This is a genomic window from Pseudomonas sp. P4_B3, from assembly GCF_056402295.1.
This window is the reverse complement of record NZ_JBFUHR010000020.1, coordinates 113,133-170,803: the sequence shown is the minus strand read 5'-3', so window position 1 is coordinate 170,803 and position 57,671 is coordinate 113,133. Positions and strand designations below refer to the sequence as shown.

Below are 57,671 nucleotides of genomic sequence, written 5' to 3'. Positions count from 1 at the left end.
GATGGCTTACCCGATCGACGTGAAGAAAGACCTCAACGGCATGAAGATCGATTACCAGACCTACGACACGGATAGCGACATCGGCTCCATTCAGGTGGCCAACTACGGCGACGTCGATGCCAGCTGCAAGGCCGTTTTCATCAATGGCCCGGAAGCACCGCGTACCCGCAAGATCGACGTACCGGCCGGCAAGCACAAAAATGCCACCGTCAAATTCACCCGTAGCATCATCAAGCTGCGCATCGAACTGTCCTGCACCCCGAAATGACGCCTGGCTCTTCTGCAGGAGCGAGCTTGCTCTGGGTGGCGTTCCGACGATTGCGGTGTGTCAGGCAACAGAAAAATTGAATGACACGACGCCTCGCGAGCAATCTCGCTCCTACAGAGGCAGGGTATGCTGTGCTTATAAACGAATTTATTGATGGGTTATAGCAGTTATTTGCGCTTTTTCATCGATATGACTCTGTTTAACCTTCACTCCATCGACCTACAGCATTCTCAGATGGAGGCTACATCCCATGTCCCGCGTTCTGATCATCGAAAGCAGTGCCCGTCAGCAAGACTCGGTTTCCCGTCAACTGACCCAGACCTTCATCAGCCAGTGGAAAGCCGCTCACCCGAATGACCAGATCACCATCCGGGACCTGGCCGTCAAGCCGGTGCCGCACCTGGACATCAACCTGCTGGGTGGCTGGATGAAACCCGCCGAGCAGCGCAGCGACATTGAACAGGCGTCTCTGGAACGCTCCAACCAGTTGACCGACGAATTGCTCGCCGCCGATGTACTGGTGATGGCCGCGCCGATGTACAACTTCGCCATCCCCAGCACCCTGAAAGCCTGGCTTGACCATGTGCTGCGGGCCGGAGTGACCTTCAAGTACACCGAAACCGGTCCGCAAGGCTTGCTCAGCGGCAAGCGTGCCTACGTGCTGACGGCTCGTGGCGGGATCTACGCCGGCAGCACCGCCGATCACCAGGAACCGTACCTGCGTCAGGTCATGGGCTTCATCGGTATCCACGACGTGACATTCATCCACGCCGAAGGCATGAACCTGGGCGGTGACTTCCAGGAGAAAGGCTTGAACCAGGCGAACGCCAAGCTTTCGCAAGTGGCCTGATACGTTAATCGCCAGATAATCGCTGGATGGTCTAGTGACCTGGCGCAACCCTTCAAGCCTGTACGCGCATCGAACCTCCCTTCGCACTTGTTGCTCCTGAGTGCTCTGGCCCGATTGAACGCTTTAGCGAGATCGGGCTTTTTTTTGTCTGTGATCTGACGAACACCTACAAAACCCCTGTAGGAGTGAGCCTGCTCGCGATGACTGAGTGTCAGTCGACAATGATGTTGACTGATCCACCGCTATCGCGAGCAGGCTCGCTCCTACAGGGACTTGCGTGTTTTCCGACAGCTTTCGGGGATCGCGATTCAAGGCAAAAACCGCTATCGTCGCCGCCATTCGAAATGAGGCGAGCATGGGCTATCTACTTTTTGTCACGCTGATCCAGGCGTTTTCCTTCAGTTTGATCGGCGAATACCTGGCCGGTCATGTCGACAGTTACTTTGCCGTGCTGGTACGCGTACTGCTGGCAGGGCTGGTGTTCATCCCGCTGACCCGCTGGCGCTCGGTGGAGCCGGCATTCATGCGCGGCATGCTGCTGATCGGCGCGTTGCAGTTTGGCGTGACCTACGTCTGCCTGTACCTGAGCTTTCGTGTACTGACGGTGCCGGAAGTGTTGTTGTTCACCATCCTCACGCCGCTGCACGTGACCCTGATCGAAGATGCGCTCAACCGTCGCTTCAATCCCTGGGCCCTGGTCGCGGCGCTGGTGGCGGTGGCGGGGGCGGCGGTGATTCGCCTTGACCGGATCAGTCCGGACTTCCTCATGGGGTTCCTGTTGCTGCAATTGGCCAACTTCACCTTCGCTGCCGGGCAGGTGCTCTACAAACACCTGGTCGCGCGCCACCCAAGCGATCTGCCGCATTACCGTCGCTTCGGCTACTTCTACCTCGGCGCGCTGGCGGTGGTGTTGCCGGCGTTTCTACTATTCGGCAAACAGAACTTCCTGCCCGAAGCGCCGCTGCAATGGGGCGTGCTGCTGTTCCTCGGCCTGGTCTCGACCGCTTTGGGGCTGTACTGGTGGAACAAGGGCGCGTGCCTGGTCAACGGCGGGACGCTGGCGGTGATGAACAACCTGCATGTGCCGGTGGGACTGCTGATCAACCTGCTGATATGGAACCAGCATGAAGAACTGGGGCGGTTGTTGCTCGGCGGTTCGGTGATTTTGCTGGCGGTGTGGATCAGTCGGTTGGGTATACGCAAACCTCTGGCCGTCCACTGAACCCTGGATAACCCGATATCCCTTGTAGGAGCAGGCTCGCTCCTACAAGGGATTGCGTGATCTCCGAAAATCACTTCGGCGCCAGTTGCCCCACCAGAAACTCGATAAACGCCCGGGTCTTCTGCGGCACCCGCCGCGCCGACGAATACACCGCGTTGATGGTGATCGCCGGAGCCTGCCATTCGCACAGCACCGGCACTAGCCGCCCGGCAGCCAATGCATCCTCGACGATAAAGTCGGGCAACAGGGCGATGCCCATGCCGGCTTCGGCGGCCTGGGCGAGCAGGTCGCCGTTGTTGGCGTGCAGTGGGCCGGTGACGTTCACCCGTTGGGTTTCCTTGCCATTGCACAGTTGCAGGCTGACACCGCTCTGCAGATACCCGTAGTTCAGGCATTGATGGGCGCGCAGATCCTGCGGAGTCTGCGGAACGCCCGCGCGTTCGAGATAAGCCGGGGACGCCACCATGATGCGCGGTGCGGGCGCCAGTTGCCGGGCGATCATCGTCGAGTCGGGCATGCTGGCGATGCGGATGGTTACGTCAAAGCCGCCCCGCACCGGATCGACCTGCTGATCGCTGAGCACCAGTTGCAACTCGATGTTCGGGTGCTGTTCATGAAACAGCGGAATCAATGGCCCCAGCCGCCGAAGACCGAACGACATCGGCGCATTGACCCGCAACACACCGCGTAACTCGCCGATGCCGTCACGGGCGCGTTGCTCGGCCTCGTCCAGTGCCGCCAGCACCTCCCGTGCTGCGTCGAAATACTCGGCTCCGGCCTCGGTCAGGTGCAGGCTGCGGGTGGTGCGTTGCAGCAATTGCACGCCGATGGCTTCTTCCAGTGCCTGAATCTGTTTGCTGACTTTCGAGCGCGGCACGTCCATGGCCCGGGCGGCTGCGGCGAAGCCGTTCTCGCCGACCGTGACGACGAAGGCGCGCATGCATTCGATGCGATCCATATTGTCCCTGTTTTAGAATCAATGATTCTCGATTTTAGGTAATTGTCCCTTTTATCGCTAGCCCCTAAAGTGACATCCAAGCCGACAACAACGCTGCTGAAGGCAAGGTCGACTAACCCTTACCCATTCGAAGTATCGACATCAAAAGGAACGCGCCATGTCTATTCGTGAACTGCTCAACCCAACCAACTCCGCCCTGATCCTGATCGACCACCAGCCGCAAATGGCTTTCGGCGTGCAGTCCATTGATCGCCAGACCCTGAAGAACAACACCGTGGGCCTGGCCAAGGCAGCGAAGATCTTCAACGTGCCGACCATCTACACCTCGGTCGAAACCGAAAGCTTCAGCGGTTACATCTGGCCTGAATTGCTGGCAGTGCACCCGGAGCAAAAGCCGATCGAGCGCACCTCGATGAACTCCTGGGAAGACAAGGCACTGGTAGACGCGGTGAAAGCCACCGGTCGCAAGAAGCTGATCATTGCCGCGCTGTGGACTGAGGTCTGCCTGACTTTCCCGGCACTGGAGGCCCTGGCTGAAGGCTACGAGGTGTACATCGTCACCGACGCCTCCGGTGGCACCAGCAAGGAAGCCCACGACATGTCGGTGCAACGGATGATTCAGGCCGGCGCGGTACCGGTGACCTGGCAACAAGTGTTGCTCGAATACCAGCGTGACTGGGCGCACAAGGATACTTACGAAGCGGTGATGGAACTGGTGCTGGAACACAGCGGCGCGTACGGCATGGGCGTGGATTACGCCTACACCATGGTGCACAAGGCACCGCAGCGGCAGGTGAAGTAACCGAGAAAATTATCGCGACACCTGTGGGAGCGAGCAGGCTCGCGATGGGGGAGGGTCAATCGACAACATTGTTGAATGACCCAGCGCCATCGCGAGCAGGCTCGCTCCCACAGTTTTTTTGGGTGTTACACCCTGCGTTTTTCCGCTTCGGGAATATGGCTCACGCCCAGCACCGCCGGCAATATCCCCGCACGCAAATCCGTTCCGCTCGGCTGCTGATACAGGCTCAAGCCAAACTCCGGCAGCACCGCCAGCAGGTAGTCGAAAATATCCCCCTGGATCCGCTCGTAATCAGCCCACGCCGTGGTGCGGGTAAAACAGTAGATTTCCAGCGGAATACCCTGGGCCGTTGTCTGCATCTGACGCACCATGCAGGTCATGTTCGGCTGGATCTCCGGGTGACTCTTCAGGTAGGCCAGTGCATAGGCGCGCAAAGTGCCGATGTTGGTCATCCGCCGACGGTTGGCCGACATGGCCGCGACGTTTCCCTGAGCTTCGTTCCAGGCCTTGAGTTCGGCCTGTTTGCGGGTCATGTAGTCAGTGAGCAAGTGCACCTGGGACAGCTTCTGCTCTTCGTCGTCACGCAGAAAGCGTACGCCGCTGGCGTCGATGAACAGACTGCGTTTGATCCGGCGCCCACCGGAAGCCTGCATGCCGCGCCAGTTCTTGAACGACTCGGACATCAGGCGCCAGGTCGGGATCGAGACGATGGTCTTGTCGAAGTTCTGCACCTTGACCGTGTGCAGGGTGATGTCCACCACATCGCCGTCGGCACCCACCTGTGGCATCTCGATCCAGTCGCCGACCCGCAGCATGTCGTTGCTGGTCAACTGCACGCTGGCGACGAACGACAGCAGGGTGTCCTTGTATACCAACAGAATCACCGCCGACATGGCACCCAGACCCGACAGCAACAACAGCGGCGAGCGGTCGATCAGCGTGGCGACGATGACGATCGCGCCAAACACGTACAACACCATTTTCGCCAGTTGCACATAGCCTTTGATCGAGCGGGTGCGGGCGTGCTCGGTGCGGGCGTAGATGTCCAGCAGGGCATTGAGCAGGGCGCTGACCGACAGCAGCAGAAACAGCAAGGTGAAGGACAGCGCGACGTTACCGAGGAAATTCAGACTGGTCTTGCTCAGGTCCGGCACCAGATTGAGACCGAACTGGATCACCAGCGAAGGCGTGATCTGCGCCAGGCGATGGAACACCTTGTTCTGCAGGAAATCATTGACCCAGTGCAAGGCCGGCTGGCGGCCAAGCATTTTTGCCGCGTGCAGAATGAGGTAACGCGCCACCCGTCCGAGGAACAGCGCAATTGCCAGCAGCAACAACAGCGACAGGCTGGAGTGCACGAGCGGGTGCTGGTCGAGGGCACCCCAAAGGTCCAGGACGTTGGTCCAGAGCTGTTTGATATCCATGGTCGAAAACGATTCTTCTGTAAGGCGCGAGAGGGGATTAGAGCATTTAAGGCGCTTTGTATTACGTTTCGGGAAAAATCAGGCAACAAAAAACCAACTGTTTACCGCCATTTGTATAAAGAAACTCGGCCTGAGCGCTCGAAACCGTTACCCTATGCAGCTGTTTTTTTGCATTTCTTCGAGGTAGCACCCGTGTTTTCCCAATTCGCCCTGCACGAACGCCTGCTCAAAGCCGTGGCCGAGCTGAAATTTGTCGAGCCAACGCCTGTGCAAGCCGCGGCCATCCCGCTGGCGCTCCAGGGGCGTGACCTGCGGGTGACGGCGCAAACCGGTAGCGGCAAAACCGCTGCATTCGTTTTGCCGATCCTCAACCGTCTGATCGGCCCGGCGAAAATCCGCGTCAGCATCAAGACCCTGATCCTGCTGCCGACCCGCGAACTGGCCCAGCAGACCCTGAAAGAAGTTGAACGCTTCTCGCAGTTCACCTTCATCAAGTCCGGCCTGATCACCGGCGGCGAAGACTTCAAGGTCCAGGCCGCGATGCTGCGCAAGGTGCCGGACATCCTGATCGGTACGCCGGGCCGGATGATCGAGCAACTGAACGCCGGCAACCTCGACTTGAAGGAAGTTGAAGTACTGGTGCTCGACGAAGCCGACCGCATGCTCGACATGGGCTTCGCCGAAGACGTGCAGCGTCTGGTGGACGAGTGCACCAACCGTCAGCAGACCATGCTGTTCTCCGCTACGACCGGCGGTTCGGGTCTGCGCGAGATGATCGCCAAGGTCCTGAACAACCCTGAGCACTTGCAGCTCAACGCGGTCAGCCAGCTGAACGACACCACCCGCCAGCAAATCATTACCGCTGACCACAATCAGCACAAAGAACAAATCGTCAACTGGCTGCTGGCCAACGAGACCTACCAGAAGGCCATCGTCTTCACCAACACCCGGGCCATGGCCGACCGCATCTACGGTCGCCTGGTGGCGCAGGAATACAAAGCGTTCGTGCTGCACGGCGAGAAAGACCAGAAGGATCGCAAACTGGCGATCGACCGCCTGAAGCAGGGCGGCGTGAAAATCCTCGTGGCCACCGACGTCGCCGCTCGCGGCCTGGATGTCGACGGCCTGGACCTGGTGATCAACTTCGACATGCCGCGCAGTGGCGACGAATACGTGCACCGCATCGGTCGTACCGGCCGCGCCGGCAACGATGGCCTGGCCATTTCGCTGATCTGCCACGGCGACTGGAACCTGATGTCGAGCATCGAGCGCTACCTCAAGCAGAGCTTCGAGCGCCGTACGATCAAGGAAGTCAAAGGCACCTACGGCGGACCGAAAAAGGTCAAGGCCTCGGGCAAAGCCGTCGGCGTGAAGAAGAAAAAGACCGACGCCAAGGGCGACAAGAAAAAAACTGCCGCCAAGACCCCGACCAAGCGCAAGAGCGCCAACCGTCCGAAGAGCGACTCCCTGGTCAGCAAGGACGGCATGGCCCCGCTCAAGCGCCGCAAGCCAGAAGCGCCGGCTGCAGAGTAAGCCGATGCCGTGACCAAAAAAACCGGACAAATGTCCGGTTTTTTATGCTCGAAATTCCTCAAACGATCAGCTTTCGGCTTTCTTGTCCGTCGTCTGCAACTCCTTCGAACGCTGATCAATCAACTGGTATTTAATCGCCTATGAGTTTGACTCTCTGATCCATTGGGGACTCTCGATTCCAGGGCAAGGTCAGGCACCTCCTGACCGTATTTCATACCTGTAAACGATGTCTCCGGTTTAAAACATAAAGGATGTCCCCGGTTTCTACCCGGGCAAGCCCGCTCCCACTCGGGCCTGGTGTGAACACATATCTTATGTACGACACAAAACCTGTGGGAGCGTGGCTTGCCCGCGAAGGCCGCGCCTCGGTGCCTGGGGGGCTAACCACTGTGGCAGCAACTCGACTTCGCTTGTTCCTCATACCGGTCGTGATGCCGCACCCACTCCATGATTTCCTCTTCGTTGCGGCCCTTGGGCGTCAGATCGAGGTAGTTGTAGGCGCCGACCAGCATGTCCAGGCCCCGGGCATAGGTGGAGTAGGTATGGAAAATTTCACCGGCGTCATTGCGATAAAACACGCTGAGACCGGGGAGTTCTTCCTCGGAACCGTCGGTTTTTTCGTAGTTGTACGTAGCCTTTCCGGCGGCGACGTCTTCGGCCCGGGCGCAGACGCCAAAGTCGTAGTTGAAATCGCATCCTGCCGACGACACCCAGTCGAACTTCCAGCCCATGCGCCGTTTGAAGGCCTGGAATTCGGCAAACGGTGCGTGGGCAACCGCCACCACGGCCACGTCATGGTGGGCCAGGTGCTGGTTGGCGCCGTCGATGTGATCGCTCAGGTACGAGCAACCGGGGCAGCCCTCGTCCCAGCCCTCAGCGAACATGAAGTGGTAGATGACCAACTGACTGCGGCCGCCGAACAGGTCCGCCAGTTTCAGTTCGCCGTCGGGCCCCTGGAAGCGGTAGTCCTTGTCGATTTTCACCCAGGGCAGGGCGCGGCGTTCGGCGCTGAGCTTGTCCCTTTCCTTGGTGAAGGCTTTCTCGCGGGCCAGGTGCTGTTTGCGGGCGGCGAGCCATTCTTCCCGCGACACGACGGGATGGTTCTGGATGTTCATATTGTTTTCTCCTGCGTGGGGCGGGGAGGTGACTTACACAGCCTAGTCGTTTGGCTCGCGTGGATTTCGACATGCCACCGGTCGGTCGTCAGCAAATTCCCGGCTGATCGACAGCAGTATTCCCGGCAATGATCACCCGCGACAGGTGCTGGACGAGCAGGCTCGCTCCCACATGGGGCTTGTGTTGCAGTCAGCCTTGTTTCGCCGCTTTCAGGCACTTCAAATCGCTGAAGTCCTTCCTCACACCTTCAATTTTCTTCAGTAGTCGTGCGCGCTGGTTCGGCGTGCTTTCAGCCATCAGATCTACGAACAGCGAGCGTGCCTGGGCCTCGGTGTTGGCAAAGGCCTGACGATAAGCGGGTGTCCACAAACTCTCGCGATTGACCAGAAGTGTCTCGATGCGTTGTGGGAATTGGGGGCTCTGGCGTTGCGCAACGGCCGCGCTGAACTGCTTCTGCCAATGGACGCGGTTGGCAAGCCACTGGGTGTTCTGCTCGCCCAAGGCACTGGACCATGTGGCTACCCGCTGTTGCTGGGTAGTGCTCAGTGGCCCGAGCCAGTCATTCAAGCGCTTCTCCATGCGCGCGCTGCGCTCCTTGATCTGCTGGTCGAGGGAGGGTTTGAGGTATTCCTCCTGGCGTTTGCGCTGGTCCTTGGCAAAGGCGTCGTTCATTTCGGCGACTTGCTTGTCATCCAGCCCTTGCAACAACTCGATGGCCGACGGGGTGATTTCCCGCGCGGTCTCGGCGATCGCCTGTTCGGCTTCGTGGGTGCGGGCCTGCAAGGCGGCATCGGTGACCTGGTTGGTGGCGATCATGGTTTGCAGGCGGTCCAGCCAGTCGAGATAGCCGGGCAATTGGGTGGTGCAATGCCAGCTCAGGTGTTCCTTCAGGCGTTCGTCCAGCCAGCTTTTTTGCTCGCCGTTCATGTCCAGGTAGTCGCTGAGCGTCCACGGGATGATCACATCGAGATTGCGGTAGGCCAGGCCCACGCGGCTGCACGCACCGAGGGCGACGGCGATGGTCAGCACAAAGGCGATATGTTTGAGCCAGCGGGACATGGGCGAATCCTTGCGAAAGCCAGCCTTCGGGGTCTGATTCTCATGTGAACCCGGGAGGAGCCCGGCAGTTCAGCCGATCAATAGAACGCGTGTTCGGCCTTGAGCGTCACCAGCCCGTCGCACTGGCTGTTGTGCCCGGCATAGGCCGAGCAACCGCTGCCGCTCAGGCTGGAGTCACTGTAGATCAGGTCGAGGTCGATGCCCATGAACGGGCGGGACAATTTCAGTGACCAATCGGTAAAACTGCCTACATACCCGCCATCTACCGCTACTGGCGTATTGAATTGGTGGGTGGTGTATTTCAGGCTGATGCCGACACCGAACGGTTGATTGCCGCTCAAGTCCGCGAACAGGGTGTTGTTCTGTTTGTCCGGGTCATTGCTGAAGGCGATGCCGAAACGACTGCCGAGCAAGGTCAGGCCGCCGAACAGTTCCTGGCTGTCGGGGGTCGTGACTTCGGGGTAGCTGTAGCGGATCAGGCCCACTTCGTAGCCGAGGGTTTGGTCGAAGGGTTGTTTGAAACCCATGTAGGAGTCGAGCTCGAGGTTTTTTCCCGGGCTGATGCCCATGCTGGGCGACCATTGGCCCACGTAGAAACCACTGCCGTGGCTCAGGTCCAGGCCGCCGTGGAACGAGCCGACGGCCGAAGGCTTGACCAGACCCTGGGCCATGCTGCGGGTGGGGGTGGTGCCGAGCTTGAGGTCGAAGCCCCCCAGCTCACGCTGAAAGATTTGTGCGTGTGCTACGGAGCAGGCCAGCAGGCTGGCGAGCAATGCCGATAGATAGAAGGGTTTGAACATGCGTCACTCCATGAACAGCGAGGACAGGCTGGCGGGCCCGCTGAAACGCTTGATCCAGACGTGTGCAAGGATACCGGCGAATGATCGGCAATGAAGGCCGTTCGTCGATTTTTAGAGGATTTGAAGAAGTGCCAGAGGAGTGATGAGGGTTCCAGTCCAAGCGCTTCGAAGCTCAAAGCGCTTTGGGACCAGGTGACGCGAGGGAATTACTTTTTGCCCAGGGTGATCTGCTTGGACGGGCCGAACGTCTGGCCGCTGACGCCTTTGGCAATTTGCTGGATTTCACCGCCGGACTTGAGGAATGCAGCGATCTGGCTGTTGATCGATTCGCTGGTTTCGACGGCTGGAGCTGGCTTTGCTTTGCTGGTGGATGCTTTTACACGCATGGCGGCCATTAACCTGTAGAAAATTAACTTGGCCAGGCATCGTACAGGAATAACCTGATAATTGCTTGGCAAATATCCCCTCGGCATATTCGTGAGGTCGGGGTAAACAGGCATCGGCCAGTATTCGAAATAGGTGTCTAAGCCGCTGTTTTAACTAAGAACATTGCCTGGAAAAATACCGCGTTACGCTGGCCTGAGCATGGCGTAAATACCCGGATCGGTCTGACGAGCGGCCAGGTGCTCGATGCAAACCCCGGAAAATCAAGGCCTTCAGAGGAATTTCTCGTACCACCGGGCCGGGTGCCGAACGCGGCGACTAAAACCGGGTAGAATGCCGCCCACGCAATGAGGGTATTGGACATGGCTTTAGTCGGGCGTTACAACAGTTTGCAAGTGGTTAAACACACTAACTTCGGTTTATATCTGGACGGTGGTGCGGATGGCGAAATCCTTTTGCCTAATCGTTATATTCCAAAAGATACTCCTAGCGAAGATGAAGACTGGCTCAACGTTTTTATTTATCTGGACAGCGATGACAAACTCATCGCAACTACTGAAAAACCGAAAGTTCAAGTCGGTGAATTCGCCAGTTTGAAAGTTGTTGAAGTCAACAGCATCGGCGTATTCCTGGACTGGGGTTTGCCGAAAGACCTGTTGCTGCCGTTCTCCGAAGAGAAGCGTCAGATGACGGCGGGTGAGTATGTGGTGGTGCACGTCTACCTCGACAAACACACCCGTCGCATCACCGCGACCGCGCGTCTGGACCGCTACCTGGACAAGACCCCGGCCAACTACACCGCGGGCCAGGAAGTGGATCTGCTGGTGGCCGAAGCCACGGACATGGGCTTCAAGGCCATCATCAACAACAAGCACTGGGGCCTGATCCACAAGAATGAAATCTTCAAGTTCATGCGCGCCGGTAAAGAAGAAAAGGGTTTCATCAAGGAAGTTCGCGCCGACGGCAAGATCAGCCTGAGCCTGCAACCGGTCGGCCAGGAAGCGGCCACCAGCCTGAACTCGAAGATCCTCGCCAAGTTGCGCGAAAACAACGGCAGCCTGGCGGTCAGCGACAAGAGCGATCCGGCGTTGATCAGCAGCCTGTTTGGTGTCAGCAAGGGCAACTTCAAGAAGGCCATTGGTGCATTGTACAAGAATGGCCAGATTGTCATTCATGCCGATCGTATCGAGCTCAGTTGACCCCACTCTGACGTGTAGGAGCTGCCGAAGGCTCGGTCCGCGCTCGGGCGATCTTTTGATCTTTAAAAATCAAGATCGCAGCCTTTGGCAGCTCCTACAGGGGCATTTTCTGGCCTACTGGTTAATAATCGACAACATGATTCATCGCCCTGGTGATTTCTTTTCAACGAGAAGGCCGGGGTTTTGCTTTTTTTCTGCCGAGTCTTTGCCATGGATTGTGTCTTCGAGGTGTTCCGGTGAGCGCCACCCGGCGCAGCGCCGACGGGTTTGCCCTGCAAGTGATGGTCGGGTTGTGCCTGGTCTGGGGCGTGCAGCAGGTGATGATCAAGTGGGCGGCGGCCGATATTGCGCCGGTGATGCAGGCGGCTGGACGTTCCGGCATGTCGGCGTTGCTGGTCGGGCTGCTGATCTGCTGGAAGGGCGGCTGGAACCAGGTGGGGACGACCTGGCGCGGCGGTCTGTTGGCCGGTGCCTTGTTCGGCCTGGAGTTCTTCTTCATTTCCGAAGGCCTGCAACTGACCACGGCGGCGCACATGTCAGTGTTTCTCTACACCGCGCCGATCTTCACTGCATTGGGTGTGCACTGGTTGTTGCCCAGTGAGCGTTTGCGGCCCTTGCAATGGCTGGGGATTGTCCTGGCCTTTATCGGGATTGCCATCGCGTTTGCCGGCGGGGTGTCCTGGGACAACCTTGATTACCGCATGTTGATGGGCGATGCCTTGGGTGTGCTGGCGGGTGCTGCCTGGGGCGCGACCACGGTAGTGGTGCGCGCCTCGCGCCTGTCGGAAGCGCCGGTGACCCTGACGCTGTTCTATCAGTTGATTGTCGGTTTCTTCGGATTGTTGTTGATTGCGCTGCTCAGCGGCCAGGTCACCCATGTCAGCCTGACCACCGTGGCGGTCGCCAGTGTGCTGTTTCAGGGCGTGATCGTGTCGTTCTTCAGTTACCTGATCTGGTTCTGGCTGCTGCGCCGGTACCTGGCGGCGAACCTCGCGGTGTTTTCGTTCATGACGCCGTTGTTCGGCGTCACGTTCGGTGTGGTGCTGCTGGGCGAGGCGCTGAGCTTGAACTTCGTCATCGGTGCCGTGCTGGTGTTGGCGGGCATCACCTTTGTCAGTGCTGAACAGTGGCTGCGCCGTCGTTTGCGCAAAGCCCTCGGTCAGCACTGACCGGCGCGAGCAACAGACCGCCGGCGAGCAACAGACCGCAGCCGGCAACCACCAGTGCCGGCTGCAAACCGCCACTGAAATGACTGCTCAGCGCCGCCAGCAATGGCCCGCTCAGTTGGCCCACGGCGAAGCAGGCCGTCAGCAGGCCGGCATTGCGCTGGGTAGCGTGGGGCGCCAGTTCCCGGGAACGCTGCATCACCAGTTGCATGCAAGCCAGGAATGGCGTGCCGCACAGGATCACACCCAACGCCAGACCTGGCCCGTTGCCCAGCAGGCAGGCGAACACGCCGGCGGCTTGCAGCCATAACGTCGCCATCAACCAGTGACGCGTTGCTCCCGGCCTTTGGCGACGCAGACTCACCAGCACCACACCCGTGGCAGCCGCCAGGCCAAAGCACGGCCAGAACAGGTCGGCCTGCCATTGGCCATGGAATTGCGCGTTGGCCATCTGCGACAGAAAGGTCGCCGGGATGATGTAGCCCAATCCGTACAAGCCATAGATCCAGCCCAGACGACCGATGCCTTGGGTGTGCGATGCGTTGGCGCTGGGCGCAGCAGTCGCGGTTGTGTCCGGTTGTGGCAGGAATGGCAGGATCCCCAGCAGCATCGCCAGCCCTGTGGCGGCGTACACCAGCCACAAGGTGGCGGAAGTCTGGCCCAGCAGGTTCGAGCCCAGGGCCAACAAACCTGTCAGAAAAATCCCCAAACCCGGTCCGGCGAAGACCAGGGCGCCTAATCGTGGGCGACCGGCCGCTGCCGCGAGCGGCTGGCTCAGGGCGGTGATCATCACCAGCACCCAGGCGCTGGCCACACCGGTGCCGAAGCGCAGCAGCAGGTGCGACCAGAAACCATTGGCCCAGAACGACGCCAGGGTCAGCAGTACGCAGAGCCACAACCCGCCCAGCAAGCGCCGGCGCACTTGCGCGGGACGCCGGGAGAACATGGCGTCCACCGCGCCGATGAAATAACCGAGGTAATTGGCGGCGGCAATCAGTCCGGCGGCGGTCAGGTCGATCTGACCTTCGCTGAGCAGGTGCGGCAGTTGCGGTGTCAGGGCAAAACGGCCGATGCCCATGGCCATCATCAGGGCAACGAAACTGGCGGATAAGCGAATCAAGGGAGACATGGTCTGGATTCCGTTCAGAGGATCGATGACCGTCAGGCTAGGATTGATTGATTTTCTTTAAAAATGAATAATAGTGAGTAACTTGTTCTTTTTTGGAGAATGCCGTGGAATTCAGCCAATTGCGCATCTTCCAGGCGGTGGCGCAAGAAGGGTCCATCACCCGGGCCGCCGAACGGCTGCATCGAGTGCCGTCGAACCTGTCGACCCGGCTCAAACAGCTGGAGGAGCAACTGGGTGTCGAACTGTTCCTGCGCGAGCGTCAGCGCTTGCAGTTGTCGCCTGCGGGAAAAGTCCTGCTGGACTACACGGCCAAACTGTTTGCCTTGCGCGACGAAGCCAGCGCGGCAGTGCAGGGCGGGCAACCGGTGGGCGACTTCGTGCTCGGCACCATGTACAGCACGGCGGCGATTCATCTTCCGCGGCTATTGGCGCGCTATCACCGCCTGTATCCGGCCGTGAACCTGCAAGTGCAATCCGGGCCCAGCGGTGAATTGCTCGAAGGCCTGCTCACCGGCCGACTCGATGCGGCACTGGTGGATGGCCCCATGGAACTGGCCGGGCTCGACGGGGTGCCCTTGTGCGAAGAGCGCCTGGTGCTGATCAGCGAGGCCGATCATCCGCCCGTGCGCAGCGCGCTGGATGTGCAAGGTCGTTCGGTGTTCACCTTTCGCCAGGGCTGCTCCTACCGCATGCGCCTGGAGGCCTGGTTCGCCAATGACCACGCGGCCATGGGCCGGGCGATGGAGATCGAGTCCTATCCGGGGATGCTGGCGTGTGTGATTGCCGGTTCCGGTGTGGCGCTGATGTCGGAGTCGATGCTCGCCAGCCTGCCGGGCCGTGAGAGTGTGGCAGTGCATCCGTTGGCCGAGCCGTTCGCCAGCGCTACCACTTGGCTGATGTGGCGCAAGGGCATGGTCGGGGCCAACCTGAATGCCTGGATCGAGCAACAACAGGTGGTTTTTCCTACGGCACAGGTGCAGGCGCGGGAAATTGCCTGAACACAGGCTGATTGTGATGGATTCAGTAACAGATCATTGCGACTTTGCGCGAGCATTGCACGGGACTTCGGACTATTATCTGTGCGAAGGGGCTAGAGAATTTTGGCCGCTCGGCACTACCCTGAAGGGGGCACCATGAAAGAGAAAATTCAAAACTGGCTGCATGACCTGGGCGTGGCTCTCGGTTTGATCGAACCGCCAATGCAACCCGTGCCTGTTCGTACTGACGACGAACAGCGTCGGCGCCAGCAGCGACGCCGGTAATGGCAGATAACATCTGACAGGTGAAAGGTTTTCCGTGGCGAGGGAGCAATCTCCCTTGCCGCTTCGTGTACGTTTGATCAGCAGCCTTAGTACCGCCCGATCTCCAGCAAGAACCGGCTCAAATCATTCGCCGTCCTGGCGGATTTCAGCATCCGGTCTTCTTCCACGGTAAACGCCGTTACACCCAGCTCATCTTCCAGATGGAAGATCAGTTCTTCGATATCTTCTTTATCCAGTCCCAACTGCGCCAGGCTGGCGTTGTCGTCGAAGTCATCCCGGCCTTCCAGCAGGCGGCTGATGTAGCGATGCACGACAGCACGAACGGCAGCTTCTTTCATGAACGTTCTTCTAGGAGGTAGTTGTAATTCTTCCTGCCGTTGAGTACAGCAGGCTTTAGCCGTGTGAGCGCTGCCATTCGTCAATCATGTTGCGCAAATGCTCCCCGGAAAAACTGCCGAAATGCCCGCCATGCACCGTGCGGATCGACAGCTCACGCAAGCGTTGCAGGCTGCGCGCGTAGTCATCGAGGTTGGAGTGGTAGGCGTCTTCGATCAGCGGGCCGTCGTAGATGATGTCGCCGCTGAACAAGGTCTCGGTGGCGGCTTCGTACAGGCAGATGCCGCCCGGTGAGTGCCCCGGTGTGTGCACGACCTGCAACACCCGATTGCCCAGGTCCAGCACATCTCCATCTTCGACAAACCCCGTGGCCGGTGCGGCCTTGACCCGGTATTCGGCGTAGCACAGCGGGCAATCAGGGTGCGCCTCGAACATGTCGTCGCCGACAAAGGCTTTGCTCAGGTCGTTGTCGCCATTGGGCGCGGCGAGAATGTCCGCCTCGGCCGGGTGCACCAGTCGTTCAGCGAACTCGTGATGACCGGCGATGTGATCGAAATGGCAGTGGCTGGCCACCGCCACCAGCGGCCGCTCGGTGATCCACGGCAGTTGCTCGCGCAGGCTGACCAGGCCCGAGCCGCTGTCCAGCAGCAGGTCTTTGTCACGACCCTGGATGTGCCAGAGGTTGCAGCGGTAGAAGGGGCGGATGTACGGCTCGTGAATCAGGCGGATGCCGTCACTGAGCGGTTTCACTTCGAACCACTGGTCGCGAGAAACAATCTTCATAAAATGTTTTCTCCAGACGAAAAAAAACGAGTATGGCAACCGACGCCACACTCGTCGAAGAAAAAGTCATTCCATTCTTTTCAGTTTAGGCAGCGCTGGCCACAGTCACCGGGCGACGGGACAGCAGGCTGACCACCACGAAACTCACCAGGCCTACACCGAGGCTGTAGTAGATCGGGGTGTTGGCATCCAGACCGTCCTTGAACATGAACAGCAGCGCGGTGGCGAAGCCCATGCCCATGCTGGCGATAGCGCCGGCGGTGGTAGCGCGCTTCCAGAAAATCGCACCCATCAGCGGGATCAGCATGCCGCCGACTAACAGGTTGTAGGCCAGGGTCAGGGCGCTGATCACGTCGTTCACGATCAGAGCGATGCCCAGTACCACGATGCCGGTCAACAGGGTGAACAGGCGGTTGATCGCCAGGCTCGACTGTTTGCCGCCACGCAGTTTCGGCAGCAGGTCTTCGGTCAGGGTGGTAGCAGCGGCCAGCAGGCCGGCGCTGGCGGTGGACATCATGGCGGCCAGTGCGGCAGCGATCACCAAGCCACGGATACCGTCCGGCAGGGACAGTTTGACGATGGCGGCGAAGGCGTTGTTGACGTTGTCCAGATCCGGGATCAGTACGTGGGCAGCCATGCCGATCAGGGCACAGGCCAGGCCGTAGAGGATGCAGTAGATACCGGCCGCGGTACCGGCAACCTGAGCCACTTTGGCGGTCTTGACGGTGAACACCCGTTGCCAGATGTCCTGACCGATCAGGATGCCGAAGAAGTAGATCATGAAGTAGGTGATGATGGTGTCCCAACCGATGGTGGTGAAGCTGAAGCTCGCCGCCGGCAGTTTCAACACCAACTCATCCCAGCCGCCAACGCGGTACAGGCAGATTGGCAACAGGATGAACATCAGGCCTACGGTCTTGATGATGAACTGGACGATGTCGGTCAGGGTCAGCGACCACATGCCGCCGATGGCGGAGTAGATCACCACTACGCCGCCACCGAGCAGTACCGAGATCCAGAACGGCAGGCCGAACAGCACTTGCAGAACGGTGCCGATCGCCAGGATCGAGGTCACGCCGATCATCAGCGCGTAGGCCAGCATGATCACCGCGCTCGCGGAGCGGGCCATCGGGTTGTAGCGTTTTTCCAGCACCTGGGTAACGGTGTAGATCTTCAGTTTCAGCAACGGTTTGGCGAGGAACAGGTTCAGCGCGACGATCCCGCAACCAAGGGCCGCACACAGCCAGAAACCGGAGAGGCCATGCACGTAGCCCAGACGCACGGTGCCCACGGTGGACGCGCCGCCCAGAACGGTGGCAGCCATGGTGCCCATGTACAGGCTTGGGCCGAGGTTACGACCGGCGACCAAGAAGTCTTCGTTGGTCTTGGCCTTGCGCATGCCGTAGTAGCCGAGTATCAGCATCGCGGCGGCGTAGATGAGTACGACGAATAAATCCAAAGCCATTGTTGCGTGTCTCCGATTGTCTTTTTTATGTGAGGCTGAAATCAATCCTGTGGGAGCGAGCCTGCTCGCGAATCAGGCGCCACGGTTTTTCAGGCAAACCGCGTCATCGTTCTTCGCGAGCAGGCTCGCTCCCACAGGTAGTGCGTTTAATCAGGCGGCTTGACGCAGCGCCGGTTTAGCGAGCGAATCCGTGCTCTTGCTGCGAAGGTCGTTCGGGCCGAACACTTCGCGTGGTTCCGGGAACAGGCTCAGCAACGCCAGGTACACCACCGAGGCCAGGCCCAGGGTCACTGGCAGGCTGATGTCGATACCACCGGCCATTTCGCCCAGTGGCCCGACGAACTGACCCGGCAGGTTGACGAAGCACAGGCCGACGGCCGCGCTCGGGATCCAGGCGCCCAGGCCACGCCAGTTCCAGCCGTGGGTGAACCAGTAGCGGCCACCTTTCTCGCCGCGGGTGAACACTTGCAGGTCATCCGGGCAGTAGAAGCCGCGACGCACCAGCAGGCCGATGATCATGATCACCATCCACGGGGTGGTGCAGGTGATGATCAGCACGGCGAAGGTCGACACGCTCTGCACCAGGTTGGCCGCGAAGCGCCCGATGAAGATGAAGGCAATCGACATCACACCGATCAGCAGCGTGGCCTTGACCCGCGACAGCACCCGTGGGAATACGCTGGACATGTCCAGGCCGGTGCCATAGAGCGAAGTGGTGCCGGTGGACATGCCGCCGATCACCGCAATCAGGCACACCGGCAGGAAGAACCAGCTCGGCGATACCGCCAGCAGGCCGCCGACATAGTTGTTGGCGGCGATGTAGTCCGGTGCCTTGATCGCTACGATGGTGGCGGTGGTCAGGCCGAACAGGAACGGGATGAACGTCGCGATCTGCGAAATCACCACCGCCGCCATGATCCGGCGCTTGGAAGTGTCACGCGGAATGTAGCGCGACCAGTCGCCGAGGAACGCACCGAAGGAAATCGGATTGCTCATGGCCACCAGTGCAGCACCGATGAAGGCAGCCCAGAAACCGGGTTGGCCCATGTTGACGGTGCCGGCGTAGTTCACATCGAAGGGACCGGCGAAGGCGAAGATGCCCAGCAGGAACAGCAGGCTGGCACTCCACACCGCGATCTTGTTGACCCACAGCAGGAAGCGGAAGCCATAGATGCACACGGTCAGTACCAGGATCGCGAACAGACCGTAGGCCAGGCCCAGGGTCAGGTCGGTTTCCGGCAGGCCGATCAGGCGTTTGGCGCCACCGATCAGCGCATCACCCGAACTCCACACCGAGAGCGAGAAGAAGGCGATGGCGGTCAACAGCGACAGGAACGAGCCGACGATCCGCCCGTGCACGCCGAAGTGCGCACCGGAGGACACGGCGTTGTTCGTGCCGTTGATCGGGCCGAACAGGCCCATTGGCGCGAGGATCAGCGAACCCAGCAATACGCCCAGCACAATCGCCCAGACGCCCGCCTGGAACGACAGGCCGAACAGTACCGGGAAGCTGCCGAGAACGGCGGTGGCAAAGGTGTTGGAACCACCGAAGATCATCCGGAACAAGTCCGTCGGGCCTGCGGTGCGTTCGTTGTCCGGGATCTGTTCGACCCCGTGGGTTTCAATTTGCGTAAGGCTTTGGTCTTTGTTGTTGTTATTCATGATCAGCTCCGATCATAAAGGCGCGCTCATCGTGCGTGAGCGTCACCTGTGTTGGCTAAGGGGGTGGCAGCCCTTCCGGCATCGCGGACAAATGTTCGTGGCAGGCCAGCCATAGGCCTTGTTGTTCTTGGCCAGACGCTTGTTTCTTGAAAACAATCGTCTCGCGCTCCTGGCTAAAGTGCTGCTCCCCTTGCATGCGCAACTCGGTGGCTACGTCATGGATGAAAATCGCCACGTCACCCTGCAGGCTGACGAAAGCGTTGCTTGAGGTGCACGAGAGCACCTCGAAGCCATCCTCGCAGCGCCAGCCGTCCCACATCGCCTGATAGGCGTCGCGTGACAGCAGGGGCTGTTCGAGGGTGTAGAAGACGAAGCTGGCATCGGTGCTGAACGCACCGAAGTAGGCTTCGCGATCGTTACGGGCAAAAGCGGACACCAGATCGGCGGCGGCTTTCAAAACCTGATCACGTTCGTTCATGAACCATCCTCAGCGATGGACTACGCCAGGCAGTACGCAGAGCATTTCGTACAGCAGGTTGGCGGCCAGCAGCGAGGTGTTGCCGGTGGTGTCGTAAGCGGGCGAGACTTCTACCAGATCGCAACCGACCAGGTCGAGGCCTTGGCAGCCACGAACGATCTYGATCGCCTGAATGGTCGTCAGGCCGCCGATTTCCGGGGTGCCGGTACCAGGTGCCCAGGCCGGGTCGATGCCGTCGATGTCGAAGCTCAGGTACACCGGGCCGCCGCCGACTTTCTCGCGGACTTCAGCCATCAAAGGCTCCAGCGATTTGTGCCAGCACTCTTCGGCCTGAACCACGCGGAAGCCCTGGTTGCGGCTCCAGTTGAAGTCATCAGCGGTGTAGCCCTGGGCGCGCAGGCCGATCTGCACGACACGGTCCGGGTCCAGCAGGCCTTCTTCAACGGCGCGACGGAAGGTGGTGCCGTGGGCGATTTTCTCGCCGAACATGTGATCGTTCACATCGGCGTGGGCGTCGATGTGCACCAGGCCGACCTTGCCGTGCTTCTTATGGATGGCACGCAGGATCGGCAGGGTGATGGTGTGGTCGCCGCCCAGGGTCAGGGGGATCACGTTGTGTTCGAGGATGTCGTCGTAGGCTTCTTCGATGATGCGTACGGCGTCCAGCAGGTTGAAGGTGTTGATCGCCACGTCGCCGATGTCGGCAACCGACAGCGAGTCGAACGGCGCAGCACCGGTGGCCATGTTGTAAGGACGGATCATCACCGATTCGGCGCGGATATCGCGAGGCCCGAAACGGGTGCCAGGGCGCAGGGAGGTACCGATGTCCAGCGGCACGCCTACGAAGGCAGCGTCCAGGCCGGCAGCAGTTTGCAAGTGGGGGAGTCGCATCATGGTGGCGATGCCGCCGAAGCGCGGCATTTCGTTGCCGCCCAGTGGTTGGTGAAGAATCTTGTCCACGGGTAAGGCCTCATCGTCGTTGTTTTATTTATTGGGTTGCGCCGTTCACGGGAGTACGGGCGAACTTTGTGGCGCCGATTCTGCGAAATGTAGTGGCCGGGAAGAATCGCTACGGGCAAATACTTAGTTCAGATTTTTCTAAACTAATGTGCGCGAGGTCGATAGACTTCACCGCAACACGAAAGCTGCAGATAAACCTGTAGGAGCTGCCGCGACCCAGAGTTTGGAGTACCCATGGCCAACGCTTTACCCGACCTGAAACTATTGCGCATCTTCGTCAGCGTGGTGCGCCATCAGGGGTTCGCCAACGCCCAGCAGGAGCTCAATCTCTCGACGTCGGCCATCAGCACCTACATGAGCCAGCTCGAAGCAGCCCTCGGCCTGGTGTTGTGCCATCGCGGCCGTGGCGGTTTCAGCCTGACCAGCAAGGGCGAGTTGTTCCATCAGGAAACCCTGCGTCTGTTGGGCGAACTCGAAGGCTTCGAGCAGTACGCCGCCGCCCTCAAGGGCGAGTTGCGCGGTACCTTGAACCTCGGGGTAATCGATTCCACCGTCAGCGACAAGGCCCTGCCGTTCGCCGAAGCCATCGGCGCCTACAGCCAGGAACACCCGGCCGTGCACTTGCACCTGTCGGTGATGAGCCCTTACGAATTGCAACTCGGGGTGCAGGACAACCGTCTCGACCTGGCCATCGGCGCGTTTTCCACGCGCATGAGCGGTCTGGTGTACATGCCGCTGTACCGTGAACAACACTGGTTGTATTGCAGCACGCGGCATCCGCTGTTCAACGAGCGGCGCATTCCCGAGCAAGTGATCACCCAGCAGCGCATGGTCGGTCGTGGCTACTGGAGCCAGGCCGAACTGGCGCGCCACGGTTTCAAGCACAGCGCCGCGACGGTAGAAAGTATGGAGGCCCAGTTGATTCTGGTGCTGTCCGGCGCCTACATCGGCTACCTGCCGGAGCACTACGCCCAGGCCTGGGCCGACAAGGGTGACCTGCGGGTGTTGCTGCCGGCGACCTTCGGTTATCAGGCGCCGTTCTCGATGATCGTGCGTCGGGGCCGTAGCCGCGAGCCGCTGATCCAGACGTTCCGCGACTTGCTTAAAGCCCAACTGAATCAGGCCTGAGAAGATGTCCAGAATCCAGTGCCCGCGCTGCCTGCGCCCGCAAAGCCACTGCCTGTGCCCATTGATCCCGAGCCTCGACAGCCGCACCCGGGTGTTGCTGTTGCAGCATCCGAGCGAAGTGAACCATGCGCTGAATACCGCGCGGCTGGCGGCGTTGGGTCTGAACAATGCCGAGCTGATCGTGGGGGAAGTGTTCGAGGACTTGCCGACGTTGTTGAACCGGCCGGGGTATCAGGCGCGGCTGTTGTTTCCCGGTGACGATGCGCAGCCAATGCAAGCTTATGCCGCGACAGACGAACCGTTGTTGCTGGTTGTCCCGGACGGCACCTGGCGCAAGGTGCGCAAGTTGCTGCACCTCAATCCGCTGCTGGCGGCGTTGCCGAGGGTGATGCTGGCAGAGGGCGGTGTGTCGCGCTATCGCCTGCGCAAGGCGCCGGGGCCGGGGGCGTTGTCGACGGTGGAGGCGATTGTGCAGGCGCTGGAAACCCTCGAAGCGCCGGCGACGTTTGCGCCGTTGCTGAAACCATTCGAAGCGTTGATCGAGGGGCAGATTGCGGCGATGGGGGAGGAGGTTTTTCAGCGTAATCATGGGTCGAAGTAGTTGTTGGTTGTGCGGGACCCATCGCGAGCAGGCTCGCTCCCACATTGGTTCTTCGGCGAACACAATTTTTGTAACCACCGAAAATCCCCTGTGGGAGCGAGCCTGCTCGCGATGGCGGTTGAACAATCACAGAAGATCTTGAATGGTGACTACCGCTCCCGCATCGCCTCGGTCCGCGCTTTCAGCACCGGTTTAAGCAGGTAATCGAGCACCGTTTTGTCCCCGGTAATAATGTCCACCGTCGCCACCATCCCCGGGATGATCAGCAGTGGTTTGGCGTCCCCGCCCAAATGGTTTTTATCGGTGCGCACCTGAATCAGATAGAAGCTGTTGCCCTTGTCGTCGGTGATGGTGTCGGCGCCGATCAACTCCAGTTTGGCGCTCAGGCCGCCGTAAATGGTGTAGTCGTAGGCACTGAACTTGACCATGGCTTTCTGGCCCGGATGCAGGAATGCAACGTCCTGCGGGCGGACCTTGGCTTCGATCAGCAGGTTGTCTTCCAGCGGCACGATTTCCACCATGTCGCTGCCGGGCTGGACCACGCCGCCGATGGTGTTGACCTTCAACACCTTGATGATGCCGTGAACCGGGGAGACCACGGTGGTACGGGTCACGCGGTCGTCGATGGCGATGCTCGATGCGGTGATTTTCGACAGGTCGGTGCGTTTCTCATTCAGTTCTTTGGCAGCTTCCGAGCGGAAGGTTTGTTCCGACTCGTCGATCTTGCTTTTGATCTCGTTGATCGCCGATTCCGCCCGGGGAATCGCCAGGGTGGTGGCGTTCAACGAGCCACGTATTTCCACGGCGCTGCGTTTGAGGCGCAGGATTTCCACCGGTGACACCGCGCCAGTGCCTACCAGCGGCGTGGACATGTTCATTTCCTGTTGCAGCAGCGCCAGGCTGGAGCTGAACTGCCCCTGTTTCGAGCGGAACTCTGCCAGCTCCTGGGTTTTTTGCCGAAGTTGCTCGGTCAGGGTGCGCTGTTCGCTGGCCAGTCGGCGTTGCCGCTGCTCGTACAGCGAGCGCTCGTCTTCTGCCACTTGCGGAGCCTTGGCGATCACTTCTTCTGACAATTTGAACGGCCGGCCTTCGGCTTCGGCCGAAAGCCGTTCGACCTGCGCGGTCAAGGCATAGCGATCGGCTTCGCTTTCGCCCTTGTTCGACAGATAGCGCGTGTCATCCAGGCGCAGCAAAGTGTCGCCCTTGTTCACCATTTGCCCTTCACGGACGAAAATTTCAGTGACGATGCCGCCCTCCAGGTTCTGGATCACCTGGACTTTGCTCGACGGAATCGCCTTGCCTTCGCCCATGGTCACTTCCTGCAACACGGCGAATCTGGCCCAGACCAGTGCGCTGACCACCAGCGCGGCGGCCAGCCACACAGTGATGCGCGACCAGCGCGGTGAGTCCTGCAACGAGGCGCCGGCGGTTTCCGGCATGAACTCGGTTTCGGCACTTTTGTTGAAACTGTCGAAGTAGCCGCGAGATCCTCGATGGGCAGACATGGACGACTCCTAGACAGCGGCAGAGCCGACACGGCCCTTGCGCAGTGCATCGATGACCGCTTCTTTCGGACCGTCGGCGACGATCCGTCCGTTGTCCAGCACCACCAACCGGTCCACCAGGCTCAGCATCGAAGTGCGGTGGGTCACCAGCAGGAGAGTTTTGCCCTGGACCCAGCCGTGAAGTTTTTGCCGCAGGACGTCTTCGCTGCTGTTGTCCATGGCGCTGGTGGGCTCGTCGAGCAGCATGATGGGCGGGTCGAGCAACATGGACCGGGCCATCAATACGGCCTGGCGCTGGCCGCCGGACAGCAGTTGCCCGCGTTCGCCCACGGGCCGGTCGAAGCCTTGCGGGTGTTGCCGGGCCAGTTCGGTGACGCCGGTCATTTCCGCCACTTCGAGCATGCGTGAGTCACTGATGTAGCGCGCGCCGAGGGTCAGGTTGTCGCGCAGGCTGCCGGCCAGCAGCGGCAGGTCGTGCGCGACGTAACCGATTTGATGGCGCAGATCGGCGACGTCCAGTTGCCGCAGGTCCAGGCCATCGAGCAGCAACTGGCCTTCATCCGGTTCGTAGAAGCCCATCACCAGTCGCGCCAGGGTGCTTTTGCCTGAGCCACTGCGGCCGATAATGCCGATGCGCTCCCCGGGTTTCACGCTGAAGCTGATATTGGCCAGGGCGGGAGCACTCTGGCCGTTGTAGTGGAAGGTCACGCCGACAACATCCAGCGCGCCTTGCAGTTGGGTGCGCTCCAGTGGCCGTTGTCTGGCATCGCGCTCCTGAGGCAGGCCCATCAGCGCATCGGTGCTTTTCATGGTCAGTTGCGCTTGCTGGTAGCGGGTGATCAGGCCGGCGATCTGTCCCAGCGGCGCCAGCACCCGGCTGCCGAGCATGTAGCTGGCCACCAGGGCACCGACGCTGAGGTTGCCGGCGATGATGCTGTAGACCCCGGCGACGATGGTCGCCATGCCGGACAGTTGCTGGATGAACAGCGTGCCGTTGGTGGCCAGGGCCGAGAGGTTGCGCGCATGGCTGTCGAGGCGGGTGAGGGCGCCGTGGGTGCTTTCCCATTTGTGCTGGCGCTCGCTTTCGGCGCTGCAGGCCTTGAGGGTTTCCAGGCCGCTGAGGGTTTCGATCAGCAGTGCCTGGCGTTCGGCGCCGAGGCTGAGGCTTTTCTGTACGGTGTCGCGCAGGCGTACCTGGATCACCATGGCGAAGATGATGGTGATGGGAAACGCCAGTATCGGGATCATCACCAGCCAGCCACCGAGCAGGCCGATCACCAGCAGCATCAGCAGGCAGAAGGGCAGGTCGATCAGGCTGGTGAGGGTCACGGCGGTGAGAAACTCCCGCAGGCCCTGGAAGTCATGAATGCTTTGGGCGAAACCACCGATGGTCGCCGGTCGCGCTTTCATCGCCATGCCGGTGATGCGCTCGAACAGGGTGGCCGACAGGATCACGTCGGTTTTCTTGCCGGCGGTATCCAGCAAGTGCGCGCGCACGACCCGCAGCACCAGTTCGAAAACGGTGCCGATCAGCAGACCGATCGCCAGCACCCACAAAGTCGAAGTGGCCTGGTTCGGCACCACGCGGTCGTAGGTCTGCATCACGAACAGCGGCACCATCAGGCCCAGCAGGTTGATCAGGAAGCTCGCCAGGATCGCATCGCTGTACAGCCATTTCGACAGCTTCAGCGTATCGCGAAACCAGGCCTGGACCCGAGGCACCAGCGGCGAGCGCAAGTCTTCGAGTTCGTGGCGTGGGCGGGCAAACAACGCCTGGCCACTGTAGTGTTCGGCCAGCTCCTCGGGGCTGAGCCATTGTTCGCCGCCGTCGGCTTCGCTGGGCAGGATCAGCACCTTGCCGTCCTCGCTATAACGACGCAGGACGGCCGTGCGGCCGTTGTTGAGCAACAGCAGCACAGGCAGGTTGAGCGCGGAGATGTCTTTGAGGTCGCGGCGCAGCAAGCGCGCCTGCAAACCGGCCCGGGCCGCTGCACGGGGCAACAGGTCCAGACTCAGGCGTTGGTGTGCCATGGGCAGCCCGGCACTCAGGCTGGCGCGGCTGACCGCCGCGCCGTGGAGTTTGCAGAGGATCAGCAGACCGTCCAGAAGCCTTTTGACTTTGCTTTTGAGCAATCAAGATCAAAAGATCGCAGCCTGCGGCAGCTCCTACAGTTATTTCATTTCAGGCAGACGCGCTTCGTTTTTCACTTCGGTCTGGGCGATCGCATCGGCGGGCAGTACGACCCGTTGTTTGCTCAACAACTGGCCCATGTTCGCCAGGACTCGGTACATCGAAAACTCTTCGGTGTAGCGCACTTCGGTGTAGCGACGGTTGGCGTTGTAGAGTTCGTTTTCACTGTCGAGCAGGTCCAGCAGGGTCCGTTGACCGAGGCCGAACTGATCCTGGTAGGCGATGCGTACGCGTTTGCTGGTGTCGGCGTATTCACGGGCGGTCGGGGTTTGTTTCTTGGCATTGACCATGGCGTTCCAGGCCAGGTGAATGTTCTCGTTGAGCTGGCGCAGGGCATTGTTACGAATGTCCATGGCCTGGTTGATCTTGTGCGAGTCGGAGGCCAGGCGCGCCTTGTCGCTGCCACCGCGGAACAGGTTGTAGTTCATTAATACACCGACCCGCCATTCATTGTCGTGACCTACATCACCCTGCACGTTGTTGTTCGCGCCCACGGCGGCCTCGGCGTCGAAGCGTGGGTAGAACGGCGACTTGGCGACCTCGTACTGGCTTTCGGCCGATTGCACGTCGGCCTGGGCGGATTTCAGGTAAGGGTTGTTTTCCACCATGCTCTGCTGGGCTTCGGGCAGGGAAGTGGGGACTTCGCCGCGAATCGACGGCGGGGTTTCGAGCTCATCGGGCATGCGCCCCACAACGGCGTAGAAGTTCGACTCGGCGTCAGCCAGATCGACTTCGGCGGTGTCGAGGTTGTTTTCTGCCAGTGCCCGGCGAGCCGAGGACTGGTCGGCATCGGCGTTGCTGCCCACGCCGCGCTGGGTGCGCAGGCCGATCTGGTCGTTGACCCGCAAGTGCGCTTGCAGGTTGTTCTTGGCCAGTGTCACCAGTTCGCGGCGCTTGAGCACTTCGAGGTAAACCTCGGTGGTGCGCAGGGCCAGGTCCTGAGCCGTACCTTGAGCGTAATAGGCTCGCGAGTTGACCACGCCCTGGGTGCGCCCGACTTCATTGGCAGTGTTGAATCCGTCGAAGAGCATTTGCCGCAGACGCAATTCCGACTGGGTGTAGTTGAGGGTTTCGGTGTGGTGATTGCCGAACGCCCGGGTATTGGTGTTATCGCTGTACCCGCGTCCGTAGGCGGCGTTCAGATCAACCGATGGATAAAACCCCCCTTTGGCGACCTTCACATCCTCATCAGCCGACAGACGGCTGTCCACCCGCGATGCCAGCTCCGGGTGGGTCGCGATGGTGCTCTGGATTGCGTCGGTCAGCGTCATGGCCTGGGCCTGGGACGAGCAGGCCATGGCCAAGAGAACCGCGCTGCAGAGGGGGGTTAATAGGCGCATGGTGCATCTCCCTGATTCCTGATGGTGCTTATCAGTTGCCAATTATTTGACGATATTTGTAGGTAAAGTTGTTTCACATCTTTAACAAAAGAGCTAAGAACATTCTGGAGCGTAGCTAAGAAATTTTTTTCATAACGGGTATGCCAAAAAAAACTTATGCGCCCTGCAAAATCCAGCACATTGTTCAATTCGAAAGCCCTTGTTTTATGGGCTCTAGGGCGCTCATCGGGGTTTGAGGAAAGTTCCAATCCACTTATCGACATAGAGCGGAGAAGTGCTGGAAGGGAGGGATGCGAGCGATCTGGTGGCGACGGTTTTTTGTCACTTGACTGATTCGAGATTGTTACGCATCGCTCACAGGCAACGTTGTTGCGCACAGGGATCCGATGCCATTGATTGCAGAGGGCTTTCCCTAAAATCGTAAACAGCGCCGTGAGCGACTGGCTGGGCGAGATCGTTGCCGGGGCCGCGGCTTACTCAAGTAAACCGGCACCCGCAACACGATTCGCCAGACAACCCGCTTGAGCCATGCGCACGTTCTTCGCACAAACAAGCTGCCGACAGCGGTTGGCAGCGGAGGAAGTGCACATGGCTACGCTCATCGGTATCGTCAGTAAGGTCATCGGCCAGGTGTTCGCGGTTGCGAGCGACGGCACCCGGCGTGCTTTGGTCGAGGGGGACCGGCTGTTTGCCGGCGACCAACTGAGCACCGGCGCAGAAGGCGCGGTGGCGGTGCATCTGCAAAATGGCCAGGAACTGACCCTCGGGCGCGGCAGCAGCATGCAGATGACGCCGCAGTTGCTCGCCAATCAGATTCCCCATGTGGACTCGTCTGAGGCGGTGACGCCGAGCGAAGCGCAGCTGACGGATGTCGCACAACTGCAAAAAGCCATTACGGCTGGCGATGACCCGACCCAAACCGCTGAAGCCACCGCTGCCGGGCCTGCCACGACTACCGGTGTACCGGGCGGAGTCCAGGGCAGTGGTCATGGTTTCGTCCTGCTCGAAGAAGTGGGCGGGCGAGTCGATCCGATCATCGGCTTCCCCACTGCCGGTTTCAATGGAATTCCTGAACTTCCCGAAGAACGCCTGAACGCCAATCCAGACAATAACGTCGTAGCGGACGATGCTCCTGTGGTGCCGCCGGTGGTTGCGCAAGTGCCGAACAATCCGGTCACCTTCGACGGCCTGTCGGAGCAGAACGGCGAGCGGACCGTCAATGAAGCCAACCTGGCCGACGGTTCGGCGAGGAACGCAGACTCGCTGACGCGAAGCGGCACCTTTACCATCAATGCGCCAGACGGGCTGACCAGCCTTAGCATCGGCGCGATCAACTTGATTATCGGCGGCGTCGCGGCAGGTTTCCCGCAGTCGATCACCTCCCCGCTGGGCAGCACGCTGACCGTCACCAGTTACAACCCGGCCACGGGCGTGGTCAGTTACAGCTACACCCTCAACCGTGCCGAATCCCACGCAAGCGGCGAGGGTGCCAATAGTCTTGTCGAACACGTCACCGTGGTGGCCAGCGACAGCAATGGCGACAGCATTACCGGTACGCTGGATATCAGCATCATCGACGACGTGCCCAAAGCAGTCGATGACAATAATGGCACCGCCTCGGAAACCCTGCTGACCCTCAACGGCAACGTGTTGACCAACGACGTGCAAGGCGCCGACCGCGTGACGCTCGGAGAAAACACCGGCCCCATCACTCCCGGGACCTTCGCCGGGACTTACGGCACCCTGGTGCTCAACGCCAACGGCACTTACACCTACACGCTGAACACCAGCGATGCCGACTTCATAGCCCTGCACGGCGGTGGCAGTGCGACGGAGACCTTCAGCTACACCCTCACCGATGCGGACGGCGACAGCAGCACCGCCAACCTGGTGCTGCAGATCCACAACAACGATGATTCGGTGACGGTTGGCGGTTTGAACGTTGGGGGCGGCGAACTCACCGTCTTCGAGAAAAACCTCAGCGACGGCAGCGCACCGGATGCCACGGTGTTGACCCAGAACGGCACCTTTACGGTCACCGCCCTCGACGGCGTAACGACCCTGATCGTCGGCGGTATCGCCGTGGTCACAGGCGGTGTGGCCGCCGGCTTTCCACAATCTATCACCACGCCACTGGGCAGCACCCTGACCATCACCGGGTTCAATGCCGCGACCGGGGTGATCAGCTACAGCTACACCCTCAACGATAACGAAGCCCACCCAACCGCCAATGGCGCCAACACTTTGCCTGAGCAGTTCGCCGTGACCGTGGTCGACGACAACGGCACCACTGCGACCGGCAGCCTCGACGTGAACATCGTCGACGACCTGCCCAATGGCGTGGACGATAGCAACGCCAGTACCGCCTCGGAAACCCTGCTGACCCTCAACGGCAACGTGTTGACCAACGACGTGCAAGGTGCTGACCGGGTAGCGGTCGGAGAAAATGCCGGCCCCATCACCCCCGGCACTTTCACCGGCACCTACGGCACTTTGGTACTGAATGCCAACGGCACCTACACCTACACCCTCAACACCAGCGATGCCGACTTCAAGGCGTTGCACGGCGGTGGCAATGGCACCGAAACCTTCACCTATACGCTGACGGACGCCGACGGTGACAGCAGCACCGCCAACCTGGTGCTGCAGATCCACAACAACGATGACCCGATCACGATTGGCGGTTTGAGCGCTCAGGGTGGTGAGCTCACCGTCTTCGAGAAAAACCTCAGCGACGGCAGCGCACCGGATGCCACCGCACTGACCCAGAGCGGCACCTTCACCGTGGTCGCCCTCGATGGTGTCACGAGCCTGAGCGTGGGCGGTATCGCCGTGGTCAGCGGTGGTGTGGCCGCCGGCTTGCCGCAATCGATCACCACGCCACTGGGCAGCACCCTGACCATCACCGGGTTCAATGCCGCGACCGGGGTGATCAGCTACAGCTACACACTCAACGATAACGAAGCCCACCCAACCGCCAATGGCGCCAACACTTTGCCTGAGCAGTTCGCCGTGACCGTGGTCGACGACAACGGCACCACTGCGACCGGCAGCCTCGACGTGAACATCGTCGACGACCTGCCCAATGGCGTGGACGACAGCAATGCTTCAACGGCTTCGGAAACCCTGCTGACCCTCAACGGCAACGTGATGACCAACGACGTGCAAGGCGCCGACCGGGTAACGGTGGGTGAAAACGCCGGACCGATCACCCCCGGCACCTTCGCCGGGACTTACGGCACCCTGGTGCTGAATGCCAACGGCACTTACACCTACACCCTCAACACCAGCGATGCCGACTTCAAGGCCTTGCACGGTGGCGGCAGTGCGACGGAGAGCTTCACCTATACGTTGATGGACGCCGACGGCGACATCAGCACCGCCAATCTGGTACTGCAGATCCACAACAACGATGATCCGGTGGTCCTCAACGGCCTCAACGTGTATGGCGGTGAGCTGACGGTTTACGAAAAAAACCTCGGCGACGGCAGCAGCCCGGACGCACCGGCTCTGACCCAGAGCGGCACCTTCACCGTGACCGCGCTGGACGGCGTCACGAGCCTGGCCGTCGGCGGTATTGCCGTGGTCACCGGCGGTGTGGCCGCCGGCTTCCCGCAGTCGATCACCACACCACTGGGCAGCACCCTGACCATCACCGGGTTCAACGCCGCGACCGGTGTCGTGAGCTACAGCTACACCCTGAATGACAACGAAGCGCACCCGACGGCCAACGGCGCCAACACCCTGCCTGAGCAGTTCGCCGTGACCGTGGTCGACGACAACGGCACCACCACGACCGATTCACTGGACGTCAACATCGTCGACGACCTGCCAAAAGCCGTGTACGACAGCAATGCTTCAACGGCCTCGGAAACCCTGCTGACCCTCAATGGCAACGTGCTGAGCAACGACGTGCAAGGCGCCGACCGGGTAACCGTGGGTGAAAACGCCGGCCCGATCACCCCCGGCACCTTCACCGGCACCTACGGCACCCTGGTACTCAATGCCAACGGCACTTACACCTACACCCTCAACACCAGCGATGCCGACTTCAAGGCGTTGCACGGCGGCGGCAACGGCACCGAAACCTTCACCTACACCCTCACCGACTCTGACGGCGACAGCAGCACGGCCAACCTGGTGCTGAACGTCTACAACAACGACGATCCGGTGGTCCTCAACGGCCTCAACGTGTATGGCGGTGAGCTGACGGTTTATGAAAAAAATCTCGGCGATGGCAGCAGCCCCAACACGTCGGCACTGACCCAGAGCGGGACTTTCACGGTGGCCGCGCTCGATGGCCTGCAAACCCTGACCGTCGGCGGCATTGCCGTGGTCAGCGGTGGTGTGGCCGCGGGCTTCCCGCAATCGACCACCACACCACTGGGCAGCACGCTGACCATCACCGGGTTCAATGCCGCGACCGGAGTGATCAGCTACAGCTACACCCTCAACGATAACGAACCCCACCCAACCGCCGACGGCGCCAACAGCCTCACCGAGAACTTCAACGTCGTAGCCACCGATACCGATGGCGACAGTGCGACCGGGCAGATCAACGTCAATATCGTCGACGACCTGCCAAAAGCCGTGTACGACAGCAATGCTTCAACGGCCTCGGAAACCCTGCTGACCCTCAACGGCAACGTGTTGATCAACGACGTGCAAGGCGCCGATCGGGTAGCGCTCGGAGAAAACGCCGGCCCCATCACCCCCGGCACTTTCACCGGCACCTACGGCACCCTGGTGCTGAATGCCAACGGCACCTACACCTACACCCTCAACACCAGCGATGCGGATTTCATAGCCCTGCATGGCGGTGGCAACGGCACCGAAACCTTCAGCTACACCCTCACCGATGCAGACGGCGACAGCAGCACGGCGAACCTGGTGCTGCAGATCCACAACAACGATGACTCGATCACGATTGGCGGTTTGAATGTTGAGGGTGGCGAACTCACTGTATTCGAGAAAAATCTCAGCGACGGCAGCAGCCCAGACGCACCAGCCTTGACCCAGAACGGCACCTTTACCGTCACCGCGCTGGACGGCGTCACGACCCTGACCGTCGGTGGTATCGCCGTGGTCACCGGTGGCGTGGCCGCCGCCTTCCCGCAATCGATCACCACCCCGCTGGGCAGCACCCTGACCATCACCGGGTTCAATGCCGCCACTGGCGTGATCAGCTACAGCTACACCCTCAACGATAACGAAGCGCACCCGACTGGCAACGACGCCAACATCCTGCCTGAGCAGTTCGCCGTAACCGTGGTCGACAACAACGGCACCACCGCGACCGATTCACTGGACGTCAACATCGTCGACGACCTGCCAAAAGCCGTGTACGACAGCAACGCCAGTACCGCTTCGGAAACCCTGCTGACCCTCAACGGCAACGTGCTGAGCAACGACGTGCAAGGCGCTGACCGGGTAGTGGTCGGAGAAAACGCCGGCCCGATCACCCCCGGTACGTTCACCGGTACCTACGGCACCCTGGTACTCAACGCCAATGGCACTTACACCTACACCCTCAACACCAGCGATGCCGATTTCAAAGCCTTGCATGGCGGCGGCGACGGCAGCGAAACTTTCACCTACACCATCACCGACTCCGACGGCGACAGCACCACCGCCAACCTGGTGCTCAACGTCTACAACAACGACAATCCGGTGACCCTCAACGGCCTCAACGTGTATGGCGGTGAGCTGACGGTTTATGAAAAAAATCTCGGCGACGGCAGCAGCCCGGACGTACCAGCCCTGACCCAGAACGGCACCTTCACCGTCACCGCCCTGGACGGCGTCACGAGCCTGACCGTCGGCGGTATCGCCGTGGTCACCGGTGGTGTGGCCACCGGCTTCCCGCAGTCGATCAGCACACCACTGGGCAGCACCCTGACCATCACCGGGTTCAATGCGGCGACCGGTGTCGTGAGCTACAGCTACACCCTCAATGATAACGAAGCGCACCCGACGGCCAACGGCGCCAACACCCTGCCTGAGCAGTTCGCCGTGACCGTGGTCGACGACAACGGCACCACCGCGACCGGTTCGCTGGACGTGAACATTGTCGACGACCTGCCAAAAGGCGCGTACGACAGCAATGCTTCAACGGCTTCGGAAACCCTGCTGACCCTCAACGGCAACGTACTGAGCAACGACGTGCAAGGCGCCGACCGGGTGACGCTCGGAGAAAACGCCGGACCGATCACTCCCGGCACTTTCACCGGCACCTACGGCACCCTCGTGCTGAATGCCAACGGCACTTACACCTACACCCTCAACACCAGCGATGCGGATTTCAAAGCCCTGCATGGCGGCGGCGACGGCAGCGAAACTTTCACCTACACCATCACCGACTCCGACGGCGACAGCACCACCGCCAACCTGGTGCTCAACGTCTACAACAACGACAATCCGGTGACCCTCAACGGCCTCAACGTGTATGGCGGCGAGCTGACGGTTTACGAAAAAAACCTCAGCGACGGCAGCAGCCCCAACACGTCGGCCCTGACCCAAAGTGGCACCTTCACCGTCACCGCACTCGATGGCGTGACAACCCTGACTGTCGGCGGCATTGCCGTGGTCACCGGTGGCGTGGTCGCCGGCTTCCCGCAATCGATCAGCACCCCGCTGGGCAGCACCCTGACCATCACCGGGTTCAACGCCGCCACTGGCGTGGTCAGCTACAGCTACACCCTGGTGGATAACGAAGCGCACCCAACCGCCAACGGCGCCAACACTTTGCCTGAGCAGTTCGCCGTCACCGTGGTCGATGACAACGGCACCACTGCTACCGGCAGCCTCGACGTGAGCATCGTCGACGACCTGCCCAATGGCGTGTACGACAGCAATGCTTCAACGGCCTCGGAAACCCTGCTGACCCTCAACGGCAACGTGCTGACCAATGACGTGCAAGGCGCTGACCGGGTAACCGTGGGCGAAAACGCCGGCCCGATCACCCCTGGCACCTTCACCGGTACCTACGGCACCCTGGTACTCAACGCCAACGGCACTTACACCTACACCCTCAACACCAGCGATGCCGACTTCAAGGCGTTGCACGGCGGCGGCAACGGCAGCGAAACCTTCACCTATACCCTCACCGATGCGGACGGCGACAGCAGCACCGCCAACCTGGTGCTCAACGTCTACAACAAAGACGACCAGGTGACCCTCAACGGCCTCGACGTGAATGGCGGCGAGCTGACGGTCTACGAGAAAAACCTCAGCGACGGCAGCAGCCCCAACACCTCGGCACTGTCCCAGAGCGGGACCTTCACGGTGACCGCGCTCGATGGCCTGCAAACCCTGACCGTCGGCAGCATCACTGTCGTCAGCGGTGGTGTGGTCGCAGGCTTCCCGCTGACGGCCGTCACGCCACTGGGCAGCACGCTGACCATCACCGGCTTCAACTCTGCGACCGGGTTGATCAGCTACAGCTACACCCTCAACGACAACGAAGCCCATCCAACGGCCAACGGCGCCAACAGCCTCACCGAGAACTTCAACGTCGTCGCTACCGATACCGATGGCGACCCGGCGACCGGGCAGATCAACGTCAACATCATCGATGACTTGCCGAGCGCCCAACCTGACTCGTCGTCGGTGACGGAGGGCGCAACGGTCAACATCAGTGTGCTGGGCAACGACGTCAGCGGTGCCGATGGTCCGGCGACGGTGGTCGGCGTGCGCGCCGGTAGCAATACCTCGACGTCGGCCATTGGCGGGTTGGGTAACCAGATCAATGGCACCTATGGCTACCTGACCCTCGATGCCAACGGCAACGCGGTGTATCACAGCAACCCGGGTTCGGTCGGCGATGCGGGGGCGACCGATACGTTCACCTATACCGTGCGCGACTCCGATGGCGATGAAAGCACCACCACCATCACCATCGACGTGGCCAACAGCATCATCAAGGCCAACCCCGACAGCGATGTGACGGTCTATGAAAAAGCCCTCGACCTGAGCCAGGACGGGCAGGACCTGGCCGCCGCTACGGTCACCGGCAGCGACCCGGGCAACACGGGCGAAACCGCGTCCGGGACCCTGGTCGGTTCGGTCTCGGGTGGCAGCGGCGCGCTCACCTACATCCTGGTCGGCAGCGCCACCGGCACCTACGGGCAGATCCTGCTCAACCCCAACGGCAGCTACACCTACACCCTCACCTCGGCGCCGAAAACCTCGCCGAATGCCAACGACGGGCCGAACAGCCTGAGTGAAAGCTTCACCTACAAAGCCACCGATGCATTGGGCAACAGCAGCACCAGCACCATCGTGGTCAACATTGTCGATGACGTGCCCAAGGCGGTGGCAACGGATCGCTCGGTGGCGGCGGTGGAGATCGATTCCAACCTGCTGATCGTGCTCGACGTCTCCGGCAGCATGGCCGACCCTTCCGGCGTGTCGGGCCTGTCGCGGCTGGATCTGGCCAAGCAGGCCATCAGTGCCTTGCTGGATAAATACGACGACCTCGGCGATGTGAAAGTGCAGCTTGTCACCTTCAGCAGCAGCGCCACCGACATGACCTCGGTGTGGGTCGATGTCGCGACGGCCAAGACACTGCTGGGCGGCCTCAGCGCGAACGGCAATACCAACTACGACGCGGCCGTGGCGACCATGCAGACCGCGTTCAACACCTCGGGCAAACTCACCGGTGCGCAAAACGTCGGCTACTTCTTCTCCGACGGCAAGCCCACCACCGGCCAGGAAATCGGCACCGCCGACGAGACCGCGCTGAAAGCCTTCCTCGATGCCAACGACATCAAGAACTACGCGATCGGCCTGGGCAGCGGCGTCAGCAACGCCAACCTCAATCCACTGGCCTATGACGGCAGCAGCCACACCGACACCGATGCAGTGGTGGTGACCGATCTCAACCAGCTCAACTCGGTGCTGTCTGGCACCGTGATCGGCGCACCGGTCACCGGTTCGCTGCTGGGCGAGGGCGGTACCTTCGGCGCCGATGGCGGCTTCATCAAAACCGTCACGGTGGACGGCACCACGTACAGCTACGATCCGAGCGGCAACAGCAATCAGGGTTCGCTGAACTTCAGTGGCGGGCTCAACCACGGCACGTTCAACACCGTGGACAACACGTTGAGCATTGCCACCAACAACAGCGGTACCTTGCAGATCAATCTCGACACCGGTGAATACGCCTACATTTCGCAGAAAACCACGTCGGTGTTGATCACCGAAAACATCGCATTCACCGCCAGCGACAACGACGGCGACCTCGCCAGCGCCACCCTGACGATCAAAGTCATACCGAACGCACCGCCAGTGGCCGCCGATGATAACGTCATCACCAACGTGCTCTCGGGCACCGTCGTGGTGCCGGGCGAACTATTGCTGGCCAACGACACCGATCCCAACGGCGATCAACTCTCGGCGACACCGACCTCCTTCAACACCGGCTGGATAGTGAAGGGCGCGGACTTCACCGGCACCGGCGCGATCAACTTCGCCGACACCAACAACAACCCCGCCAACCAGAGTCTGGCCGACGTGCGCAATGCCTTTGCGGCCAACGCGGCAACCATGACGGCGCTGCTGGTGATCAGTGGCTATCTCGACAAAGCGAACAGCTCCAATGGCAACAATGAAGACCTCATCACGGTCAATCTGAAACAAGGCGAGACGCTCAACCTCGATCACAACCTGGCAACCGGGCACGTCACGATGGAGTATTCGCTCAACGGTGGGGCGTTCGTCAGCATCGTCGATGGCGGCACCATCACTGCAAGCGCGGATGGCACTTACCAGATCCACATGACCAACATCACCGACCCCGGTAACGGCAATACGAATGCGGCGGAAAACTATCAGCTGACCATGACCGTCAACTACGCCGGGGCTCACGACATCACCCCGGACTACCACGGCACCTACACCGCCAACGACAACCACGGCGGCAGCGACTCGGCCAACCTGACCATCAGCTATCAGGACGGCCACACCCTCACCGGCACCAGCGGGGATGACGTACTGGTGGCAGGCACGGGCAACAACATCATCAATGCCGGCGACGGCAACGATGTGCTCACTGCCGGCTCCGGCAACAACGAGCTGCATGGCGGCGCCGGCAATGATCTGCTCTTCAGCGGTTCGGGCAATGACATCCTCGATGGCGGTACGGGCATCGACACGGCCAGTTACTCCCACGCCAGCGCCGGAGTGACGGTCGACCTCAGCCTGCTCGCTGCGCAAAACACCCTTGGCGCGGGCACGGACACCCTGACCGGTATCGAAAACCTCACCGGGTCGAACTTCAACGACACCCTGACCGGTGACAACAACGGCAACGTGATCAACGGCGGCCTGGGCCACGACATCCTCAACGGCGGGGGCGGCGATGACTGGCTGATCGGCGGCCTGGGCAACAATACCCTGACCGGCGGAACGGGGGCCGATGCCTTCCAGTGGCTCAAGGGCAACAGTGGCCATGACGTGATCACCGACTTCACCCCCGGCACCGACAAGCTCGACCTGTCGCAACTGCTGCAAGGGGAGAACGGCACCGCCGCTTCGCTGGATGACTACCTGCACTTCACCGTCACCGGCAGCGGGCCGTCGACGGTGACCAGCATCGACGTCAGCGCCATGGCCGGTGCCGCGCCGAACCAGACCATCGACCTGGCTGGCGTCAACCTCGCCAGCCACTACGGTGTAACGCCGGGGGCGGGTGGAGTGATCGCGGGCGGGCATGACACGGCGACCATCATCAACGGCATGCTCAACGATCATTCGTTGAAGGTGGATACCGTGTGATCTGAAAACCCACTAAAGAACCCGCCATCCCTGCGAAGGGATGGCGGGTTCTTTGTCTGTGCCAGAAGTGAAAGTCCGACCAATGGTAGAAAGAACTGTAATTTCTGACAGTAGCCAGTCCTTCTTCGCTGCCTTTAAATCAAGTCTCGCCCCATGAGTAAACAGGTGAGCATTCCTTAAACACTCATGTGTGCCAGAGCATCTCGATGCCCTGCTTTGGCACGCGCATACCGGGTTTGTCAAACAGGCGCCAAGTCTTCGTGGATAGGACTTGAGTCGACACGTGGGCAGAACGTCCGATTACTGGAAGGAACTGCGAAATGACCATTGTTGAAAAAACCAACACGCTGAAAACCAGTTCACTGCGCAGCAGGAAAAAGCCTCGCGTCCCTGGACCGGCAGATTACGTTCCACCCGCAGTGGAATCACCTGTGTTGCTGGGGCCGACAGATGATGACCCGGGTAATCAGGTCCATACCCAGGACCAAGGCCTTGCGGTGAGTCTGACATTTGCAAACCTGTCCGCTGGCGGCATTCCGAACAACACTCGGGTGAGGGTACAAGCAAAGTGGGATGACACCCTGATAGGGAACATAGTCGAGGGCACTACTCCTTTGGCTCCCGACTGGGCAGATGATAAAAGGCTGGTGATTCCAGCAGGCAAGACAGACGAACCGGGCGATCACCAGGTTAGATACAGGGTGACGTATGGCTTGAACGGCAAGGATTCTGATCCGATAACCATTCATGTCGATAAAGACGCGCCCACACTGAGCGAGGCAGTCACCTATCCAGATGAAATTAAAAACGACGGGTTTACCCATGAGTATTTCGAGGATGTCTCGCCCCATGCGTTATTGAGTTACAAGGATACATATACCGGCGCCAAGACAGATGATTTGTTTGAGTTCTGGATGGGAGAGATAGGTTCGGACGGGAAGCCTACTGCTGATTCGACGCTCATTGAAACGGTGAAGCTCGTTTCGCCCAGACAAGCGCTGGAAACCAAAAAACTTACAAGGGCATTGATTACGATAGACGAAGGGACAATCGATTTGTTCGCATACGTAACGGATCGTAAAGGCAATCGAAGCTTGGCATCGCCACCCGTTACAGTTCCCATTTCAATGATTCCCATGCCCAAGAATCTGAAACTGGACATAGTACTGGAAAATGGTGATGTGACTGATCGGGTGATTTTGTTCCGGGATACGCAAGTACCTGTACATGGCAAACATGAGTTTCTGAACTGGAGAGCTGGTGACAAGTTGCGGAGACAGATCGCTAATCAATCTGCAAGGGTTCTCGAAATCAATAGCGCTCCGCCATTCGTTGATGAATTCACTTACAGAGAGCTTCTGGATGACGGGAATCTGGATCTTAAAGATCTTGAATATAAGTACCAGATTCAACGTGGCAACAAGCTGATCCCTGCTACGCCAATCTCGAAAATATTGAAAGTGCATTTGGATAAACCAGGTGAGCAACCGGATAATCCCGATAATCCTGGATTGCCGGGTTCTCCAGATCCGAAGTTGAATATTGTCAATGTGAAAGGGGTAAACCCTAGGTCGAATTATCTTAATGCGCACGATAAGCTCTTGGGGGCAAAGGTACGCATGTTGATTTATAAGGGGCATAAAAAATACGATGAGATTCAATTTCATTACCACGGTGCGCCTGTTCCAACAGTCTTGACGCTGGATGGCACTGAGACAGATGATAAAATTTTGGAAGGTGATATTCCTCCGGATTACGTTGCTGACGGGGGGAACAACAAAAAAATGCGTGTTGGGTACACTGTTTATCATCCGGATGTCAATGAAACGGAATCTGTTGCAGCAGACCAGCATGTCGATGTCTATGTCGATGAGATTCTTATGCCTCAACCCGGTTTCAAAGTAACCGGTGATCCTGGGAACGGTGACGGTGAAACGGTGTATTGCGATTCTTTGGTGCGTGATCCAGATACGAACAAGATTGCAGTCGAGGTCGTATTTGCTCCGGAAGCAAAATTTGCAGACAAGAAAATTTCATTTTCCATCCAGGGATATGAAAACGTAGTCGACACCGGAAACAACAAGCCAGGTAATACGATAGAGGGGGCGTGGGCCAGCGTAGATAAAACACCCACTGCTGCCGAGGCAGCGGCTGGTTTTAGTGTGTTCTTTGAACATACTGTCTTCCAGACGATTTTCAACGGTTGGTGCGAACTGATGTGTGCGTCAATCCAGGACGGATACTACACGCGCTCCGAACCCTTACAGTTCCGCGTCACCATGGACCATGGTGATGGTTCGTATTGCGAACTCCCCCCTCCCTTGACCAAATAATCTGGAGGCGCTCAGGCGCCTCCATTTTTTTCAAGCGTTTTTATTGTGCGATGGACTGGATTGGGAGTGGCGGATTTGTCTGGTGCGCTTAGAGATTAATCCTACATTTTTCCGTAGAACGAGTCGGTATCGTCTGCCGCCTTCGTAGTCCTCTAGGTGTCATTGTTCAGTGAGGGCGCAATGATAGAAAGGATATGAATCCATGGCGATCCGCACAGCAGCAAACCCGACTTTCACCTTACGATCCATTGGAACGCTGGCGTTGATGCCAGCTTTTTTTTTGAGCTCATCCGCTGCTTTTGCAGCGGTCATCGTCGATAACGGCAGCACGCTGGATATCGATCCGACAAGCGCGCCTGTACCTATCGACTATTCGGTGCGTAATAACAGTGTCCTCAATGTGAACGGTGCCACGACGCAAAGCATCACGATTCAACGTGGCTCGACGCTCAATATCAACGGCGGCACCATCAACGGCAATGCCGGTGGCGACGGAGTAACCATCAACGGTAGCCGGGGGGCTATCAATCAGGCGACGGTGACCGCTGATGGCATCGCACTGTTGGTCAACCGGGAGCCCGACTCGACCCAGGGTTCGGTGGTGACCGCCGCAAACAGCCACTTCAGTGGCGCCATCTCCGGTGCCGCCGTAACGAGCTTCAGCACCCTTGACCTGATCAATAGCACCGTCACTGGGACGGATACAGACAGCTTCGGCCTGATCGTAGCGGGCGGTTCCGTTCGCGCAACCGCCAATACGCAAATCAGCGGTGATGCCGCCGGTATCCGGTTTGAATCGGACTTCCCCGTAGGCACCGCGTCGTTGGTGCTGGACGGCTCGAGTGTAGTGGGCCGCAGCGGGCCGGCGTTGGAGGTGGACGGTGGTGTCGACGCCACGATCGAGGTGTTGAACGGCTCCACGTTGGCGGGCGGCAACGGCAATCTGCTGGAAGTGCTGGGCGCATCCACGGCCGCCATGAGAGTGGCTGGCAGCGTCTTGCAAGGTAACGTGCAAGTCACCGACAACAGCACCGCCAACCTGACGTTCGATCAAGGCCGGATGACCGGCGATGTAGTGGTCGAAAACGGTTCCAACGCCAATGTCACCCTGCAAAACGGCTCGCAGTTCACCGGTCGCCTGGATAACGTCACGGGCGTCACGCTCAGTCAATCGAACTGGACCATGACCGGTAATGACACCGTTGGCACCCTGACCATGGAGGGTGGCCGGGTTGACTTCGGTGATGCCGCGGGCGCATTCCGTCAACTGAACATTGGCACCCTCGAGGGCAGTGGCACGTTTGCCATGAAGGGCGATTTTGCGACCGGAACCGGTGATTTTCTCAATGTGACCGGCGCAGCCAATGGTCAATTCGGGCTGGAAGTCGCGGCTTCGGGCACAGATGCGGTGGCCATGAAGCAACTGGCACTGGTGCGCACCGCCAGCGGCGATGCGCAGTTTTCGCTGATCGGCGGCCGGGTGGATCTGGGCACCTGGTCCTACGATCTGTCTAGCGCCGTCGATGGCAACGGCGGAACAGAGTGGTTCCTCGACCCCACCACGAAAACGGTCAGCCCTGGTGCCCAGACGGCGTTGGCGCTGTTCCGCACCGCGTCGACCATTTCCTATGGCGAGCTGAAATCACTCGAAAACCGCATGGGTGATTTGCAATCGGACGGCAATTTGCATGGCGTTTGGGTACGGCCCTACGGCAACAAGTACAACGTCGGCGAGGGAGCGGGCGTGGCCTACCAACAGCGGCAACAGGGCGTTTCCCTGGGCGCCGATACACGTCTGGGCAACGGTCCCTGGAGTGTCGGGGTGCTGGCCGGTTACAGCCAGTCGGACATTGATCTCAAAGGCGGAAGCAGCGCAACGGTTGATAGTTTTTACGCCGGTCCATACGTTGGCTGGCAGGATCCGGACAACGGTTACTACGTCGATGGCGCGCTGAAGTTCAACCATTTCCGCAACGACTCAAAAGTCCGTTTGAGCGACGGAACCCGTGCCAAAGGCGATTACAGCAACTCGGCTGTCAGCGCGCTGGTGGAAGTCGGCCGCAACATCCGGCTGGCGGATGACTGGCGGGTCAAACCTTCCGCCCAATTGTCGGCGGCGGTCATCGAGGGCGCGAGTTTTGACCTCGACAATGGCATGGACGCCGACGGCGACCGGACGCGTTCATTGCGTGCCAAGTTGGGTGTCGCTGCCGGTCGTGACTTCAACATGGCCGGCGGCACCGTCGTGCAGCCATACGGGCGTGTCGCGATGGTTCATGAGTTTGCCAACAACGACAACGTGCATGTCAACGGCAACGAGCTCAACAGCGATTTGTCGGGCAGCGGTTTTGAAGTGGGTGGTGGCGTGTCGGTTTCCATCGCGTCCAATGTACGGGTGAGTGCAGACCTCGACTACGGTAAGGGGGAAAATTACGAGCAGCCATGGTCAGTGACACTGGGGGTGAGTTACGGATTTTAATGGCTTGGTCCTGGGGGATGAAAAAAACCGCGTTAAGCGGTTTTTTTCGTTTGGCAGGTACTACTGAGGAAAAACCTGTGGGGTAATCAGGTAACTACCCTGATCGTTTAGTGGTATACCCGCCTTCGAGGATAGGCTGGCCGTGAGAGTCCTTGACGCTTTCAATGACGGGTTTGAGGTCTTACTCCTTGATGGTAATCGACCACGTATTGGACTCGGCATTGTCACCATAGTCTGCCATTGCACTAAATCGATAAGTGGTTCCGTTGCCCAGGTTCTGAACAAGTCTGGCCCATTTACCATTATCGTCGGTCGGTTCCGGCCTCGGGTCGGTGTCATCATTGATCTTCAGCTTGATCGCCTCTGACGGGGCCGCATCACCCCTGACAACTACATAGTTGTATGGGGTGCTACCGTTGTCCGCGATCAGGCCGTCCGAATCGTACACTTTGGTATTGCGCGGCTTGACGATGGATTCCACTTTGAAGGTGCGCGGTGGCGTGGAAATCTCGCCATCGCCATACAGCGCCTCGACGGTCAGGCTGTAGGCATCCGGTGTCACATCCAATTCAATTTCCCAGAACCCGTCGATATCCCGGGCGGTCGCCGTTGCGCCGTCGATTCTCACATCGTTATTGCACAACTGAACCTCTTCACCGGGCCGGGCATGGCCACTGACGGTCACCTTGTCCTCGTAGGTCGTGCCGCCCTCGTCGATTGTTCCCTTGGAGTCTTTGACCTCGTCCAGGCTCAGCTTGACGTCCTGCGCCACGGTAAAGGTGCGGGGCGTGTCGGAGATCTCGCCATCGCCATACAGAGCCTCGACGGTCAGGCTGTAGGCATTGGGGGTCACATCCAGCTCGATTTCCCAGAACCCGTCGATAGCACTGGCAGTCGCCGTTGCGCCGTCGATTCGCGCATCGTCATTGCGTAGCTGAACTTTTTCGCCAGGCCTGGCATAGCCGCTGACGGTTACCTTGTCGTCGAAGGTCTCGCCGCCTTCGGCAATGCTGCCATTGGAATCAACGACATCATCGAGACTCAAGACCACATCAAATACGACCTTGAAGGCGAACACACCGGATTCTTTACCATTGGCTGCCTTGATCTTGATGCTGTAGGCGTCAGCCGTGAGCCCATCAAGGGTGAGATTGAACAGCCCGTCACCATTAACAGTGGCTTTCTTGTCCGTGGATGTGTTGCCGTTGAACGCTTCGACTTCCATATTGGGAGGTGCGTAGCCGGAGAATTCCAGTGAGTCGCCGTTGTAGGTATCGCCATTTTCAATCTGGCCATCCTTGCCAATGACTTTGTCGATGATCGGCGTCTCAGTCGCCAGGACGATAACGTACGATGTGGAGTAGTCTTGAGGCGGGAATTTCTCGATAGCGGTAAAGCGGTAGCGCTTGAAGTCCGGCAGTGCGGACGATTTGATCCAGGCTCCTGAACCACCGCTGGTCACGTCAGTGATTCTGGTCACGCCATCGCGAATCCAGAGCTCCGTCGTTGCGCTGGCCGTACCCTTGAAGGTCAGGGTGTTGTCAAAAGTTATGGTGTTTCTACCAACGGGATTACCGCTGCTATCCAGGATTTGATCGAAGGTTACTGTCGCGGTTGTTTCACTCTGTTCGTCCGGCGAGAGTATCGGGGTATTTGGTGGTTTAGCGGTCATGATGATGACTCCGAGCATTGAAAGGTGAGGGTGCCGGAGTGATTTAAAACCTGGTCTGATAGCTTGCCTACTGTCATAAATAACAGGTTTAAGTCGGTTTCCGATCAATGGTAGAAGTTGAATAGGCAGCCGGGATGTCTGGCTACATTGGCTTTGGCGGACCGATTAACCGCCCCGTTACGCCAAACACCCCCAGTGCCCTGATCACCTCCAACTCTCCTTGGGTTTCTACTTGCTCCGCAATCAATGGCAAATCGATGCTGTTGGTCGTCCGGTAAACCGCCTCGATGAACAGCTGCTTGTCAGGCTGCACGTCGATGTTGCGAATGTAGGCCCCATCGATTTTCAGGTACGCCAAACCCAATTGGGTGAGGTTGCCGATCTGGCTGAAGCGCCCACCAAAGTGTTGCAGGCCGATTCGATAATCGGTGGACAGCAGGCTGTGGCTCAAACGCTGCAGTTCTTCGGGGGACGGCAACTGGCGCTCGTCGATTTCCAGGGTCAGCAGCGGCGCCAGTTCGGGCAGAGAGTCCAGCAGGTCGAGGATCGTTCGCCATTGCACCGGGGCGCGCAGGGTGCTGCCAGACAGGCTTAGTGCCAAGGGCCTGCGGTTGAGCACCAGATCGTCCAGCGTGGCTTCGAGCATCGCCAGGTCGAAGCGTGCCGACCAGCCGAGACGCTCGATCCATGGCAGGAAATGCCCGGCGGCAATCGCCTCGCCCTGCGGATCGAGCAGGCTTGCGAGCACTTTGTGATGCAGCACCTGGCGGGTGTCGGCGCATTGCACGACGGGCTGGAAGTACAGCTGCATTTTGCCTTCGGTCAAGGCATCGTCGATCCAGGTGCGCCAGTCGTGCTGGGAGTGATTCGGCGCGGTGTCACGATGGCTCAAATGCACCCAGGGTCGCTCGGGATGCTGCCGGGACTCGGTCAGTGCCTGGTCAAGGCGCAGGAGTACGTTGCTGATCGGCTCTCCGGGGCGGTAGGCGACAACGCCCAAGTGGGCGACGGGCATGCAATCGCTGGCGCCGGTCAGGCGCAGGTTCTCCAGGCTGACACTGACATCGGAGGCCAGACGCGCTGCACTTTGGGCGTCCAGACCCGGCGTCAGCAGACTGAATTCGCCGCCACGATTGCGTGCCGCCAGCCAGGTGCGACGCTCCGGCAACTGAGTCAGGCGCTTGAGCAATTCGCCCACGGCACTGATCAGCGCGTCAGCCCGTTGGCCACCCAGTCGCTGGTTGAGCCCGTTCAGGTCGTTGATTCGCAACATCAACAAATGGCCATCGCGGCTCTGTTCGCACACGCGTAAATGGTCGGCCAGTTGTTCGTCGAGCAGGCGCCGGTTGGCCAGGCCGGTGAGGCTGTCCAGATAGGATTCGGCCCGCAGTTTTTCGCTGCGTGCGGCTTCTTCGGCGAACAGCGCCTTGAGCTTCTCGACCATCTGGTTCATCGCCAGCACCACCCGTTTCAACTCCGGTGTGCGCGGCAGTTTCGGCAGGCTGAGAAACTCGCGTTTGCTGATGGCCTCAGCCTGTCGGACCATGCTGTCGAGTGGGCGCAATTGCAGGCGCAGCATCCATCCTCCAATCACCGCACTGAACAGCCCGCACAACAGCAACCAGATCAGGCTGCCGAGGGTGCTGTCCCAGAGCTTGGCCAGGGCAAATTGCGGATTGCTCAGCACTTCGACCCGTGCCAGTTGTTCCCAGCCGCGCATGATCAAGGCATCGCCACCTTCCGGGCGCAGGTCGACCAGATTGACGAACCAGTCAGGCGCACCGTCGATTTTCGCCGGTGCGCTGCGCTCCACCAGGGTTTGCTGATCCCTGAGCCTGATGACGCGGATGCTGCTGAAATAGCCGCTGTCGAAAATCGAGCTGACCCTCAGCTCCATCATGGCCGGGTCATCGACCTGTGCGGTCAGTGACAGCCCCAGCGCGATGGCTGCGTCTTGGGCGTGGGCACGCAGTTGACTGAGGGTTTGCTCGCGGGAGCTTTCCAGGCTGGCAAAAAAACTACCGCTGAACGCCACCAACAGGAACAGGCAGATGGCCAGGAACAGCTGTTTACGCAGTGTCATACATCGCTCCTTGCCATGGCGGTCAGCCGTCCCCTATGTCGAAGCCTTCGGCATTGAAGGCGTACACCGGTAGCAGGTCTTTGCGTTGGGACGCGGGGCGGATATCGCCGATCAGGTTGTCCAGTACCAGCGGGTCGGTCGTGGGGGTGCTGTAGAGCGTCAGCACCCTATGCGCCTGGTTCTGACTCAGGGCCTTGACGTAGGTGATGCGCAGTTTTTCGCTGGGAATGCCGAGTCGGCGCAGGCTGAAGTATTTCGCCAGGGCATAGTCTTCGCAGTCGGCGGCGCCCTTGATCAGGGTTTCGACGGGGGTGGCCCAATAATCGGTCTGTTGCCAGATGCGCGTGTCGTCCTGAAAGTTCAGCTGCTGATTGAAGAAGCGGTTCACCGCGTTGAGTTGCTCAGGTTCGGGCGCGCCGCGTGCGCTCTGCAGCATTTGACTCCAGGCTTCGATCCGGCCTCGCGCCGGTCCCGGCGGGCCGTAGCGTTGTTCAACGGTTTGCAGAATCTGTGAAAAATCCCAGTCGGCCCGGACCCCGTTGAATGCAGTCAGTAGCAGACCAGCCAGCAGCATCCAGCCGCCGAGCCGAAGTCGGAGCGCTGGCCATCCTGGACTACGCAGACTGCGGGCCATGTCTGGCTGCTCGAGTGTAGATGGGGGAAGTTTAGGTGGAGTTTTTGCGGGGGGAGGGCAGGTCGTCGGGTCGGTACTGGCACTGGCTCTCTTGCCACAACAGTCCCGGGGAACTTCAGGACTTGCGCAGGGTTTTCTGCTTGAGGATGTAGACGGTCACGAGTACCGCACTGGTCAGCATGAAGCCCCGTGCCCAGGGCAGCGGCACCAGAAAGCAGGAGAACAGGATGCTCGCCCACATCAGGCCAATGGCGTAGACCTTGCCCCTGAGCGGAATGCCGTTACCGTCGAGGTAATCGCGGATCCATGGGCCAAGCCGGGGATGCTCGACCAGCCATTGATAAAAGCGCGGTGAACTGCGGGCAAAGCAGGCGGCTGCCAGCAGCAGGAAAGGGGTGGTGGGCAATACCGGCAGGAAAATCCCGATCACCCCCAGCGCCACGCTCAGCCAGCCGATGGCCAGCAGCACGTAGCGCAACATCAGGGGGCGGTTGCCTATGGGGTTGTCCATAGGCCGGATCTTAGTGGTGACGTGGCTTGAGAATCGCCGGCTTTTCGTCTGGAGCGTTGCACAGCAGGTACAGCGCGGTCAGGGCTTCCGGGATCTGCACGATCATGTCGTCCATCAGGTTGGCATCGGCGGCAATGTCGGAGAACTCCGGTTGCTCGTCGAACAGGCCCGAACCGACCATGATCGGCAGCAGCATTTCGCTGACTTCGTCTTCGGCGGTTTCGAACCAGGCTTCTTCACGCAGGAACACACCTTCCATGAAACCGATGCACCAGCCGCGCAGTTCGGAATCATCCGGGTCGTCGCCCAGGTCGAGGTCGCACGGCAGCTCGAACTCTTCGTCGGAGGCCAGTTGGCGGGCGATGTGGGCCTTGAGGCCGATCAGCGTGGCTTCGATCTCTTCGCGCTGGGCTTCGCCGCTGTAGTGCGGCTCTTCGGCGAAGAGGGCATCGATCCATTCACGGTCCGGAACGACTTCGGAGCAGATCGACAGCGCAGTGAGGTAGCCGTGGGCGGCCACGTAGTCCAGCGCCTCGTCATGCAGTTCATCAGCATCGAGGAAGACTTGCAGGCGGGTTAGTTGCTCAGCGAAGGACATTAAAGGGCTACCTTGGGGAATGTTCGATGCGGGAATTCTAGGCCTTCTTGAGCACTTGGGCCAGCCGCACGGCATATTTGCTCCTGGCCTCTTCCCGTAGGAGCTGCCGAAGGCTGCGATCTTTTGACTTGGCTTTTAAAAAACCAGATCAAAAGATCGTCCGAACGCGGCCCGAGCCTTCGGCAGCTCCTACAGAGGATCATGTCCATTCCCTCTTATCGGCGGCACCCTTTGCCGGACGGGGCTCGGGTATACTCGCGCGTTTTGTGATGCCCTGCTGGCGTCACGGCTGAAATGTGAAGCGTCATGCAATGTGCACTTACGATTTGTCGGTGCAGCGTCGCGGGTTCTGAACCAGCCTTGCAGGGATGTTTCGGTGATTTTTGGAGTTTCTATGCTCGAACAGGCTCAACGCGTCCTCAAGGACATCTTCGGCTACGACAGTTTCCGTGGCCGCCAGGGTGAAATCATTGAGCGTGTGGCCAGTGGTGGCGATGCCCTGGTCCTGATGCCTACCGGTGGCGGCAAGTCCCTGTGCTTCCAGGTCCCGGCGCTGTTGCGCGAAGGCCTGGCGGTGGTGGTCTCGCCGCTGATCGCACTGATGGATGATCAGGTCGCCACCCTCGAAGAGCTGGGCGTGGCGGCCGCCGCGTTGAACTCCACCCTCAGCGCCGAGCAGCAGCGCGACCTGGCTGTGCGAATCCGCCGCGGTGAAGTGAAAATGCTCTATCTGGCGCCGGAACGTCTGGTCCAGCCGCGCATGCTGTCCTTCCTGCAGGGGCTGGACATCGCCCTGTTCGCCATCGACGAAGCCCACTGCGTGTCGCAATGGGGCCACGATTTCCGCCCGGAATACCTGCAATTGGGCCAGTTGGCGGAAATGTTCCCCGACGTGCCGCGCATCGCCCTGACCGCCACGGCCGACAAGCGCACCCGGGAAGAAATCGTCACCCGGTTGCACCTGCAAGACGCCGAGCGCTTCCTGTCGAGTTTCGACCGACCGAACATCTTTTATCGCATCGTGCCCAAGGAACAGCCACGCAAGCAGTTGCTGGCGTTCCTCGCCGAACGCCGCAGCGATGCCGGCATCGTGTATTGCCTGTCGCGCAAGAAGGTCGAGGAAGTCGCAGCATTCCTCAGCGAGCAAGGCTTCCCGGCGCTGCCATACCACGCCGGCCTGCCCAACGATATGCGCGCCTACCATCAGAAACGCTTCCTCAACGAGGAAGGCCTGATCATGGTCGCCACGGTGGCGTTCGGCATGGGCATCGACAAGCCCAACGTACGTTTTGTCGCGCATCTCGATTTGCCGAAATCCCTCGAAGCCTACTATCAGGAAACCGGTCGTGGCGGCCGTGACGGCCTGCCGGCGGATGCCTGGATGGCTTACGGCCTGCAAGACGTGGTGATGCTCAAGCAGATGCTGCAGAACTCCGAAGGCGACGAGCGCCACAAGCGCCTGGAGCAGCACAAGCTCGACGCCATGCTCTCGCTCTGCGAAGAAACCCGCTGCCGTCGGCAAACGCTGCTGGCCTACTTTGACGAAGACATGCCCGAGCCTTGCGGTCATTGCGACAACTGCGTCGACGGCGTGCAGACCTGGGATGCCACCGAGCCTGCGCGTCAGGCGCTGTCGGCGATCTACCGCACCGGTCAGCGCTACGGGGTCGGGCACCTGGTGGATGTACTGCTCGGCAAGGACAACGAAAAGGTCCGCAACTTCGGCCATCAGCATCTGTCGGTGTTTGGTGTCGGCAAGGCGAGGGCCGAAGGCGAGTGGCGCTCCCTGTTCCGCCAATTGGTGGCTCGCGGTCTGGCCGATGTTGACCATGAGGGCTATGGCGGTCTGCGTCTGAGTGACACGTGCCGGCCGCTACTCAAAGGTGAAGTGACTCTGGAGCTGCGCCGCGATCTCAAGGCGCAATCCGTGGCGAAAAGCAGCAAGAGCCAGGCGAGCCAACTGGTCCGCGGCGAGGAGCGCGAACAGTGGGAAGCCTTGCGCGCCTTGCGGCGCAAGCTCGCCGAAGAACATGGCGTGCCGCCGTACGTCATCTTCCCCGATTCGACTTTGCTGGAGATGCTGCGCAGCCAGCCGACCTCGCTGGCGGAAATGGCCACGGTCAGCGGCGTCGGCGCGCGCAAGCTGGAGCGCTACGGCGAGGCCTTCCTCGAAGTGCTCGGCGGCCAGGTCGAGGCGCCGAAAGTGGTGGCCGACGTGCGTCACGAACTGATCACTCTGGCGCGGGCCGGGATGACGCCGGTGCAGATCGCCGGTCAGTTGCAGTGCTCGGAAAAGAACGTCTACACCATGCTGGCCGAAGCGATTGGCAAGCAGCAGTTGTCGTTGGAACAGGCGCTGGATCTGCCTGAAGACCTGATGGGAGAAGTCCAGGACGCCTTCCTCGACGGCGAAGGTGAATTGCCAGCGGTTTCCGAGATCGCCGCGTTGTTCGCGGGCCGAGTGCCGGAAGGGGTCTTGTACTGCGTTCGTGCTGCCTTGCAGTCGGAGTTCGAGATTTGAGACATCCTGGTGCTGATTTAACGATTCACTACAGATCAAGCCTTGCCTCAAGTCGAGGCTCATGCTTAGCTGACTAATAATTAGTTTTTATTTATTTCAGTCTAATCATGAGTGTTTTATGCCGTTAACCGATCAACACCGCTTTGGCATGCAATTGGCCCAGATGTCCCGTGGCTGGCGTGCCGAACTGGACCGCCGTCTGGCGGGCATGGGCTTGTCCCAGGCGCGCTGGCTGGTGCTGCTGCACCTGGCGCGTTTCGATGAAGCACCGACCCAGCGTGAACTGGCACAAAGCGTCGGTGTCGAAGGCCCGACCCTGGCCCGTTTGCTCGACAGCCTGGAAAGCCAGGGCCTGGTGCAACGCCAAGCGGTGCTCGAAGACCGTCGGGCGAAGAAAATCGTGCTTTGCGCGCCGGCGCGTCCCCTGATCGAACAAATTGAAACCATTGCCACGCAACTGCGTCACGAACTGTTCGAAGGCGTCGATGAGGCGGATTTGAAGGTGTGCATGCGGGTTCACGGGCATATCCTGGGCAACCTTGAAAAATCTTGAGGCATAACCGAACGCCAGGCTTCTGAGAGACCGCATTGGGCAGACTATAAGAACTACTCGGCAATATCGTGTTCGTAACGGATGTACGAACGCGTACGGGTAATTTCTGTGAATCTCAAGGATGCTCATGCTCAAGTGCTGGCGATTGGTTTTACGCGGTGGTTCTCAGTGGTTGCTGGCCGGGGCCGCTGTCACTTATTCGGCATGGGCGCCTGCACTGGGCCTGGGTGAAATCACCCTGCATTCGGCGCTGAATCAACCGCTGCGTGCCGATATTGCACTGGTGGATGCGGCTGGCCTGGAAGAGAACGAGCTGTCGGTGAGTCTGGCAGCGGCAGACGAGTTCAGCCGTGCCGGGGTCGACCGGGTTTTTTTCCTCAATAACCTGAAGTTCACCCCGGTCCTGCGCGGTAATCGCAGCGTGATCCAGGTGACCTCCAGCAAACCGGTCAGTGAACCCTTCCTGAATTTCCTCGTGCAACTCGATCAACCCAACGGTCGGTTATTACGCGAGTACACGGTACTGATCGATCCGCCGGGTTCGCCAGGCGTTGTTCCCGCCGCCGATGAACCGGTTTTCAGTTCCCCGGCGTCCGCATTCCCCAGTGTTCAACCGGTCGTACCGCCGTCACCCGTGGCCAAGACGACGTCAGAAACGGACGTCCCCGTGGTTGATCCCGCAGTCGAACAACTGGCCGTCAGCGCCCTGCAAAACCACAGTTTGCAAACCACTGTCGATGAGCTCAACGAGAAGCTTCAAGGCCAGGATGAGCTGATCACCGGCCAGAAAAAACAGTTGGCCGAACTGCAAACCCAACTGGCGGAGCTCAAGAAGGTAAAGGCGCAACCCGTTGCTAGCGACGCGGTGACGCCAGCCCCCGCCGTTGCTGAAAGTCCCGGGATTGGCTGGCTGCCGATTGCCGGCGTGTCAGCGCTGATGGCGTTGCTGGCGCTGGGCTGGTTAGTTCGCCACCGACGCCAGCAGCATCAGGCCACAACTTCAGAGATGCTGTCGTCGCAGCATGAACCGTTGGCGGAGCTTTTTACCGAGCCTGTCACGTGGCCCACCGTCAGGCAACCAGTCGCGGTGCCAGCCAACGATGAGCTTGAGCGGGTCGATAGCCATCGCTCCATCGCGGGCGCAGCTGCCGTGGCGGTGGTTCCTGGTTTGGCGATATCCGGCGAATCCGCCGCTGACGATGAGTACCGGCTCAACCTGGAGGAGTTGTCCATGGTGTCGAGTTGGGACGTGATCAGCCCAAACGAGAACCAGCAGTCGGCTGCCCTGGCCATGATCGAGCCTGCGTTCGAATTGGAGGCGCAACCCGCTTCGCCGTCTCGGCAGCCTCCGGTCGGGCTATCATAGCGGCGTCGTCAAACTCTGGAGTTACGCCCCATCATGACCGTCAGCAAACCGGAAATCGTCATCACCTATTGCACGCAATGCCAGTGGCTGTTGCGTGCGGCCTGGCTGGCCCAGGAACTGCTCAGCACCTTTGGTGATGACCTGGGCAAAGTCTCCCTGGTGCCGGGCACCGGCGGGGTCTTTCATGTTTACTGTGACGCTGTGCAGATCTGGGAGCGCAAGGCGGACGGTGGCTTCCCTGAGGCCAAAGTGCTCAAGCAGCGGGTCCGCGACCAGATCGACCCGGACCGCGACCTGGGGCACAACGACCGCACTCAGTGAGACGCGGCCTCGGCTGTAACGGCTTTCTTGCTTGTGCCAGTTGAGAACCTGCTGGACACCACAATCGCCACAATGATCAGCGCGCCCCCCAGTAACATGCGCAGGGTCGGGTTTTCGTTGAACAGCAACCAGGCGACGGTGATGCCGTAGACCGGCTCCAGGGCGAACACCACGGCGGCGGTGCGTGCCTTGATCACCGCGAGGCTGGCGACGAACAGGCTGTGGGCGACACCGGTACAGAACACACCGAGCAGGCCGATCCACAGCCAGTCGATGGCACGCACTTCGCTCAATTGAGGCGCCGCCACCGGCAGCAGGCACAGGGCAACCACCACGTTCTGGCACAGCGCTGCCTGCACGGGCGGGACGCGCCCGGAGCTGGCACGGTTGGTCAGCGATAACAGGGCGAACAACAACCCGGAACCCACGGCCCACAGCAGACCGGTGGTGGCGCCGCTGGCCAGGTCAAAATCAGGCGTGACCAGCACCAGCCCGATACTCACCAGCAGCACCAGCACGATCTCATTGGCGTGAATGCGCTCGCGGAAGATCAGCCCTTCGAGGATCACGGTAAAGGCCGGGAAACTGGCGAAGCCGAGCGTCGCAATCGCCACGCCTGCGACTTTCACCGCAATGAAGAAACTCACCCAGTGCCCGGCCAGCAACAAGCCGCTGAGCAGCAATCGACGCCAGTCCACGGCCTCGAGTTTCTGCCAGCGCGTCTGGCTGGCGAACCGTGCAAAAAACGCCAGCGCAAGCACGGCAAAAGCGGCGCGGCCGAAAACGATGATCGCCGGTGATGCGGCAGCCAGTTTGCCGAACACGCCGGTCAGACCGAACATCAATGCGCCGATATGCAAGGCGCCAAGGGCGGTACGGGGAGTCATTGCAATCCTTAACAGTAAAATCATGTAGGAGCTGCCGAAGGCTCGGGCCGCGTTCGGACGATCTTTGATCTTGATCTTGAAAAACAACGTCAAGAGATCGTCCGAACGCGGCCCGAGCCTTCGGCAGCTCCTACATTGAACCGTGTGGCCCCGCTGTGTCTGTCGGCAGACTATCGTCCTTTGTCGCCAGCCTCGCGCCGCAGTTTCCCGGGCGATGCCCCGAACTCGCGCAACACCGCCGCCGCAAAGGCACTCTGGGAACTGTAGCCGACGCGGCTGGCAATCTCGCCGATGGGCAGCGCCGAGTTGCGCAGCAAGCCCACCGCGATGTGCAGGCGGCGGCTGCGGATGTAGTCCATCGGCGTCTGCCCGCACTCGGCCACGAACCGCGCATGCAAACGGGCACTGGAAAGGCCGGCCACCCGGGCCAGATCGGCCACTTGCAGCGGGTACGCCGCATACTGATCGATGTGTGCATTCAGCGCGGCATAGGGCAGGCGCCGACCGCCGACGGTGTCGGGCCTGGCGTTGTTGAGACTGGCCAGTAGCAGCACCGCGCCTTGTTGTGCAATCAGCGGATCATCGACCGGACTGTTCGCCAGCCAACTGACCAATTGGCTTTGCCCGGCATCCAGTGATAGTCGGCCGGCGTTGTCGAGCAAGCGCCGGCTGGACTCGGCGTGATCGCCCAACGACTGGGCAACCCATTGTTCGCCGGGCACATCCAGTACCAGGCAGCGGCTGCCATTGGGGCTGCCACACGCATGATGAGCGCCCGACGGTATCACCACGAAACTCTGTTGCACCACCTGACTACCACGGCCGTCAACCTCGAAATCCAGGGCGCCCGAAAGCCCGAACACCAATTGCGCGTGGTCGTGGCTGTGGACGATCAGGTCATGGCTGTATTGGCGAAGCGTGAGGATCGGTCTCATCGCAGGTCTCCCGGTTCAGGGCGTCAGTCTACACCGAGCGGGCCTGCAAGCGCTGTCACAGGACTGACTTGACGCTGTCATGGACGATTAACCGGGCCGGGGCAGACTTGGCAAAACTTGCCAGAGGGTTGCCCATGACCAGCGCCGAGCTCGCCAAACCCACCCGTAAGCAACGCGTACGGACTTTATGGATTTCCGACGTGCATTTGGGCACCCGGGATTGCCAGGCTGAACACCTGTCGCAGTTTCTCAAGAGCTACCACGCGGACAGAATCTACCTGGTCGGCGACATCATCGACGGCTGGAAGCTGCGCGGCGGCATGTACTGGCCGCAAGCGCATACCAACGTGATCCGTCGCCTGTTGACCATGAGCAAGCGTGGCACTGAGGTGATCTACGTCACCGGTAATCATGACGAATTCCTGCGCCGCTATTCGAAGCTGATTCTGGGCAATATCCAGTTGGTGGACGAAGCCGTGCACGTCACCGCCGACGGCCGGCATCTGCTGGTGATCCATGGCGACCAGTTCGATGTGATCACCCGTTACCATCGCTGGCTGGCCTTTCTCGGTGACTCGGCCTACGAATTCACCCTGACCCTCAACCGCTGGCTCAATCATTGGCGCGCGCGATATGGCTACGGCTACTGGTCGCTGTCGGCCTACCTCAAGCACAAGGTGAAAACCGCGGTCAGCTTTATCAGCGACTTCGAGGAAGCCATCGCCCATGAATGCGTCAAGCGCGAGCTGCACGGCGTGGTGTGCGGGCACATTCACCATGCCGAGATTCGCAAGGTCGGCGAGGTGGACTACCTCAATTGCGGCGACTGGGTGGAGTCGTGCACGGCGCTGATCGAGCATTGGGATGGTTCGATCGAGCTGTACCGGTTGGCGGATGCCCAGGCGCGCGAGGCGCAGTTGAAGGCGGCCAGGGTCACCGAGCTGGCTTGATGATCACTGTGCCTGTGCGGGCCTCATCGCGAGCAGGCTCGCTCCTACAGTAGATCTGTAGTGAACACATATTCTGTGGACGCCGCAAAACCTGTGGGAGCGAGCCTGCTCGCGAAGCGGTCCCGCTGGATCTGTCAGACCGGCGCGTGCTCTTCCATCGCCGCCTTGTAGATCGAACTCCTGGGGTGCGCAAACAAGCGCTCCATCATCGGTTCGAAAAAGCTCAACGGCAGCGTGTCGTACGCCGGGTCAAACGCCGCCGCATCGTACCTGGCACAGAACTCGACGGTCGCCTGGTACTGCGGATGGTCCTGGAATTGCTCACGCAGATGCCTATCCATACCCAGGTGATGGAAGAAGTAGTAGCCCTGGAAAATCCCGTGCTTTTCCACCATCCACAGGTTCTCGGCGCTGACGAATGGCTTGAGGATCGCCACCGCGATGTCCGGGTGGTTGTAGGAGCCCAGGGTGTCGCCGATGTCATGGAGCAGGGCACAGACCACGTACTCCTCGTCGCGACCATCGCGCCAGGCGCGGGTGGCGGTTTGCAGGGAGTGGCTCAGGCGATCCACCGGGAACCCGCCGAAATCACCCTCCAGTAACTTCAGGTGCGCCACAATCCGTGCAGGCAATTGTCTTGCGTAGGCACTGAAGTCCGCGGCAATGATCGCCCAGTCTTCCTGCGTGCCGTCCTTCATGTGGGTGAAGCGGGCATTGGCATTCATAGGCAACTCTCTGGTGACGGATGTCAGCTAGAACGGAACGCGCCCCATAAGCATGTCCCGGTACATGACAAAATCGCCGAGCAGGCTATAGAAGGGGTGTTGGAACGTTGCCGGGCGGTTCTTCTCGAAGAAGAAATGCCCGACCCAGGCAAAGCTGTAACCTGCCAGCGGCAGGGTCCACAACAGCATCCATGCTCCGCGACCAATGGTCAGCGACAGAATCAAGATAACCAGCGTCGTGCCGATAAAGTGTAAACGGCGACAGGTGCTGTTGCTGTGCTCGCTGAGGTAGTAAGGGTAGAACTCAGCGAAGCTGTTGAAGCGTTTGACGTTTTCCACGACAGCGATCTCTGTGGTTATTGTTCTTGCTGCAAGTTGTTCTGCGGGTAGCTTATTTGAGTCTAGAGTGATCAATGGCATCAGCCAGTGACAATAGGCGCCACTTTAGTATCCTTCGGTCAATAGCCGTCGCATGCGGCTCACCAAGTTAGAAAACGCCATGAGCGAACGAACGACTTCTGCAAGCTGGGCGATGGGGATTGTCAAAGCGCTGGAGATGGACGGCCTGGATTGCCGGGTTCTGTTCACACAGCTGGGGCTCGACTACGCGGCACTGGATGATCCGGATGCACGCTTCCCGCAAGACTCCATGACGCGGCTGTGGCAACGCGCGGTCGAGCTGTCCAGCAACCCGGCCATCGGCCTG

44 protein-coding genes and 1 pseudogene (2 of these 45 cut by a window edge) are annotated in these 57,671 nt (G+C 60.0%); 20 read left to right on the top strand and 25 right to left on the bottom strand.

Going from position 1 to position 57,671, the window contains the following annotated elements; translation table 11 throughout:
* The 3 genes from AC1DWG_RS23035 to AC1DWG_RS23025 form a co-directional block, all read left to right on the top strand.
* A protein-coding gene (locus AC1DWG_RS23035) for a 3-phosphoglycerate kinase (RefSeq protein WP_477762574.1) crosses the window boundary here: on the top strand, nt 1-268 show its 3' portion. The gene continues 47 nt to the left of window position 1, outside the view; the window shows 268 of its 315 coding nt (coding positions 48-315); the start codon falls outside the window, past its left edge; it ends in the stop codon at nt 266-268.
* A 250-nt stretch (nt 269-518) separates the two neighbouring features.
* Complete coding sequence (locus AC1DWG_RS23030) at nt 519-1,118, top strand: FMN-dependent NADH-azoreductase (protein WP_108218553.1); 600 nt, start codon at nt 519-521, stop codon at nt 1,116-1,118.
* A gap of 355 nt (nt 1,119-1,473) precedes the next feature.
* Nucleotides 1,474-2,340 carry a carboxylate/amino acid/amine transporter gene (locus tag AC1DWG_RS23025; protein WP_477752915.1) on the top strand — a complete coding sequence of 289 codons (867 nt, stop codon included), beginning with the start codon at nt 1,474-1,476 and terminating at the stop codon, nt 2,338-2,340.
* A gap of 70 nt (nt 2,341-2,410) precedes the next feature.
* On the opposite strand, the gene AC1DWG_RS23020 is transcribed toward AC1DWG_RS23025, so the two are convergent.
* Complete coding sequence (locus tag AC1DWG_RS23020) at nt 2,411-3,298, bottom strand: LysR family transcriptional regulator (RefSeq protein ID WP_108218555.1); 888 nt, start codon at nt 3,296-3,298, stop codon at nt 2,411-2,413.
* Between the two features lie 157 nt (nt 3,299-3,455).
* Between AC1DWG_RS23020 and AC1DWG_RS23015 the strand changes: the two genes are divergently transcribed.
* Nucleotides 3,456-4,100: a hydrolase gene (locus tag AC1DWG_RS23015; protein ID WP_108218556.1), complete on the top strand. Its 645-nt coding sequence runs from the start codon at nt 3,456-3,458 to the stop codon at nt 4,098-4,100.
* Nucleotides 4,101-4,225: 125 nt separating this feature from the next.
* On the opposite strand, the gene AC1DWG_RS23010 is transcribed toward AC1DWG_RS23015, so the two are convergent.
* Entirely contained in the window at nt 4,226-5,524 is a 1,299-nt protein-coding gene (locus AC1DWG_RS23010) for a mechanosensitive ion channel family protein (RefSeq protein WP_477752916.1), read from the bottom strand.
* 192 nt (nt 5,525-5,716) lie between these two features.
* On the opposite strand from AC1DWG_RS23010, the gene AC1DWG_RS23005 reads away from it, so the two are divergent.
* Entirely contained in the window at nt 5,717-7,057 is a 1,341-nt protein-coding gene (locus tag AC1DWG_RS23005) for a DEAD/DEAH box helicase (RefSeq protein WP_007972492.1), read from the top strand.
* 380 nt (nt 7,058-7,437) lie between these two features.
* On the opposite strand, the gene AC1DWG_RS23000 is transcribed toward AC1DWG_RS23005, so the two are convergent.
* From AC1DWG_RS23000 to AC1DWG_RS22985, 4 genes are all read right to left on the bottom strand, one after another.
* Nucleotides 7,438-8,172: a DUF899 domain-containing protein gene (locus AC1DWG_RS23000; protein ID WP_477762573.1), complete on the bottom strand. Its 735-nt coding sequence runs from the start codon at nt 8,170-8,172 to the stop codon at nt 7,438-7,440.
* A gap of 190 nt (nt 8,173-8,362) precedes the next feature.
* Nucleotides 8,363-9,232: a DUF6279 family lipoprotein gene (locus tag AC1DWG_RS22995; protein WP_477762572.1), complete on the bottom strand. Its 870-nt coding sequence runs from the start codon at nt 9,230-9,232 to the stop codon at nt 8,363-8,365.
* Between the two features lie 77 nt (nt 9,233-9,309).
* Complete coding sequence (locus tag AC1DWG_RS22990) at nt 9,310-10,032, bottom strand: TorF family putative porin (RefSeq protein ID WP_477762571.1); 723 nt, start codon at nt 10,030-10,032, stop codon at nt 9,310-9,312.
* Between the two features lie 206 nt (nt 10,033-10,238).
* Nucleotides 10,239-10,427, bottom strand: coding sequence for a hypothetical protein (locus AC1DWG_RS22985; RefSeq protein ID WP_015096330.1), 189 nt, complete (start codon nt 10,425-10,427; stop codon nt 10,239-10,241).
* Between the two features lie 351 nt (nt 10,428-10,778).
* On the opposite strand from AC1DWG_RS22985, the gene AC1DWG_RS22980 reads away from it, so the two are divergent.
* Entirely contained in the window at nt 10,779-11,615 is an 837-nt protein-coding gene (locus AC1DWG_RS22980; RefSeq protein WP_477762570.1) for a CvfB family protein, read from the top strand.
* Between the two features lie 236 nt (nt 11,616-11,851).
* Nucleotides 11,852-12,784 carry a DMT family transporter gene (locus AC1DWG_RS22975; protein WP_477755391.1) on the top strand — a complete coding sequence of 311 codons (933 nt, stop codon included), beginning with the start codon at nt 11,852-11,854 and terminating at the stop codon, nt 12,782-12,784.
* Here the strand turns inward: AC1DWG_RS22975 and AC1DWG_RS22970 are convergent.
* The gene (locus AC1DWG_RS22970) at nt 12,729-13,910 is read right to left on the bottom strand and encodes an MFS transporter (RefSeq protein ID WP_477762569.1); all 1,182 of its coding nucleotides are present in this window, start codon (nt 13,908-13,910) and stop codon (nt 12,729-12,731) included. The two genes, AC1DWG_RS22975 and AC1DWG_RS22970, sit on opposite strands and share 56 nt — an antisense overlap.
* Before the next feature lie 104 nt (nt 13,911-14,014).
* Between AC1DWG_RS22970 and ptrR the strand changes: the two genes are divergently transcribed.
* A complete protein-coding gene (gene ptrR / locus AC1DWG_RS22965; RefSeq protein ID WP_477762568.1) occupies nt 14,015-14,908 on the top strand; it encodes a putrescine utilization regulator PtrR in 894 nt (297 codons plus the stop codon).
* A 135-nt stretch (nt 14,909-15,043) separates the two neighbouring features.
* The gene (locus AC1DWG_RS22960) at nt 15,044-15,172 is read left to right on the top strand and encodes a PA1414 family protein (RefSeq protein WP_263986899.1); all 129 of its coding nucleotides are present in this window, start codon (nt 15,044-15,046) and stop codon (nt 15,170-15,172) included.
* Nucleotides 15,173-15,258: 86 nt separating this feature from the next.
* On the opposite strand, the gene AC1DWG_RS22955 is transcribed toward AC1DWG_RS22960, so the two are convergent.
* The 6 genes from AC1DWG_RS22955 to speB form a co-directional block, all read right to left on the bottom strand.
* Nucleotides 15,259-15,510 carry an acyl carrier protein gene (locus AC1DWG_RS22955; RefSeq protein ID WP_477762567.1) on the bottom strand — a complete coding sequence of 84 codons (252 nt, stop codon included), beginning with the start codon at nt 15,508-15,510 and terminating at the stop codon, nt 15,259-15,261.
* A 55-nt stretch (nt 15,511-15,565) separates the two neighbouring features.
* Nucleotides 15,566-16,291, bottom strand: coding sequence for an MBL fold metallo-hydrolase (locus AC1DWG_RS22950; RefSeq protein WP_477755387.1), 726 nt, complete (start codon nt 16,289-16,291; stop codon nt 15,566-15,568).
* A gap of 85 nt (nt 16,292-16,376) precedes the next feature.
* Nucleotides 16,377-17,756 carry a sodium:solute symporter family protein gene (locus AC1DWG_RS22945; protein ID WP_477762565.1) on the bottom strand — a complete coding sequence of 460 codons (1,380 nt, stop codon included), beginning with the start codon at nt 17,754-17,756 and terminating at the stop codon, nt 16,377-16,379.
* 150 nt (nt 17,757-17,906) lie between these two features.
* Entirely contained in the window at nt 17,907-19,418 is a 1,512-nt protein-coding gene (locus AC1DWG_RS22940; protein ID WP_477755385.1) for a purine-cytosine permease family protein, read from the bottom strand.
* A 55-nt stretch (nt 19,419-19,473) separates the two neighbouring features.
* Complete coding sequence (locus AC1DWG_RS22935; protein ID WP_477755384.1) at nt 19,474-19,896, bottom strand: YybH family protein; 423 nt, start codon at nt 19,894-19,896, stop codon at nt 19,474-19,476.
* Between the two features lie 9 nt (nt 19,897-19,905).
* Nucleotides 19,906-20,856, bottom strand: a complete 951-nt coding sequence (gene speB / locus AC1DWG_RS22930; protein ID WP_477788389.1) for an agmatinase — start codon at nt 20,854-20,856, stop codon at nt 19,906-19,908.
* 234 nt (nt 20,857-21,090) lie between these two features.
* On the opposite strand from speB, the gene AC1DWG_RS22925 reads away from it, so the two are divergent.
* Both AC1DWG_RS22925 and AC1DWG_RS22920 read left to right on the top strand, forming a co-directional pair.
* Nucleotides 21,091-21,984, top strand: a complete 894-nt coding sequence (locus AC1DWG_RS22925) for a LysR family transcriptional regulator (protein WP_007972518.1) — start codon at nt 21,091-21,093, stop codon at nt 21,982-21,984.
* A gap of 4 nt (nt 21,985-21,988) precedes the next feature.
* Nucleotides 21,989-22,585: a tRNA-uridine aminocarboxypropyltransferase gene (locus AC1DWG_RS22920; protein ID WP_477762563.1), complete on the top strand. Its 597-nt coding sequence runs from the start codon at nt 21,989-21,991 to the stop codon at nt 22,583-22,585.
* Nucleotides 22,586-22,734: 149 nt separating this feature from the next.
* Here the strand turns inward: AC1DWG_RS22920 and AC1DWG_RS22915 are convergent, their stop codons facing one another.
* The 3 genes from AC1DWG_RS22915 to AC1DWG_RS22905 are packed head-to-tail and all read right to left on the bottom strand — an operon-like array spanning nt 22,735 to nt 27,621.
* Nucleotides 22,735-24,090 (bottom strand): HlyD family type I secretion periplasmic adaptor subunit, encoded by a 1,356-nt coding sequence (locus AC1DWG_RS22915; RefSeq protein WP_477762562.1) that lies wholly within the window; start codon nt 24,088-24,090, stop codon nt 22,735-22,737.
* Between the two features lie 9 nt (nt 24,091-24,099).
* On the bottom strand, nt 24,100-26,223 hold the full coding sequence (locus AC1DWG_RS22910; RefSeq protein WP_477788388.1) for a type I secretion system permease/ATPase: 2,124 nt from the start codon (nt 26,221-26,223) through the stop codon (nt 24,100-24,102).
* A 39-nt stretch (nt 26,224-26,262) separates the two neighbouring features.
* Nucleotides 26,263-27,621 carry a TolC family outer membrane protein gene (locus AC1DWG_RS22905; RefSeq protein WP_477755379.1) on the bottom strand — a complete coding sequence of 453 codons (1,359 nt, stop codon included), beginning with the start codon at nt 27,619-27,621 and terminating at the stop codon, nt 26,263-26,265.
* Nucleotides 27,622-28,209: 588 nt separating this feature from the next.
* Here AC1DWG_RS22905 and AC1DWG_RS22900 point away from each other — a divergent pair.
* The 3 genes from AC1DWG_RS22900 (at nt 28,210) to AC1DWG_RS22890 (ending at nt 43,209) form a co-directional block, all read left to right on the top strand.
* Entirely contained in the window at nt 28,210-38,397 is a 10,188-nt protein-coding gene (locus tag AC1DWG_RS22900; RefSeq protein WP_477788387.1) for a retention module-containing protein, read from the top strand.
* Nucleotides 38,398-38,717: 320 nt separating this feature from the next.
* Complete coding sequence (locus AC1DWG_RS22895) at nt 38,718-40,730, top strand: hypothetical protein (RefSeq protein WP_477762559.1); 2,013 nt, start codon at nt 38,718-38,720, stop codon at nt 40,728-40,730.
* 265 nt (nt 40,731-40,995) lie between these two features.
* Nucleotides 40,996-43,209, top strand: coding sequence for an autotransporter outer membrane beta-barrel domain-containing protein (locus AC1DWG_RS22890; RefSeq protein ID WP_477762558.1), 2,214 nt, complete (start codon nt 40,996-40,998; stop codon nt 43,207-43,209).
* A gap of 181 nt (nt 43,210-43,390) precedes the next feature.
* On the opposite strand, the gene AC1DWG_RS22885 is transcribed toward AC1DWG_RS22890, so the two are convergent.
* From AC1DWG_RS22885 to AC1DWG_RS22865, 5 genes and pseudogenes are all read right to left on the bottom strand, one after another.
* Complete coding sequence (locus AC1DWG_RS22885) at nt 43,391-44,881, bottom strand: carboxypeptidase regulatory-like domain-containing protein (RefSeq protein WP_477762557.1); 1,491 nt, start codon at nt 44,879-44,881, stop codon at nt 43,391-43,393.
* Nucleotides 44,882-45,023: 142 nt separating this feature from the next.
* Nucleotides 45,024-46,964: an EAL domain-containing protein gene (locus AC1DWG_RS22880; protein WP_477788386.1), complete on the bottom strand. Its 1,941-nt coding sequence runs from the start codon at nt 46,962-46,964 to the stop codon at nt 45,024-45,026.
* Between the two features lie 43 nt (nt 46,965-47,007).
* A pseudogene (locus AC1DWG_RS22875) lies at nt 47,008-47,598 on the bottom strand (transglutaminase-like cysteine peptidase); the annotation flags it as partial.
* Nucleotides 47,599-47,713: 115 nt separating this feature from the next.
* Entirely contained in the window at nt 47,714-48,109 is a 396-nt protein-coding gene (locus AC1DWG_RS22870; protein WP_477762555.1) for a YbaN family protein, read from the bottom strand.
* Nucleotides 48,110-48,119: 10 nt separating this feature from the next.
* Nucleotides 48,120-48,707 carry a UPF0149 family protein gene (locus AC1DWG_RS22865; RefSeq protein ID WP_007975277.1) on the bottom strand — a complete coding sequence of 196 codons (588 nt, stop codon included), beginning with the start codon at nt 48,705-48,707 and terminating at the stop codon, nt 48,120-48,122.
* Between the two features lie 394 nt (nt 48,708-49,101).
* Between AC1DWG_RS22865 and recQ the strand changes: the two genes are divergently transcribed.
* The 4 genes from recQ to AC1DWG_RS22845 all read left to right on the top strand — a co-directional run bounded on the left by recQ (nt 49,102) and on the right by AC1DWG_RS22845 (nt 53,468).
* On the top strand, nt 49,102-51,228 hold the full coding sequence (gene recQ / locus AC1DWG_RS22860) for a DNA helicase RecQ (protein ID WP_477762554.1): 2,127 nt from the start codon (nt 49,102-49,104) through the stop codon (nt 51,226-51,228).
* Between the two features lie 118 nt (nt 51,229-51,346).
* Complete coding sequence (locus tag AC1DWG_RS22855; RefSeq protein WP_150724407.1) at nt 51,347-51,781, top strand: MarR family transcriptional regulator; 435 nt, start codon at nt 51,347-51,349, stop codon at nt 51,779-51,781.
* Between the two features lie 127 nt (nt 51,782-51,908).
* Nucleotides 51,909-53,147, top strand: a complete 1,239-nt coding sequence (locus AC1DWG_RS22850) for a type IV pilus assembly protein FimV (protein WP_477762553.1) — start codon at nt 51,909-51,911, stop codon at nt 53,145-53,147.
* A gap of 33 nt (nt 53,148-53,180) precedes the next feature.
* The gene (locus AC1DWG_RS22845) at nt 53,181-53,468 is read left to right on the top strand and encodes an Rdx family protein (protein ID WP_477754478.1); all 288 of its coding nucleotides are present in this window, start codon (nt 53,181-53,183) and stop codon (nt 53,466-53,468) included.
* Here AC1DWG_RS22845 and AC1DWG_RS22840 read toward each other — a convergent pair.
* Both AC1DWG_RS22840 and AC1DWG_RS22835 read right to left on the bottom strand, forming a co-directional pair.
* Nucleotides 53,462-54,355: a DMT family transporter gene (locus tag AC1DWG_RS22840; RefSeq protein WP_477762552.1), complete on the bottom strand. Its 894-nt coding sequence runs from the start codon at nt 54,353-54,355 to the stop codon at nt 53,462-53,464. The two genes, AC1DWG_RS22845 and AC1DWG_RS22840, sit on opposite strands and share 7 nt — an antisense overlap.
* A gap of 170 nt (nt 54,356-54,525) precedes the next feature.
* A complete protein-coding gene (locus AC1DWG_RS22835) occupies nt 54,526-55,290 on the bottom strand; it encodes an AraC family transcriptional regulator (RefSeq protein WP_477754476.1) in 765 nt (254 codons plus the stop codon).
* 134 nt (nt 55,291-55,424) lie between these two features.
* On the opposite strand from AC1DWG_RS22835, the gene AC1DWG_RS22830 reads away from it, so the two are divergent.
* Nucleotides 55,425-56,240, top strand: a complete 816-nt coding sequence (locus AC1DWG_RS22830) for a UDP-2,3-diacylglucosamine diphosphatase (RefSeq protein WP_477754475.1) — start codon at nt 55,425-55,427, stop codon at nt 56,238-56,240.
* Nucleotides 56,241-56,374: 134 nt separating this feature from the next.
* On the opposite strand, the gene AC1DWG_RS22825 is transcribed toward AC1DWG_RS22830, so the two are convergent.
* Both AC1DWG_RS22825 and AC1DWG_RS22820 read right to left on the bottom strand, forming a co-directional pair.
* Nucleotides 56,375-56,965, bottom strand: coding sequence for an HD domain-containing protein (locus AC1DWG_RS22825; protein ID WP_477762551.1), 591 nt, complete (start codon nt 56,963-56,965; stop codon nt 56,375-56,377).
* Nucleotides 56,966-56,992: 27 nt separating this feature from the next.
* Complete coding sequence (locus AC1DWG_RS22820) at nt 56,993-57,304, bottom strand: Mpo1-like protein (RefSeq protein ID WP_477754473.1); 312 nt, start codon at nt 57,302-57,304, stop codon at nt 56,993-56,995.
* 160 nt (nt 57,305-57,464) lie between these two features.
* Here AC1DWG_RS22820 and AC1DWG_RS22815 point away from each other — a divergent pair, with 160 nt between their 5' ends.
* A protein-coding gene (locus AC1DWG_RS22815) for an AraC family transcriptional regulator (RefSeq protein WP_477788385.1) crosses the window boundary here: on the top strand, nt 57,465-57,671 show its 5' end (the start). It continues 855 nt past the right edge of the window; the window shows 207 of its 1,062 coding nt (coding positions 1-207); its start codon is at nt 57,465-57,467; its stop codon lies beyond the right edge, outside the window.

Bases quoted from the DNA above. Each gene is read 5' to 3' on its own strand.
- AC1DWG_RS23030 (WP_108218553.1), top strand. From the start codon at position 519: ATGTCCCGCGTTCTGATCATCGAAAGCAGTGCCCGTCAGCAAGACTCG.
- AC1DWG_RS23025 (WP_477752915.1), top strand. From the start codon at position 1,474: ATGGGCTATCTACTTTTTGTCACGCTGATCCAGGCGTTTTCCTTCAGT.
- AC1DWG_RS23020 (WP_108218555.1), bottom strand. From the start codon at position 3,298: ATGGATCGCATCGAATGCATGCGCGCCTTCGTCGTCACGGTCGGCGAG.
- AC1DWG_RS23015 (WP_108218556.1), top strand. From the start codon at position 3,456: ATGTCTATTCGTGAACTGCTCAACCCAACCAACTCCGCCCTGATCCTG.
- AC1DWG_RS23010 (WP_477752916.1), bottom strand. From the start codon at position 5,524: ATGGATATCAAACAGCTCTGGACCAACGTCCTGGACCTTTGGGGTGCC.
- AC1DWG_RS23000 (WP_477762573.1), bottom strand. From the start codon at position 8,172: ATGAACATCCAGAACCATCCCGTCGTGTCGCGGGAAGAATGGCTCGCC.
- AC1DWG_RS22995 (WP_477762572.1), bottom strand. From the start codon at position 9,232: ATGTCCCGCTGGCTCAAACATATCGCCTTTGTGCTGACCATCGCCGTC.
- AC1DWG_RS22990 (WP_477762571.1), bottom strand. From the start codon at position 10,032: ATGTTCAAACCCTTCTATCTATCGGCATTGCTCGCCAGCCTGCTGGCC.
- AC1DWG_RS22985 (WP_015096330.1), bottom strand. From the start codon at position 10,427: ATGGCCGCCATGCGTGTAAAAGCATCCACCAGCAAAGCAAAGCCAGCT.
- AC1DWG_RS22980 (WP_477762570.1), top strand. From the start codon at position 10,779: ATGGCTTTAGTCGGGCGTTACAACAGTTTGCAAGTGGTTAAACACACT.
- AC1DWG_RS22970 (WP_477762569.1), bottom strand. From the start codon at position 13,910: ATGTCTCCCTTGATTCGCTTATCCGCCAGTTTCGTTGCCCTGATGATG.
- AC1DWG_RS22960 (WP_263986899.1), top strand. From the start codon at position 15,044: ATGAAAGAGAAAATTCAAAACTGGCTGCATGACCTGGGCGTGGCTCTC.
- AC1DWG_RS22955 (WP_477762567.1), bottom strand. From the start codon at position 15,510: ATGAAAGAAGCTGCCGTTCGTGCTGTCGTGCATCGCTACATCAGCCGC.
- AC1DWG_RS22950 (WP_477755387.1), bottom strand. From the start codon at position 16,291: ATGAAGATTGTTTCTCGCGACCAGTGGTTCGAAGTGAAACCGCTCAGT.
- AC1DWG_RS22945 (WP_477762565.1), bottom strand. From the start codon at position 17,756: ATGGCTTTGGATTTATTCGTCGTACTCATCTACGCCGCCGCGATGCTG.
- AC1DWG_RS22940 (WP_477755385.1), bottom strand. From the start codon at position 19,418: ATGAATAACAACAACAAAGACCAAAGCCTTACGCAAATTGAAACCCAC.
- AC1DWG_RS22935 (WP_477755384.1), bottom strand. From the start codon at position 19,896: ATGAACGAACGTGATCAGGTTTTGAAAGCCGCCGCCGATCTGGTGTCC.
- AC1DWG_RS22925 (WP_007972518.1), top strand. From the start codon at position 21,091: ATGGCCAACGCTTTACCCGACCTGAAACTATTGCGCATCTTCGTCAGC.
- AC1DWG_RS22920 (WP_477762563.1), top strand. From the start codon at position 21,989: ATGTCCAGAATCCAGTGCCCGCGCTGCCTGCGCCCGCAAAGCCACTGC.
- AC1DWG_RS22915 (WP_477762562.1), bottom strand. From the start codon at position 24,090: ATGTCTGCCCATCGAGGATCTCGCGGCTACTTCGACAGTTTCAACAAA.
- AC1DWG_RS22905 (WP_477755379.1), bottom strand. From the start codon at position 27,621: ATGCGCCTATTAACCCCCCTCTGCAGCGCGGTTCTCTTGGCCATGGCC.
- AC1DWG_RS22900 (WP_477788387.1), top strand. From the start codon at position 28,210: ATGGCTACGCTCATCGGTATCGTCAGTAAGGTCATCGGCCAGGTGTTC.
- AC1DWG_RS22895 (WP_477762559.1), top strand. From the start codon at position 38,718: ATGACCATTGTTGAAAAAACCAACACGCTGAAAACCAGTTCACTGCGC.
- AC1DWG_RS22890 (WP_477762558.1), top strand. From the start codon at position 40,996: ATGCCAGCTTTTTTTTTGAGCTCATCCGCTGCTTTTGCAGCGGTCATC.
- AC1DWG_RS22885 (WP_477762557.1), bottom strand. From the start codon at position 44,881: ATGACCGCTAAACCACCAAATACCCCGATACTCTCGCCGGACGAACAG.
- AC1DWG_RS22880 (WP_477788386.1), bottom strand. From the start codon at position 46,964: ATGACACTGCGTAAACAGCTGTTCCTGGCCATCTGCCTGTTCCTGTTG.
- AC1DWG_RS22870 (WP_477762555.1), bottom strand. From the start codon at position 48,109: ATGGACAACCCCATAGGCAACCGCCCCCTGATGTTGCGCTACGTGCTG.
- AC1DWG_RS22865 (WP_007975277.1), bottom strand. From the start codon at position 48,707: ATGTCCTTCGCTGAGCAACTAACCCGCCTGCAAGTCTTCCTCGATGCT.
- recQ (WP_477762554.1), top strand. From the start codon at position 49,102: ATGCTCGAACAGGCTCAACGCGTCCTCAAGGACATCTTCGGCTACGAC.
- AC1DWG_RS22855 (WP_150724407.1), top strand. From the start codon at position 51,347: ATGCCGTTAACCGATCAACACCGCTTTGGCATGCAATTGGCCCAGATG.
- AC1DWG_RS22850 (WP_477762553.1), top strand. From the start codon at position 51,909: ATGCTCAAGTGCTGGCGATTGGTTTTACGCGGTGGTTCTCAGTGGTTG.
- AC1DWG_RS22845 (WP_477754478.1), top strand. From the start codon at position 53,181: ATGACCGTCAGCAAACCGGAAATCGTCATCACCTATTGCACGCAATGC.
- AC1DWG_RS22840 (WP_477762552.1), bottom strand. From the start codon at position 54,355: ATGACTCCCCGTACCGCCCTTGGCGCCTTGCATATCGGCGCATTGATG.
- AC1DWG_RS22835 (WP_477754476.1), bottom strand. From the start codon at position 55,290: ATGAGACCGATCCTCACGCTTCGCCAATACAGCCATGACCTGATCGTC.
- AC1DWG_RS22830 (WP_477754475.1), top strand. From the start codon at position 55,425: ATGACCAGCGCCGAGCTCGCCAAACCCACCCGTAAGCAACGCGTACGG.
- AC1DWG_RS22825 (WP_477762551.1), bottom strand. From the start codon at position 56,965: ATGAATGCCAATGCCCGCTTCACCCACATGAAGGACGGCACGCAGGAA.